Consider the following 57,671-nt stretch of genomic DNA (forward strand, 5'->3'; position numbering starts at 1 on the left):
TGACCTAACACATACATTTCGTAATGCTGGCGCAGAAGATATTATTATGAGAGTTCGCAGTGGAATTGCAATAGTACCAGATAAAATGGAATGTGACTTATACCGAATAAAACTTGATGCATCAGCAATCAATTTGTATCATGGCGAATTTATGGCGCAATACAGTTGGGCTGAGTTTATGAACGAATATTTAGAAAATCGTAAAAATAAAAAAATATACAAAAAATAAAAATGAGCTTCCAAAGATCTTTTTGGAAAGCTCATTTTTGGTTTAAGAAAAGCGATATGTGGTGTCACATATACAATGCAATAAAGCATATATTATTATAACTATGCAAAGTGGGGGTATCTTATTGCAAGAAATCCTTAGTGAAAACTACTATGACCAGATTATTGATAATGGTATCGTACCTTTCTATGATGTGGGGACGAATATTACATTTTTAAATGAGCGGCATTCCTTACTTAATATACCAGTTATACAACCAGATCTTTGTGATGTGGGGATAAATCCATATCATAGATTTCCATCCATATATACGACACAATCTACAACAAGCTTAGAGAAATCTAATATTAGTGAGGTGCAGAGAAATCCATACCTTGCACTATATGGGCAAGGTATACTTGTTGGAGTAATAGATACAGGTGTGGATTACCTCCATCCGACATTCTGCTATGCGGATAATTCAAGCAAGATAATGTCTATTTGGGATCAAAGTATTCAAGGAGAAAGTATACCAGAAGGATTTACATTCGGAACGGAGTTTACTAGAGAAGAGATAAATGTAGCCCTGCAATCGCCAAATCCATTAGAAATCGTGCCTTCCATAGATGAAGATGGCCATGGCACAGCGATGGCAAGTATCATAGTGGGAAATCAAGATTTGGGAAATTCCTTTAGTGGTGTAGTACCAGAAGCAGAATTAGTTGTAGTTAAGCTAAAACAAGCAAAACAGAATTTACGAAAACTCTTCTGCATTCCAGAAGAAGCTATGGCATTTGAGGAATCCGATATTATGCTTGGGGTTCGATATGTACTTTCTGTTGCACAACGGTGTGGTAAACCAGTTGCAATATGTATGGGATTAGGAAGTAGCCAAGGTGGACACGATGGGCGAGGGGCATTAAGTAGCTACTTAAATTATATTGCACAACTTTCAAGAGCAGGGGTAGCAGTATCAGCAGGAAATGAGGGAAATAGAAGAAGACATTATTATGGAAGTGTAACAGAAGCGATCCAATATAAAGATTTTGAACTTCTTATAGACAGTAGGGATAGTGAGTTTGCATTGGAGATATGGGCGGATACGCCGAGCCGTTTGGCAATTGTAATAACAGCACCAACAGGAGAAACAACGCAATTAATTTACCCTAAGATAGGAATATGTAATAGATATGATTTTGTCTTTAATCAAACAAGAGTATGGGTAAATAATATAATATTTGAAGAGGAGACAGGAGACCCCTTGATACTAGTTCGATTTCAGAATCCAATGCAAGGAATTTGGCGATTTCGAGTTCAGAGTATAGAAAGAGAAAGCGCTTCTTTTCATGCGTGGTTGCCTTCGGAATATCTGATATCAAGAGGCACATATTTTTTAGAGTCAGATCCAAATACAACAATTACATCACCAGGAAATGGAATACATTCGCTTACGGTAACTGCATATAATCAAGAAACGGATAGTATATTGATTGGTTCTAGTAGAGGATATAGTAGGATAGGGGGAATAAAGCCTGATATTGCAGCACCGGGATATCAGCTTACCTGTGCACTGCCAAATGGAAAATATGGATCATTAACAGGCACAGGAGCAGCTGCGGCGCATACAGCAGGAGTCATAGCTATAATTTTGGAATGGGCTGTACCAAGAGAAAACTATCCATCTATCACAGGAAATAATATAAATCATTTAATTATTAGAGGAGCGCAGCGAGATAAAGATTATGTATATCCGAACAATATATGGGGATATGGAAAGATAAATGTGAGTGGGGTGTTTGAACGTTTGTCTTAGCGCTAAGAATAGTTTGTTATTCGCTCAAATTTGCACGTATAAAGGTGCAAATTTGAGCGAATTTTGTCAGTTGTAAATAAAATACAATGATTTAACCGTAAATAAATGGGGTTTAGACTTTTTATTAGACATTAGAATGAAAAAATGAGAATATTCAAACAATATATCTTGCAACAAGTTATAATTAGAGTTATAATTTCTTTTGAGAGGTTGCTTTAAGTTGTAAATAGTATTTTAGCACTATAAAGTACGGGGAAAAAACGAAAACATGTAGAAGGAGAGTAGAGAATGGAAAAATTACTAAAGAATCTAAAGATTAATCAAAAATTAAATAGAGTATTTACAATTATTATTGCATGCTTTATTGTATCAGTTGTTACGGCGGTAGTCGGGTTGTTTGTAGTTGGGAACAATTTAAAACAATTTCATGATGAGTCGTATGAGAATGTGGTATTACAACTTAATTGTCGTGAGAATATTCAAAGGGCACTTAAGAATGTGATGGTTTCATTAACGACAAAAGATGAGACGATAACAGAGCAGTCATTAGCAACTGCTGAGGAAGCTTTGGTTTCTTTAAATGAGAATTTCAACAAAATGATTGAGAATATGCCGAATAATGAGAGGGCAAATGCACTAAAGAAAGAGCTTAACGAAGCAATGACAGCGGCCGCAGAAGCAGAAGTTAGAGCAATACAACTAGCAAAAGACAATAATATTGAAGAAGCTTTAGCTGTATATCATACGGATTACGGTCCAAAGGCAGAAAAAGCAATTGCTCTTTTTGAACAAGTAGGAACAAATGCTGACAAGAATGCAAAAACACAGTATTCCCAATCTATGATTTGGAAAAATGTAATTGTTGCTATTTTATTTATAGTTTCAATATTCAGCTTATTAATTACAATTTATATGAGCCGCATTTTAACAAAACTTCTTACTACTCCAATTTATGAGTTAGAAGAAGTTGCAGAGGCGTTAGTTGCAGGCGATTTACAAGCTACAATCACATATGAGTCAGAGGATGAATATGGAGTGTTAGCAGAAAGTATTAAAAAACTAGTTGAACTGATTAAAACTATTATTCCAGATATTCAATACTGCCTAGGTGAGATGGCAACAGGGAATTTTGATGTGAAATCAAAAGTTACTGAGCAGTATGTAGGTGATTTTAATCCAATCCTTATGGCGATGCGAGGAATCAAACTGAATTTGATTGATGTATTAGGTCAGATTTCTGAAGCTTCCAATCAAGTACAAAGTGGTGCACAAAACATGGCACAAGGAGCACAAAGCCTTGCAGAAGGTGCAACAAACCAAGCGAGTTCAGTAGAAGAACTTACCGCGACAATGGAAAGTCTTACATCACAAGCACAGGAAGACGCGAAACGTGCAGAGGTAGCAAGTCAGGATGCGAGAAGAACAGGTAAGGAAGCTGCTGAAAGTCAAAAAGCCATGGAAACAATGGTACAAGCTATGGAGAATATCAGTAATACATCAAGAAAAATTGAAAACATTATTAATAGTATCGAAGAAATTGCAGCACAAACAAACTTACTTTCTTTAAATGCAGCGATAGAGGCAGCAAGAGCAGGAGAAGCAGGAAAAGGATTTGCAGTTGTAGCAGATGAGATACGAAAATTAGCAGAGCAGAGTGCAGCTGCGGCAACAGATACTAGGACATTGATTCAAGCATCGATTGATGAAATTCAAAACGGAAATGATATTGCAGCAAACACATCAGAATCATTAAATAACGTATTAAAAAATATCAAAGAAATTGTTGTATCAATTGAAGATATTAGAGAATCTTCTGTAAGACAAGCAACATCAATGAATGAAGTCAATGATGGAATTGATGAGATTTCAGGTGTTGTACAGGATACTTCATCAACCGCTGAAGAAAGTTCTGCTATTAGTGAAGAACTATATGCGCAAGCGGAAAGTTTGAATGAGTTGATAGGAACATTCAATTTAGGAGTATAGAGTAGATACAAAAAGCACAGGGGAAAAGAAAGGCGTTGAACTACTGAATATGAAAACTGGATAAGGAGCGTAGCCTATGGGGAATCGATTAAGAAGTAAGTTAAACAATAAAACTAGTATTTCTTCGCAAGTAATTACTACGATATTGTTTATTGTTTCGAGTTTAGTTGTTGTTATAATGCTAATTACATTTTTACTTTTGTACAATGCCTATGATAAACAGGTGAAAAGTGAAATTAGTAGGACATCTCATTTTATTGATCAGGCAGTTGAGACATTTGTGTCTGGAGCGTATGGTTTGGTAACAGAACTTGCAGTGAATCCAAGTATAACTCCAATGGATGGACAGACACAGACGCCAATATTAGAAGACTGCGTGAATCGAAATGATTATCTAGAGCTTTTGTACATACAAGGAACAGATGGATTACAGACAGCACGTTCATCGGGTGAACTTGGTGATCGTAAATCAAGATGGTGGTTTACTCAGATGATGGACACGAAACAGATCTTTGTTTCTAAATCGTATTACTCCGTGGCAACGAATATGCCATGTACTTCAATATTTGCACCTATTTATCAAAAGGAAGATATGGTAGGGATTTTTGCAGCAGATATTAAGTTGGAATATATCCAACAATTAGTGGAACAATTTTCAGATAATAAGAATGGAAAATATTCTTTTATCATAGATGGCGAGGGTGTAGTAATGGCTCATCCTGATAGCATTTATCTTGAGACCTTGCAGAATTATAAGACGTTAACACGTACTGTTTCTAAGAAAGATGAAGCAGGAAATGCAATGATAGTGGATAATGCCGTGGTAACGGAAGAAGAAAGTTTTACAATTTCGGAGGGATATAAGAACGTTATTGAAAATGTTATGGCTGGACAGACCGGTATAGGAAAGATTACAGATGGGGGAAAGACGTATTACGTAAGTTATACGCCAATTAAACTTCCAGGAGAGTCAGAATACTGGTCGGTAATTACATTGCAAAGCAAAAGTAAGGCAATGTCAGTTGTATATCAAGTAATTGGTTTAGTGATAGTAGTATCTGTCATAGTTGCAGCATTTGCAGTTACAATGATGAAGAAGCAGATAACAAGAATGACAAATCCGATTCTATATATGTCAGAAGTAGCGAAGAGATTAGCAAGTGGTGATTTAAGTGTTGAAATCGATTACCAATCTGAAGATGAAATTGGTGTACTGGCGAAATCAATTCAAATATTTATAGAAGAACTTAGAGCGGTAATAAGCGATATCGATAACGTCCTTACGGAAATGTCGAGAGGAAATATAACGGCAAGACCGAAGAGACAGTTTAAAGGCGACTATATGCCAATTCAAGAATCAATCTGCCAAATTGGTGATTTCCTTAATAAGACATTACTAAGCATAGATGATGCCTCTGCAAAGGTGGCAAAAGCTTCGAATCACATGGAAGAGAGTGCAGAGGCGGTATCTCAAGGAGCGATATCTCAGGCAGAGAGTGTATCGGAATTATCTACAATATTTGTAGAGCTTTCGGATAACTTAAAAGCTACAGCGAAAAGTGCAATGACAGCAAGTCAGCAAGCGAAATCTTCCCATAATGAAGTAGAGAATTGCAATAGAATTATGGGGGAGATGAATGATGCTATGGCTGACATTCGAAACAGTTCCGATGAGATAAAAAAAATCATCAAAACAATAGGTGACATTGCATCAAGAACAAACACACTATCTTTAAATGCTTCCATTGAGGCTTCGCGTGCGGGCGAGATGGGACGTGGTTTTGCAGTTGTTGCAGAAGAAGTAAGAAAGTTAGCGGCACAGAGTACAGAGGCAGCAAAAAGCACAGGAGCATTAATAAAGAGAACACAAGAGGCAGTGGATCATGGTGCTCAAATTACTGCACAGACAGGAGATATCTTGACTTCGTTCATAGGGAATACGGAGCAGATATCCACAACAATCGAAAACATATCGGAGTCAATTGTTGTGCAATCTGATGCGTTAGTTGGACTGACTCAAAGTGTTGATGATATTTCAGATGTAATCCAGACGACAACAGAGGCATCTCGTCAAAGTGCTACGGACAGTACGAAACTAGCAAAATATGCGCAGAGACTGAAAGATCTGACGGAACAATTTCAGTTGAAAAAATAACATAATTAAATATTTTAAACTAAGATAGGACGAAATCAGCGTTAGAATGAGCTGGTTTCGTCCTATTTTTGTGTTATCTAAAGAAATGCAGAAGAAACCAAAACGGTGCAGATTTTTTCGGTTCTAGTTTATGCTATCATTTAGTTGGGTGTACATAAAAAGAAATGAAAGAAGAGGAGAATGTATGATTTTAGAAGAAGATCTTGCTTACAAAGAAACAAAACACATATTATCTGCAACAGAAGCAAAGGAAAAAGTACTGGATTATCTTTATGAAATTCAGGGTAGTAAGACGGTTCTTGGAATTCATAATCGAGAGCCAAATGCAGAACCATCTATGCAGACATTGCAGGCATGCGCGGTCACAGGACAGTGCCCAGCATTTTGGAGTGGAGACTTTTTGTTTGAGGCGGCAGATGTCGCAAATCGATGGAAGATGGTATATGAATGTAAATATTGGTGGGAACGTGGTTTGATTGTACAACTGATGTTTCATGTTACGCCGCCGACGCAAGCGGAGGTTGGCTGCTGGGAGGGAGGCGTTTGCAGTAAGTTGTCTGATAACCAGTGGAGTAGCCTAATTACGAATGGCGGTAATTTGAATAAAATATGGAAAACAAGATTAGATGAATATGCAGTTTATATCCAATTTCTAAAGGAAAATGGAGTGCCAGTACTGCTTCGACCATTTCACGAGATGAATCAAGCTATGTTTTGGTGGGGTGGTAGAACTGGTGAGAATGGAACAGCAGCATTATACCGATTGACAAGAGATTACTTAGAAAAAGAAAAGGGTTTGGACAATACTATCTGGGTATGGGATATGCAGGATCTATCTTATGACTGGAATGATTACAATCCGGGAGAGGGTTACTGGGATATCTTTGCTGTTGATATATATAATGAAGATTATTTTACGAACTATAAATATAATTTGGCACTTGCCATAACGGGTGACAAATTAATGGCAATTGGGGAGTGTGATAAGTTGCCAACTTCTAGTGAATTACTGTCACAGCCAAGGTGGTGTTTGGTTATGAGTTGGGCGGAGTTAACGTTTTCGCATAATAGTAATGCGGAACTTCAGGAGCTGTATCAAGCCAACAATACGGTTGTTAGAAATAAGCTTCCGAAATTCAGGTAAATATTTATTCATTTATAGGTTATTGATGTACTTGTGTACTATAGATTTTGATGCAAAACTTTACTAAGTTTTAATAGCTTCTCCGTTGCTGCCCTATAATACGAAACACGCTACACACCTAAGTACTTCTAAGTGTGTAAGGGCAGTTATTGAAAGTGTACGGAAACGCCCTCGATTCGGCATCCTGCCTCAGCTCGGGCTGGCTCGGCGTCCATGCCTCGCCTTCCTGGGTTGTAGATATACACACTAAGAAGTACTATAGGTGTTTCGCTATCATTTCTTAATTATAGGACAGCAACGAAGAAGCAAGATAGATAATGAAGTTTTGCAAGTCTAGTCTATTGATACACAAGTACAGGTAAATTGATGAATGAATAAATATTATCTGTTGTTTATGGTGTTTTTAACCATTTGACATTGGGATTCTAAAGGTTTGGTAAATAAAGGAGGAGCATATTTATGCGAAAAAAGGTGAAGCAATTTCTTGGAGTGGCATTAGCAGTAGTGATGTCACTATCGTCATTGGGGGCTACAATTACCACAGTAACGGCAGCAGAACCACCAGTGGGTAACGGCATTGTATCAAATTCTGTATTTGATAATTACATAACCGTTGACGGAACAAAGTTAATGGATGGAACGGAAGAGTTGAAGTTTGTGTCGTTAAATTATCCGCAGGCGACGAGTGATAGTGCTTGGGAACAGAGGAATGCGATAAAGACGATTAAGGCAATGGGGGGGAATGTAACTCGTTCTTATACGATACCTGTGACAAATGGAAGCAATGATGGGCTTGCGTATGTAACTGGAGTTGATGGAAGTGGAAACTTGACATTTAATGAAGATGCATTGAATGAGTTAGACCAGTTACTAGCGTACTGTAACGAAGTAGGAGTCCGTTTAATTGTTCCATTAGTGGATCATTGGCACTGGGTTGGTGGTATGGACGGATATGTTTGGTTAGCACATGACAAGGCAGCGGAGTATAAGCCAAGTGCAAATGCGTTCCAAAACTGGGCATGGGAGTTTTACAGTGATGAAACAAGCATTGATTACTTTAAGCAAATGATAACGCATCTAATGGATCGTACAAATTCGATAACAGGTGTAAAATACAAAGATGATCCAGCTGTTTTATGTTGGGAAACTGGTAATGAAATTGGTGGAAATCAGAACAACCAGTTAGCCTACGATGATGTTTTAACATCATGGAACAAGACAATTGTTGAACACATCAAAGCCCAAGATGTAAAGCAGTTGATACTTGATGGTAGAATGTCAACGACACAGAAATCACGTACAGAAAATCCGGCAGATATATTAGGGGCACACTACTATGAAGGTAATTATGCGACAAGATGTGCAGATGATACGGAGGCAGCACACACAGCAGGATATCCATTTATATTAGGTGAGTTTGGTGCAAAGATAAAAGCGGAAGACGTTATTCCAGTATTTCAATCAGGTGTGGATCATGGAACGAATGGAATTATGATGTGGAGTTTGCGAGCGCACAAAGATGGTTATGGTTACTATTTTCATGATGAAGATGGCTATTGGGCAGCCTATCACTGGCCGGGTTTTCCTTCTGGCGAGTACTACGGAGAAACTGAAATTATCAGAACGATTTACGCATATGCCTTGGTTGCAAATGGCATAGCAACAGATTATGAGATGGCCAAAAACATGCCGATTCCAGCACCAGAGAGCGAAGAAGCACCACTTCTTTATGACATTACTAGTGTTGGTGATATCAAATGGCGTGGCGTAGTAGGTGGTTCTTGGTATGAAATTCAAAGAGCCGATGGAACTGTTAATGAGAGTGCAGGTAATGAAGTGTGGATAACAATTGCCGATGAAACGGATTATGTGTATGACTCTGGACGTAACTGGGAAGATAAACGACACGATTGTATTGCTGGTTATCATGATGAAACAGCAATCACAGGTCAGACGTATTCCTATCGCCTAAGAGCTTGTAATGAAAGTGGCACTGGATTATGGTCGAATATTGTTACTGTAGAGAGTGCAAAACACATTGTGAAAGATGAGTTAGATATGATTGCAGTATCAAGCACAGATGCAAATCCAACGGAAATCAGAAATGTATATAGCTATGACCATTCAGCAAACATTGAAGTATCAAGTAGTTCTATTGTTAATAAAAGTGACAGTTCAGGATACATTGGATATGCTGCAAAGATACCAGTAAATCGAATCAGCATCACAGCAATTAGTGAAGTTAGTGAAGAGGCAGCACCACAAGTCTATGTATCAAGCGATGATATTACATATGTTCCAGTAACAGTCAATCATATTGGTGGCTCAAAGGAATATACAGTAACAGGAATATCAGATGTGACAAAGTATTACTATACACGAATTTATTTGGTTGGAGAGAGTCAATGTAAATTAGATGTAATCAAACTGGAATATCACAACGATGGTAATTCCTATCGTACTCAAGCAGAGGGTGGCGAGATTCAAAAGAATGCAATGATTCAGGACAATTCATTTGGTGAATCAGTAGAGTCATACTATGTGTCAAAGAGTAGTAATCTAGCAATTGGAGAAGTAAGTGGTAAAACAGGGCTACAAAATATTAATGGAAAAGAAGCAAGTTTAATTTACAAGACTGGCGACGATATCAATGCATATCGAATGATTGCATATGAAAAAGGCGATGCAAAAATTCAAGTTGAATATTCCTATGATGGAGTAGTATTTCAACCAGCGGCAGTTCTTGAAACAAAGACGGTAGGAGATTATACTCAAAAAATATATGGTGATTTAAATGTATCTAGTAAGATTCGAGTACTACGAATTACCTATCCAGAGACAACAGCAGGAAATCTAATTTTAGAATCCGTTGAACTATCATCGGGAACAAAGTCTATTCCGTTAGCATTAAAATCACCAGAGAATACATTGGAAGATGGTGAGTACTATTTTGGTATGAATGCTAAAATCAGTGAGCAGTATACCATCAGCAAAAAGGATAATAGTATTCAGTTCTTAAAATCAATTGGTAATAAGGATTTGTCAGAATATGATTCTTTATATGCTTGGATTAAGGGTGATGGAACTAGCAACTCAGTAAGAATTGGATTAGTAGATGAACAGGGTAGATGCTGGCTAAGTAAAGCACATAGCTTATCGTCAACTAAGGGAACTATGGTTAAATTTAGTTTCTCTGAATTTACTTGTAGTGGTGAAAATGGAGCAATGGCTGGAAAGAATATCACTGATGTAGCTTTCTTGATTGGAGAAAAGGAGTCAGCAGGTGTTACTACTGGAAGTGTTGAACTAAATCAGAATAATAAATATACAGGAAACTATGGTGTGACTTTAAACTATACCCTAGAAGATGAAGAAATGAGTGCAGTATATTTGGATTGTGTTTATGTAAGCTCATCAACGAAGGTGGATAATTTTGAAGAGTACAGTGGCTCAAATAATTTATTAAAAAGTATGTATACCGTAAATTCCAACGGTGGAACATTCGATATGACATTGGATTCTGCTCATAAATCAGAAGGTAGCTATGGACTTAAAATCGCATATAATTATGCAGGAAAAGGATATGCTGGAGCTACGAAGAAGATGGATTTATTAAACTTGTCTGGATATGACGGATTTATGCTTTGGTGTGAATCAGATGGGTCCGGAAACCAGATTAAACTACAGGTAGAGACCGATGTTTCGACATTCTCTTATACAGGCAGATTGACGGCAAAGGGAGCAGGCGTCATGTATATGCCATTTAGAGATTTTGCAGAAGAATCATGGGCTGGCAGTGGACATGTTCTTGACTACAACCAGAATCTAAAGTCAGTATCAATTTACAGTAATCAAGATGGTAGTGTAACTAGCGGAGTATTGTATTTTGATGATATTAAGGGTGCGAATTATGTTGATGATTTAGAGACAAAGTCGAATGTCACTTTGGATAACTCTGCTGATGAAACAATCACTACATTCCCATATGTCATAAGTGGAACGGCAGAATATGTAGGTTCAGCCGCAGTAACGATTGGTGACAAATGCTTTAACGTGCCAGTTGATGAAAACGGCAATTGGAGTTACGAGTTAACTGCGGAATCAGGAGTTTCTAACAATAAGAATCTAATTGTAAAGGCAGGCTTCTACTATCCGAATGGCACAGCAGTTACAGAGACGAATAGTATTACAATTGCTTTAAATGTGGAGGGCAATGCACAGGCAAAAGACGGAGAAGAAGTTTGGAACTGGAACTTTGGAACGAATGGAACTGCAGGCTGGGTATTTGACGGTTTTTCTCCATGGACGGAAGACGGTGGTCTAGTGGCATGGACGCAAGAAGCATTTACTGCGACATTCTCCTATACAATTACTGGACTTGAAAACGGAATCTATACGCTAGGAAATGATATTAAAGCAAAGAGTAATATGAATAACGTGCAAATGGCACTCAAAACAGCAGAAGTCGAAGTGAAATCAAAACCAATTGATACGGAAGATGCTTTTTGGCAGAATTATAAATTAGGTGACAGCATTCATGTAACAGATCATCAAGTAACAATCTGCTACTATGTATCAGCGCCAACGGATGCCAATGGTGCAACCTTTGCCGTTGAAAACATTGTGTTATATCTATTAGAGAAGGATAAAGAGGAAGCAAAACCAGTTGCTAATTTTGTGAAAAATGGTGATTTTACGAGTACTGAGGAAGAATGGCCAAATCTGCCAACAGAATTTGAATATACCTATGATGGTGGAGATGGTTACTGGCCACTAAAGGGTGAGGATGGCAGACTGGTAGCATATGCAGGCAATCCATACACATTTTTGGTGAAGCAGGAAGTTACTAATTTGGAGACAGGCATTTATAGCTTGAGTGCGGATATGAGACTGCTAGATGGCGCAAAGGTTAGCTCAGTGTTACTGGCAGCAGGAGCGGAATCGAAAGAGGTAATTTCCGAGCTAAGCTCAGGTCAAGACGTGACGGTGACAATTGAAAATATTGAGGTTAGAAATGGTAAATTGGAAGTAGTAATAAGCGGTACGGTTGAAAGTCTTGGATTGTTTATGGATAATCTGATTTTAAAACGTACTGGGGATATTGTGGAACCTGAGAATCCAGAAGAACCAGAAAACCCAGAAAACCCTGAAGAACCAGTAAAACCAGAAGAGCCAAAGAAACAAGAAGAATCAAGAAATATAGAAATGGTGAATGCCAAAGAACCAGTTGTTATCAATCAGCCAACAGATGCCTCATATGAATATAAGCAAGCAGCCAATGCATTACAGGTATCAGCAACAGTATCTGATGGAGGAACATTGAGTTATCAATGGTATCAAAATACGGAAAGCAGTATTGTGGGAGCAGTGGCAATAGGAAAGGCAAATAGCCAATCCTACACGCCATCAACGGATACTGTTGGAACTACATATTATTTCTGTAAAGTTATGAATAGCAATGCAATGGCAAATGGAATGACAACAGCAACTATGAATACGAAGTTGGTAAAGGTTGTAATAAAAAAAGCGGCAAACAAAATTACTGGCGTAAAAAGTACCTATGAAAAAGTGATTGGCAACAAAGCATTTACCTTATCAGCAAAAGGACAGGGAAGTATTACATACGATTCCTCAGATAAAAGTGTTGTGACCGTTGATAAAAACGGTAAAGTGATGGTAAAGGGTAGTGGTAAAGCGACGATTACAATTAAGGCGGCTGGAAACAAGAACTATAATGCAGCAATTATAAGAATTAATATTATGGTAAAACCGAAAAAGGCTAGTCTAAACAGTGCGAAATCATCAGAGAAAAACAGTATTACGATTCGCTGGAAGAAGGATAGTAAGGCTAGTGGTTACCAAATTAGATATTATACGGATGATGTGAAAAACGCAAAAATAGTATTGATACCTTCAAATAGCATCACGAGTAAACAGATATTCAAGCTAAAGAGGGGAGTAAAATATTACGTTCAGATTCGTGAGTATAAGCTTGTTGGTAAGACTAAGATTTACGGTGAATGGAGTAGTAAGAAGAGTGTAACAGTAAGATAATATTGTAGATGGAAAGAGCCACAGTGGCAATGTCTTAGCTAAGACAAGAAACACTGTGGCTCTTTAAAGTTCTATATTTATAGGACAAAGTTATTTAGGTTGTTACACTTTACATGAGAGTTTACCATCAGACATGCCGTGCTTACTCGATAACGGGTAGTGTAATCGTTACAATTGTTCCGCTAGAAACATCACTAGCGATTGTCAATCCGTAGGATTCTCCATAACGAAGCTTCAACCTCTTATTGACGTTTCTTAAACCGATACTTTTGAATGTATCGTTCTTATCATTGATGTAGTCATTGAGATTTTTAACTGTAGTTGAATCCATTCCTTTTCCGTTATCCGATACGATAAGAAAGAGGGTGGAATGTTCTTGATAGCCAGTAACCATGATTTTTCCACCAGTTCTAATGGTATTCATGCCATGATAAATTGCATTCTCAACAACGGGTTGAAGAATTAGTTTGATGATTGTAATGGAATATAACTCAGCAGGGACATCAATCTGAATGGAGTAGGAATCATGAAAACGGATTTCCTGAAGGTGAATATAGCGTCCTAAGATGGAAAGTTCCTCTTCTAAGGAGACTTCCGTTTTGTTTTTACTAATTCCATAATAGAGAATTTGTCCAAGGTCACTAGCCATTTCTGATGTTGTAGGGTCATCGTTAATTGTTGCCATCATACTGATGGATTCCAGTGTGTTGTATAAGAAATGCGGATTAATCTGCGATTGTAGCATCTGTAGTTCTGTTTCGCCTTGCTTAATTTGAGTAAGGTAGACTTCTTGAATCAAGTTATTGATTTTGACAATCATATGGTTAAAGGAGGTTGCCAGACTGCCGATTTCATCTTTTGTTACTATTTTAATCTGGTTATCAAAGTTACCAGAAGCAGCAAGACTCATAAGTGCTTTCAACTTTCGAATTGGTAGGACAATCTGCCGACTGATAATAATAATGAGGAAAACCGTGATACAAAGGATAATCAAAGAAATCAAAAACGTTGAAAACTGCATTCGGTTTATATCGCCATATAAATCAACGGTAGGAATAATATTTACAATTCTCCATCCAGAGTAATCTGAAAGAATGGAGGAGATATAGACTTTTTGATTCTGAAATGTAGCATCGACCACTTCATCACCTGCAGGAAAATCGAGTGCAAGAATGCTTTCATCAGCAGTTAGAGCGATGTTTTCTTCGTTCGTGTCATAAATCACTTTATCACCACTGAGAATAAGAATGTGGTTGTTTGCGGATAATTTCATATTCTGACAGACATTGCGAAGATAGGAAATGTCTGTGTTAATTAATAGAACACCCATTACTTGAGCTTCTTGATATTTTACAATGCCACGAGCAACACCAAAGACATAGTGCGTCTTATTGTCCGTTGTATGAGGAAGCAGATAGGTATCAACAATACGAGCTTTTCCGAAGCTATCAACAGTTTCTTGAAACCAATCCTCTTCGGTAGGATTAAAGGCTTTGTAGATGGGTACTTTTACTTTATAATCAGCAGCACCACTTAGGTTGAATATATAGCATGAGTTCAAGGCTGATTTGTAAGTCATAATATCATTAAACATTTGCTCGTTCAATTTTTGAAAATCAAGAGTGGAAACACTTGTAGTATTGAACGTGGATAATTCATTGATATAGTTCGTATTATTTTGCTTATGAGTTAAGGGAAACGTAGTTATCTTGTCAAGATCCGTTAGATAATCGTCAATTTTCTCGTTTGTTTGGCGATTTGTTTGTAGAATTTCCTTCTTAATATTCTTCTCAGTATCTGACTTGTAATTGATAAAGTTAGTGAAAGAAAGTGTTACAATTGCGATAAAAACGAAAATGATTATAAAAGAAAGCCTTGCAAAGATGGAAAGGTCATTAAAACGAAGGTGTGGAAAATGGGTATTAGATTTTTTGTCTTGATGGAAAGCCATATGTTACCTCCGTATTGAATCGCTATATGAGCAAGATTTGATAGCATTAGTATACAAAAAACTAATTGTAAATACAAGCGTTTCTGCTATAATTAAAGTTACAAACAGAGAAGGAGTTGATTGGAATTGAGACTGTTTTTGGTGGATGATGATCCGATAATTCGTGCGGGTATCAGCAAGATTATAGAAACGAGCGGGGAAGATTATGAAATTGTTGGACAGGCTTCAGACGGAGAATTAGCACTGGAGAAAATCAAAGAAGCTCAAGACATCGACTTGATTTTAACGGATATCAGAATGCCGATTATGGATGGGTTGGAACTTATCAGAGAGGTTCGCAAATTTAACACACAGGTTAAAATTGTGGTACTCAGTGGCTTTGATGATTATAACTACGTTAGAAATGCATTTATGGACGGAGCAATTGATTATGTACTAAAACCAATTGTGAAAAAAGATTTCTTGGATTTGATGAAAAAAATCGAAAAGAAAATCGAAGATGAAACTAGAGATAATATGTATGGAGATTCCGATGGACGAAATCTGGTTAAAAAATATCTCATTCAGTTAGCGCATAGAAAATACCAAACAGAAGAAGAATTCGAAGAAATTCTACAAGCATTACATCTGGAACGTGGAGTGGCCAGCTTAGTTATGGCTTTGAAAGTGAATAAGAGATTGGAGAATTTTCACGAACAAAATTATTATGAGCATATTATGGAGGAATCATTGGTTAAGTTGAAAAACATCTTTTCGCTGGATCAAAAATTTCGAATTCTTTGCTTTACAGAAAACAATCGTATCATTATCTTTGTAAGTGCACTGAAGCAAACAGAAGTGGCAGAAGCAGTTGATAAATACTATCTATATATAAAGAATACACCGTTAAGTGAGTCGGTAACATTTACAATGGGCGTGAGTGACGTATATGATAATATGGAACGGTTTTCTCAGATGTATCAAGAGTCAATATCCGCAGTGGAGCATTGCCTTTATGCAGGCTGTGAAAATGTTATCCATTACCGTGAGACATTAGGTTCTGTGCCAGTAGCAGACTTTGATTGGAATAGAGAACGGTTAAGTGGAGCTTTTGAATTATGTGACTATGTTGGAATTAAGCATGAACTTGATGATATCTTTAATTCACTACGTAGACGTAACCCAGAGGAAGTTAGAAAACATGTGCGATTAATCATCGAGTACCTAATCTTGAATGTCAAAGATTTTCAGACAGCATTAACTGGTAGCCAGTTGGAATATGAATTTTTCATTCGTAATGTGACGACATTTGATGAAATGAAAGAACGACTATATTCAGCATCGAAGACACTAATTCTTAGTATGAAAGCAGAACGGGAAAGCCGCAGCGAAAGTAGGATTGAAATTGCAAAAGCGTATATGGAGCAACACTATATGGAGATGCTTACTTTAAATCAAGTGGCGGAGCATGTGGAATTGAATCCATCTTATTTTTCAAATCTATTTAAAAAAGAAACTGATGTGAATTTCTCAGAATATCTATTGAATGTTCGAATCAATATGGCGAAGAAGTTATTGCTTGATCCAACGATAAAGGTATATGAAATCGGAAATATGGTCGGCTATGAAGATGCCATTTCTTTTGGTAGGGCATTTAAGAAAAAGATAGGAATGTCACCAAAGGAATATCGTAATACAGTGTGTTAACTCGAAAAGGATGCCTATTTAAACGGCATCTTTTTTTAGGTTCAAACTAAATACTTGCATAGAAATACAAAGCACGGTAATTTTATTTAAAAAAGAACCTGTGTATAATAAAGATACAAGATGCATCTTAAATACAAATAAAAAGTATGGGAGAAAACTATATGAAGAAAAAAATGGTGAGTGTATTATGTGGTATTATGGCATGCACGATGTTGGTAGCATGTGGAACAAATCCGAACAAAGGCAAGGAAACTAAAAATTCAGAAGCTGTTAGTACGGAAGATAAAAACGTAGATAACAACACAAATAACAATGAAACGGAAAGCACGCTAAGTGGTAAAATCGTAATTGCAACGAATATGACGAATGTAGTAGATACTACATTGGCAGCTATGGCAAATGAGTTTATGGCAGCACATCCAGGAACAACAATCGAATATGAAGGAATTAAAGATTATGATTCCGTAATATCTACAAGAGTATCTTCTGGTGAAGCACCAGACATTTTCTTAGTAATTGACGGAATGACAACAGATACACTTGATGACTATTTCTTACCGTTAGATGGTTTGGATATTAAATGGGACGATATCTATTTCTCAACACAGAATACTGGTAGTGATGGTAAAATCTATGCAATTGCAGATAGTGTAAACTATGCAGGGTTTGTATATAACAAGGCAGCATTTCGTGAAGCAGGAGTAGAGGTTCCAACGACAAAAGAAGAATTCTTTACTGTTTGTGAAAAATTAAAAGAAGTTGGAATTACACCAGTTGGAACTGCATTTAAAGATGTTTGGCCAATTTACCCTTGGGTAGGCTGGGATATTGCACAAATCAACATAAATGGCAATGCCAAAGGAAAGAACCTTTACTTAGGAAGCAATGAGATTTTTGATACAACAATGGTGGAATCAATGGGTACAATTCGTGAGTTATATCAAAAGGGATTCTTAGAAGCAGATATCATGTCAGCAAACTGGGATCAATTAAAGGTTGATTTATCTTCTGGTAAAACAGCAATGTACTATTCTGAAAGTTGGTTACCAGCTCAAATCGTAGAAGGTGGCGCAGCAGCGGAAGACGTTGGAATGTTCCCATACCCCGGTTCAAAGGGTGTGTATATGTCAAGTGGTAAGAGCTATGGAATCTCAAAAGATTGTAAGAATCCAGAGTTAGCAATGGCATACCTAAAATTCATGTTGGAAGATGGCCGTCATGCCAAAGCAATTAGTACATTACCAGCAGACAAGACTTCTAAAATTCAAGATTCCTTTGTTGCTGAATTATTATCATATGGTGTTTCAGCAGTAGAAAATGAGGTTACTGATCCGGAATTTGATAAATTAAGAAATAAAATTGAACTAGATGAACAGTCATTATTAATGACATACGTAATGGAAAAGGATGATGCCGCAGCACAGTCTATCTTAGATGGTTGGAATGAAAAATGGGTGGCAGCTCAAAAATAAGAAAAGAGTAAGCAAAAAGGCTGCCGTTTGTAGTGAAGTCGGCAGCCTTTTTGCACCCTAAATCTAAAGCAAAGGAAGGATATGTATGAATAATAAAAGAAAAGACGGCGTAACAGTCTTTATATTCCTGTTTGTACCAGTTATATTACTAGCACTTTTTAGCTATTATCCACTGGTTAAGCTGTTTGAGCTTAGTTTCTCAGATTGGAATGGCTTATCAAGCAGCTATAACTATGTTGGATTTAGCAATTACAAAGAGGTTATCGGGCAAAAGGATCTTTGGACGGTATTTGCTAATAATGGTGCATATATTATTACAGCTCTAATGCAACAGTTTATTGGTTTGTTCTTAGCAATAATATTAAATTGTAATTTGAAGAAAAAGAACTTCTTTCGAGCAGTACTTTTTATGCCTTACATCATTAACGGTGTTGCAGTAGTATTTATGTTTAACTACCTATATGATTTCACAAACTCTCCAATTAACTACATATTAGGATTGCTTGGGCTTGGCGATAAGGCGATTCATTTCTTAGGGACAAGTTATTGGTCAAACTTTTCGTTAGCATTTATCAGCTTCTGGAAATATGTTGGTTTTACTATGGTTATCTTCATTGCTGCCTTACAGTCAATTCCTTCTGAAATATATGAAGCCGCAAGAGTAGATGGAGCAGGATTTTGGCAGACGATCACTCGTATTACAATGCCGAATATCAAAGGAATGTTCAAGATTTCTTTACTACTAAGTATTAATGGTGCATTCCAAGCGTATTTTGAGCCGTATATGATTACAAAGGGTGGCCCGAATGGACGAACAGATACATTTATTACTAAGACATTGACACTTGCATTTGGTTTCCGTAAGTATGGCAAAGCAGCCGTAATGGGAGTAATGCTACTTGGAATTATCTTGCTGTTAGTGGTAGTTCAGAAAGTATTCTTAAAGGAAGGTGAAGCAAATTGATAGAACGTTGGAAAGAAAAAAGACAGCAAAACAAGGATGAAATTAAAGACACATTTATTATCTCTAGTCCATTCGGACGTGTTATGGCGTATGTACTACTAATTATATTCTTGATATTAGTAATCGCGCCACTTTTAATCATTGTTAACATTTCGTTGAAAACAAATGCGGAATATATGATGAATGGGGTATATAGTTTCCCTGAAAAGATATTGAACTTCCAGAACTATGTAACAGCATTTATTAGCGGTAAATACGGCATGGCATTTATTAATACAGCAATTTTGATTTGTGTTAGTGTACCAGTTTCAATTTTAGTCGGAACAATGGTAGCGTATGCTTTGGGAAGATTTGAATTCCGCTTGAAAAAGTTGATGTTTATATTGTTTCTGATTCCAACTTTTATTCCAGGGATGACAGTTACGATTGCAACATTTACCTTAATTAAGAACCTTGGGCTATTCAATACTAGACTAGCGGGAATGCTGCTTTATATCGGAACAGATATTATGCAGATTTATATCTTCTTACAGTTTATTAGCCAGATTCCATTTGCGTTAGATGAAAGTGCGAAGTTAGATGGAGCCTCCCGCTTCCGAGTGTACTGGTCGATTATCCTGCCACAGATGAAGCCAGCAATTGCTACTTGTGTGATATTAAAAGTATTGAGTATTTATAATGATTTCTTTACACCATATATGTACATGCCAAAATCCAATTTAAGGACGGTTGCAACAGCGTTGAATACATTTGCTGGTGACCGAATGGCGGATTGGCCACTTATGTCGGCTGCGATTGTTTTTGTTGCATTACCGACGTTGATTTTGTACTTCTTTATGCAGCGATTTATTATTAACGGTGTCTCAGATGGAGCAGTTAAATAGAAAAACGGTGATGCGTATGAAAAAAAATAAAATATTAAAGAAAAATAAAAACCCCCAACGATTTAAGTTAAATAAACAAATGTTTCACAGCATCCGCTTTACGATGCTGTTGGCATTTTCGATTCCAATTATTTTAATCCTACTATTAGGAATTATTACATGTCGAAAATCATCGGACATCATTGTTGAAAAATTCAAAAGCTCAGCAACGCAGTCCATTCAGACTGCAAAGGACTATTTGAATCTGTTGTTGACCGATGAAGAAGCCAAATCAGCACAGCTTGCCTCTGATAATTTAATAAAAAAATATTGTGGTGATGCATATGTGACTGGTTCGACAGAGGAATATAATGCGTATAACGAAATCTATAAGAATGTTTTAAATGTGTTTAGTACAGATAAGTATATTAGTGGAATTAGTATATTTGCAAAAAATGGTCGAAGTATATTGAGCTCTTCCTACATTTCACAGGGATATCGTTATAGTGATTTGTTAGCATCACCAGAACTAGCAGAACTTGAAGCGAGTGGTGAGAAATATATCTGGCTAGGTAAACATGCTTATCTTGATAGCGTAGTACAAAGTAATGGCCTCCAATACGCTTTGACACTAGTAAGGGGCATTACAAACAAATCAGGAGAAATTATAGGCTATGTGTTTTTGGATATTGGACAGAAGCAGTTAAATGAAATCTTGGCTGAAATTAATTTGGAAGACACTTGTGAAACCGTATTGTGGACATGTGATGATAAAAAGCTTACACATGTGGAAAACGGGGAATCCTTGCCAATTGAAGAAGGTCGAGAAAAAATAGAATCTTTAAATGAAGAGTATGGAAACTGTGAGCTAGCGCTAAATGGCGAGGAATATGTACTGTTGTATGCGAATTTACGAAGCTCGAAGTTAATGGTTTACAGTATGCTGCCAAAGGAAATCTTGCTCGATGGTGAGAAAGAAATAAAGACGATTACTTATGCTATGGTGGCAATTGCTGCAGTCATTGTTGCCTTATTGGTTGGATTCATTCTTGCTGGTATGAATAAGGTTATTTATCAGTTGATGGAATCTGCTAAGCAGGCTGCGGGTGGAAATCTTGTCGTGCAAGTTGAGACAAAGCGAAAGGACGAATTTGGAAAGCTTTCTGCAAGCATAAATCAGATGCTTGTCGGGATGAGAGGTCTACTGATAAAGACAAATCAGGTTGTCGATGATGTAGTAGAGTCTTCGGCAGAGGTGAATCAGGTCGCTCAGAACATACAAAGTTTTTCTACATCGATTAATGATTCCATTGCTGAACTTGAACAAGGGGCTGAGCAACAGGTAAATACGATTATTGAATGTCAGCTTGAGATGGATCATCTAGCCGGAATGGTAGAGGCAGTTACAGACAGTGCGCAAACGATGGCGGAGATTGCCACTCAAGCAGGTCAGGTGGTATCGCAGGGTGTAATGGTTGTTGATGAATTACAGCAAAAATCGGAATATACAGAATCAATTATGGGTGGAATGATTGAGGAGATGTCTGAACTAAAACAGGAATCAAAACAAATCGGAACAGTCATTCAATTGATTAACAGTATTGCGACACAGACAAATCTACTTTCTTTAAATGCGTCGATTGAAGCTGCTAGAGCAGGTAGTGCGGGAAAAGGTTTTGCCGTTGTAGCTGTCGAAATTCGTAGACTTTCGGAACAGTCGGTAGAAGCAGTTTCTCAAATCCAAGGAACTATCTTGCAGATTCAAAACCGTATGGATCATTTGGCTAAGGTTTCTCTTGGGGCGGGTGATAGTATGCATGGTCAAAAGAAGGCCCTAGAGCATACGGTAAGTATGTTTGATGGTATTAACCAACAAGTCGAGTTAATGATGGACTGCATCTATAAGATTTCTAATCAGATGCAGGAGATTGATAAGGTGAAAAAGGTTACGCTTGATATGGTGGAGAATATCTCTGCCGTTTCAGAAGAATCGAGTGCCGTGAATCGATCAGTTAATGAGTCAACTTTGCAACAGAAGCAATTGGCGGAGCGTCTAGGAACTGCATCAATGGAGTTGATGGAACATTCTCGTTCATTAAACGAAGCAATTAGTTTATTTCAAATAGAGTAGAAAAGGAGCATTAGTATCATGAAACAACCAAAAATTAAATATTCACTAGAACCCGTAATAGAGCCACAGCCAGGTTGTGATTGGGCGGATACGATGGTTTTAAATCCAGCATTAGTAATCGCAGAAAATGATGATGCAATTCACATGCTGTTTCGAGCTACAGGACCTTGGCAACAGAAGAATTTAAAGGGTAAATCAGATCCGTATCCAATCTTTTTGGGCTATGCGAAAAGTGAGGATGGTGGTGAAAGCTTTCAAGCTGATTTTTCTCGCCCAGCACTTGCACCAATGTTGGCGTATGAGATGGAAGAGATGTATATCGAGAATGACAAAGGAGAAAAAGTTCTAAACTATGCTAATGGTTGTATCGAAGACCCAAGGATTTTTAGGGTTGAAGAAGATTGGTATCTAAGTGTGGCGTGCCGTTTGTTCCCACCAGGCCCTTATTGGGAAGGTGATAAACGTCGAGATAATCTTCCCGATTGGGCGATGGATGAAGCAAATCCGCTTGGTAAATTAGCCAACCGCAATGATACCGTTACAGTCCTTTACCGATTAAACTTAACTGAGCTGACTAGGGAAAACTATGACCAAGCATTTACTTATGTTGGCCCAGTGACAGACGGTAATGTATCGGATAATCGTGATGTCTTTCTATTTCCTAAGAAATTCAAGATTGACGGACGGGAACAATATCTGATGTTGCACCGCCCAGATGACCCAAGTGAATTCAGTGCAGGTCAAGGGGTGACGAAACCATCTATTATGATGGCGGCGGCTGAGCAGATTGAGGATTTTGTAACTGACAAAGCGACTCACCATTTATTTGCTACTGGTATATTTGATTGGGAAGAGGAGCGAATTGGTGCCAGTTTTCCACCGATTGATTTAGGAGATGGAGAGTGGCTGATTTCTTATCACGGTAAGCAGTTACCAGACGTTGGGTATACGCAATCATTTATAATTGTGAGAGAACTTGAAGATACATTTCCAGAGATTATTCACCGTGTAAGTGAGCGATTGATTTATGCAAAGCAAAAGTGGGAGTTACCAGATAAATTCCCATGTCCATGCATCTTTACGACAGGTGGAGTTGTAAAAGACGGTGTGTTGATTATGAGTTATGGCGCAGCTGATCAAAAAATTGGAATTGCTAAAGTGAATTTTGCAGAGTTGATTCATTATATAAGATGCTTTGATAGAAATGGTGAGATTGGAACGATGTAGTATGGAATAATTATGATTTGATAATAATACATATCAAATATAATTGATGCATAATATCTATATAAACTATGCTGAAAGACCGTGATTAAAATGAATAAAATATTGGATGAAAATGTTTATGATTTAATTATTGATAACATTATGCTACCCTCCTATGATACAGGAGATAATACGACATTTATAAATCAAATTATATCATTACTACATGTAGTTAATAATAATATGTCTGTATGCGATTTAGGCAGGCAACCCTATCATCGTTTTCCGGCATTGTTCACGTTAGAGTCTGACATTAGTATTGAGAAATCAAGAATTAACAGAGTTCAAACCAATCCTTACTTAGGGCTGTATGGAAGTGGTGTAATTGTAGGTATTATCGATACGGGAATAGATTATCAACATCCGGTTTTCTGTCACAATGATGGTACTACGAGGATACTTTCTATATGGGATCAGAGTGTACAAGAAGGTAATATACCAGATGATTTTACATTTGGCTCAGAATACACATATAAGCAAATTAATTTAGCATTACAATCAGACAATCCATTGTCAATTGTGCCATCAGTAGATGCGATTGGACACGGAACGGCGATAGCAAGTATTGTGGCAGGAAAGGAAGATATAGGGAAAGCATTTCGTGGAGTAGCACCAGATAGTGAATTAGTTGTAGTGAAGCTGAAGGAAGCGAAAAAAAATCTTCGCAAGATTTTCTTTGTACCAGAGGATGCTGTATGCTATCAGGAGTCGGATATATTACTTGCGCTTCGCTATTTAATGATGGTTTCAAAGAAATTAAATCGTCCACTTGCTATATGTCTGGCACTTGGAACTAGTCAAGGTGGGCATGATGGTCGAGGTAATACAAGTGTATATCTTGATTATGTAGGGCAGGTTTCCCGTGTCGGTGCTTCTGTTTCAGCTGGAAACGAAGGAAACACACAGAGACATTATTATGGGCAGACAGATACACCATCTATAGATGAAGTTTTTGAACTTAGAGTAGATGATAAAGATAAAGAGTTTTCGTTAGAAATTTGGCCAGATGTGCTTGCGCGATTAGCAATTGAAATAATAACACCAACAGGTGAATCAACACAGTGGATCTATCCGCAGAGAAATGCTTGTATTGAGAATGACTTTATCTATAGTCCAAGTAATATATGGGTAAATAACATTATGCTTGAGGAGAAAACAGGAAACCAACTTATATTAATACGTTTTAAAGGCGCAATTCAAGGTATATGGCAATTTCGACTTAGAAATATAGGGAATGAACCTTACTCGTTTCATGCATGGTTACCATCTGGGCACTTAATTTCTAGGGATACCTATTTCTTGAATGCAAATCCAGATACGACAATAACCGAACCAGGAAATGCTAAGAATACTCTTACTGTGGCTGCTTATAATCAAAATACAGATGCTATATTGCTAGAATCAAGTAGGGGTTATACGAGAACGGACTTGGTTAAGCCTAATCTAGCAGCACCAGGCTATAATCTTACGTGTGCTCTACCGAATAACCAATTTGGCACACTAATGGGTACGGGAGCAGCAGCGGCACACACGGCAGGAATCATTGCTATGATTCTGGAGTGGGCAGTAGTACAGGGAAATTACACTTCTATAACTGGTAATGATATCAATAATCTACTTATCCGAGGTGCAAGGCGTAAACCTACAATGGTATATCCCAATAATATATGGGGATATGGTGAGGTGGATGCGTATGCATTGTTTGAGCGACTTACGATTTAATGGTTGTTAGGTGTAATAGTGGTGTGAACTACAACATATCTATATTAATAAGAAATATCTCCAATGAGGAGTGAGTTGATGAATAAAGCGCTTGACGAAAACTATTATGACTTTATTATTGATAATGCTATTTTACCTCCCGGTGAAATGGGAGATGATATAACCTACATTAATGAACGACATTCTTTACTCCATGTACTAAATATGAATATGGAGGTTTGTGATTTGGGAACAACGCCGTATCATCGTTTCCCTTCTATATTCACATTAGAATCTACGATAAGTCTTGAAAAGTCTAAAGTGGATGAAGTGCAGCGAAATCCCTACTTGGCACTATATGGTCAAGGAGTACTTGTCGGAGTAATAGATACAGGAATAGATTATCAACACCCTGTTTTTCTTCACGCAGATAATACTTCTCGAATTGTATCAATATGGGACCAAACGATACAGGATGGAACAATACCAGATGGATTTTCATTTGGTTCAGAGTATAATAAAGAACTTATTAATATTGCGCTACAGTCGGCAGATCCACTTTCTGTTGTACCAACTGTAGATACAGATGGACATGGAACGGCACTTGCAAGTATAGCGGCGGGGAGAGAGGACGTAGAACATGATTTTCGAGGTGTCGTACCAGATGCTGAACTTGTAGTCGTTAAGTTAAAGGAAGCGAAAGGGAATTTACGAAAAATATTTTTTGTGCCTGAAGGAGCAGTATGTTTTCAGGAGTCAGATATAATGCTTGGTATACGCTATCTACTTTCTGTTTCACAAAAGCTAAATCGGCCACTTGCAATATGTATAGGAATTGGAACAAGTCAAGGGGGACATGATGGACATGGTGCAACGAGTAGCTATCTAGATGATCTTGCACAGACCCCGCGTATAGGAGTGGCAATATCCGCAGGAAATGAAGGAAATAAACGAAGACATTATTATAGTAGTACTACAGATGCAAATTTTATGAAGGATATTGAACTTCGTATTGATCCTAAAGATGGCTTATTTTCTCTAGAAATTTGGCCCGATGCTCCTAGTCGGTTAGCTATTGATGTCATTACACCAAATGGGGAATCGACGCAATGGGTATACCCTCAGATAGGCATATGTAATAAATATAATTTCATATATACGCAAAGTACAGTATGGATAAACAATATTATTTTTGAAGAAGAAACAGGAGATCAGCTTATCTTAGTACGCTTTCAAAACCCAGGAGGAGGTGTTTGGCGACTACGACTTAGAAATGTAGATAATGAGGTGTTTTCTGTTCATTCATGGTTGCCAGCTGCTTATCTTATCTCAGATGATACATATTTTCTTGAATCTGATCCAAATACAACGATAACATCACCAGGAAATGCGACCTATCCTCTTACCGTTACAGCCTATAACCAATATAATAGCAGTATATTAATTACCTCAAGCAGAGGTTATACAAGGAAAAATATAGTGAAGCCAGATGTTGCTGCGCCAGGTTACCAACAGACTTGTGCTTTGCCAAATGGTCTTTTTGGTACTTTAAGTGGTACAGGAGGAGCAGCAGCGCATAGTGCAGGGATTATAGCAATGGTTCTTGAATGGGCTGTAACACGTGGAAACTATACTTCGATTACAGGCATTGATATTAACCGTCTAATTATTAGGGGAGCAGATCGTAGCGAAGATTATACCTACCCGAATAACGTATGGGGATACGGTCAAATCGACGTAGACGGCTTGTTTAGCCGCCTTGCTATATAAGCGATACTATAACAAAAATCAAGAATCAAAGACAATATTATATGGAGATATAACAGCAGCGATGGTAACGCCATTTTCTGCTGTTTTTTTTATGATAAATTTTCCTTGAGGTTTTTGATATGTTGGCTTGGTGGAATACAAAGTATTTTGCGCAGAAAAAATAAGAGAAAAAAACTCTATACAATATAATAAAAATGAATTTATATATAAATGTTAGGTGATACAGAGAAAAAATCTCTGAATAGATGCCTTGAGATTGACAAAGACTAGAAAAAAAACTATAATAAGTGCTAAATAGTAAAAAAATCGAGGAGAGTATTGCTATGTTAATTAAACTAATAGTAGATAACTTTAAGTCATTTAATAAAGAGACCGAGTTAACAATGATTCCATCTAATAAAACTAGAAAGAAAGTAGATCATAAGATTAGTGTTAAGAGTACTCCATTACTAAAATACGCGGTAATTTATGGTGCGAATGCTGCTGGTAAGTCAAATTTAGTTGAAGCATTTAATTTTATTCAATATTCTGTTGTTAAGGCAATACCAGCATATGCAACTACAATGTTTTGCAAATCAGAAGAAAATAATTCAAAAAGAGCAAGTACTTTTGAACTTCAGTTTACGGTAAATGGGAAGTTTTATGCGTATGGTTTTTCTCTGATTTTAAAAGAACGTAAAATCACAGCGGAATGGTTATATCAATTGTATCAAAATGGGACGGCAAAGACATTGTTTGAAAGAGAATTAGGAAAAAAACCGCAACTTGGAGAAGATGTTTTGTTGGAGAAGGTTGACGAGATAAAACTGCAAACATATCTAGAGGACTTTGATGAAAAATCAAATATGCTATTTTTATCCTTTATGAACAAAGAAAAAAAATATAATCCTAATTCAAAAATGTTTTTTTTCAAAGAAGTTTTTAATTGGATAAATGAAAACATGGAGATATGCACTCCACAAACATCATTGACTAGCTTTGAGTATTATTATGATGATGCATCATTAACAATTATAAATGAATTGATAAAAACATTTGATACTGGTATCAGCAAAGTAAGCATTAATGAAATTTCAAGAGATGAATTTAAAAAGGAACTTCCTGAATCGATATTTGATAATCTTATGGAAGAACTGAAAAAGAAGCTTGAAGAAAGTGATAATAAGAAATTTAAAGTATCAATGCGGTCGCATAATAGTTTTTTCAATATTGAAAATACAAAAAATGGTGAATTAAAAGTGAGCACAATTAAATTAACACATGGTAACTCTTTTTATGATTTTAAATTCAAAGAAGAATCAGATGGTACGAGGCGCTTATTTGAGTTGCTTGATATTTTGCTAAATAAATCAGAAAACAAAGTTTATGTGATTGATGAAATGGAAAGAAGTTTGCACCCTAAATTAACATCAAAATTCATAGAACTTTTTGATCGATTGCATCCAGATCAAAAGATACAATTGATTTTTACGACACACGAATCAACAATAATGGATCAAGAACTATTTAGAAGAGACGAAATATGGTTCGTCGAACGTGATAAAGATAATAACAGTAATATATACTCTTTAGATAAGTTTAAAGAGCGTTATGATAAAAAGTTAAGCAAGGCATACCTTGAGGGAAGGTATGGTGCGGTTCCTGTATTTACCTCTTTCAATTTTAAGGAGGTATAAAATGGCGCCAATAAGAACATACTCCAATTGGAACAACCGTTCATCTAATGCGGGAGAACAGATTGAACCGTATAGGCATTATTATTTTATCTGCGAGGGAAAGAATACAGAAAAGTGGTATTTTGAGAAGTTTATTGATATAAGAAAATCCCTTTCAATACACTCAGAGATTGATATTTCGTATTTAGAAAAAACAGAAGAGCATGAAAACTTGTCTTCACCTAAGGAATTAATAAAATTTGCAGATGAACAAAAGAATGGTAAGATTCCTTTTGATCCTAAATTTGATAAAATGATTGTTGTATTCGATGCTGATATTTTTGAAAATCAACAGAATAACTATGAAGAAATAATTGAGTTAGGAAAGAAAAGAAACATACTAGGGGTTACCAATCCTAGTTTTGAATTATTCTTATTATTACATTTTGAAGGGGCAGTTGATGAAATCATTCTGCCTGACAGCGAAAACATTATAAAAAATGAATGGGTAGGTACTGCTAATAATAGAAGAAGGTATATTGAAGATATCTTTCGGAAAAAAGCTAAAATGAGGCCAAAGTCAAATATGGCTATTGGGGAATTAGCAAATCATGTGCTCACAGCAATAAGTCAAGAAAAGAAGCTTAATAACAACATTGAATTGTGTAAAGGTATTGTAACATCCAATATAGGTATTATTATTCAATCTATTATTGATGACCAATGTAATGATTAGATGTGCAATGGACAAATTATTTGCTAGTGCTCTTCAATAAAAATCAAAAATCAAAGACAATATTATATGGAGATATAACAGCAGCGATGGTAACGCCATTTTCTGCTGTTTTTCTTATGATAAATTTTCCTTGAGGTTTTTGATATAGGGCGGCTCGTTCGCAAACGTTATTGACACCAGTTATGGATTGGACGAAGCTTGAGGGGGTGAAATCACCTTCTAAAGAAGCAAGTTCTTCGGCTGAATTGGTGATAAAAGGTAGTCTGTATTCTTGACAGAGGGTAAGCAATCCTTCCTCGTTTGCTTTTAGGTCAATGCTTGCTATTTGCTTTACGGCATGGATAGAGATGTTGTGTTTGCTTAGTGTTTGTAAGACCGTGGATTTAATGGTTTCTATTGGCGTTCCCTTTTTGCAGCCTATTCCTAGTGTTATGATTTTAGGGATTAGATGGAGGTTTTCTTGGAAAATTGTTTTGGAGTCATCTAGTCCAATTATGATGCCAAGGGAAGGTGGTGCACTATAGGAAGGCGTTGAACCGATTAGTATCGTATCATTTGTGGATGAATCCTTTAAAATGTTTGGTATAGTATTAGTGGCAGAGTAAAAAATTAATTCATTCGGTATTTGTGATTCAATTGAAAAGTCACTGTATAATCCAATTTTTTGCCCGTCAAGTATGTCACTTGAAACTTGTTTTGCTAGTTTCATATTATCAATAAACATATTATTCTTTGTTGCAAAGACATCAACAGCACAGAGATTATTCAAATCTGTAGCGGTTGATATAATTGGTGTAGCATGAATCCAGTCAGCAACCTGTTTGGTAAGCTCATTACCGCCACCAATATGACCAGATAGTAAAGAAATCGCATATTGTCCAAGTTCATCAATAACAATAACTGCGGGATCTGTTGTTTTACTCTCTAAGAAAGGTGCAATCGAGCGAACGGCAATCGCACAAGCACTAACAAAGATAATGGCATCTACGTTATGAAATGTTTCTTCTAATTGTCTTGAAAGTGGTTGCTCTAGTTTGGTAATTAAATCGGGAAGCTCTTGTTTTACTGTTGTATAGGAGATACATTGGTCTCCATTCTCTATTATATTCTTATGTAGCTGACTGCTGAGGGCAGCAGCTTTTCTTGTGAATGAGAAAAGTATATAGCGCATGAATGCATCTCCTTTTTCTAATTTATTTGGCGTTGATGTCGCTATTTATATAGTGCATAAAAATCAGCTTCTAAGTTTTCTATCTATTTCCTTTTCAAAAAAATACTGAATCTCTTCTGTCATTCTTTTTTTCTCTTCACTAGTAAATTTAATTTTATCTATTCTATTCATATTTTCATTTCTCCTCAATATTTTCTTTATTATAATGTTTATGTCGTATATTGACAAGCAGAAATCCACATGTTACCCTAGTTAAGTAAATTCAATATAGTTTTTTATCTTTAGGATTATTCATGGATTATCCATGAATGGGGAAGCAGGTTAGAATCCTGCGCAGTACCCGCTGCTGTATGGGAATAGGAGTGCTTCATTATGTCACTGTGAATAATGGGAAGGCGAAGCACTGTGATTGACGCCCAAGCCAGAACACCCGACTGAAGATGAATTTGCAAGGTTACGGGGATATAACCAGGTAGTTAATTAGAGAGCAAGGAATGAAACAATACCTCCTCTCTTTCTTTTCGTACCTGTTGTTGTGTCTTAAAGGTAAGAAGTAGAAAGAGAAGGAGGATTTTTATGTCTAAAAATCAGAAACATGTTTTTAGGGCATCTATTTTGGTTGCCCTTATTCTAGGTGTTGCACCAGCAACATCAGCAATGCACATTATGGAGGGATTTCTACCACTACGCTTTTGTGTTATGTGGGGAGCTGTATGTATTCCGTTCCTAGTGTATGGTGCATTTTCAATTAGTAAGCAATTAAAGAAAAACAGAAAATTGCTACTCATCTTTGCTATGGCGGGTGCTTATGCATTCGTACTATCAGCACTCAAAATCCCATCAGTAACAGGAAGTAGTTCGCATCCTACAGGTACTGGACTTAGTGCAATTCTATTTGGGCCAGGAGCAACTGCTTTCGTTGGTATTATCGTGTTATTATTCCAAGCAATTTTACTTGCACATGGAGGTTTAACAACTCTTGGTGCAAATACATTTTCAATGGCGATTGCTGGACCAATTGTTTCGTATCTTATCTATAAAATAGTAATCAAATGTAAAGGTTCTCGCTATGTAGCAGTATTTCTAGCAGCGGCACTCGGAGATTTGTTTACCTATATGGTGACTTCATTGCAACTTGGACTTGCATTTCCTGCTACAGATGGTGGTATCTGGGCTTCCGTTGTTAAATTTATGGGCGTGTTTGCTATTACACAAATACCACTTGCGATTATTGAAGGTTTCTTAACGGTAGTTGTTGTTATCGCATTTGAATCATTTGCTAAGACAGAATTAGAGGAACTTGGATTAGGAAAAGGAAAGGGGTTGCGTGAAGTTGAGTAAGAAAAAGATAGTTATCATATTACTTGTGTTATGTGTGTTAATTGCTGTAATACCATTAGCGATGAATCGAGATAGTGAATTTGGTGGAGCAGATGGCCAAGTCGAAGAAATTATCTTAGAGATTAATCCAGAGTATGAAGCTTGGGCAAGTCCTGTTATGGAACCACCAGGTGGGGAGACAGAATCACTATTATTCTGTTTACAAGCAGCACTTGGAGCTGGTGTTTTTGGATATGGTCTTGGTGTTTTAAGAGAAAGAAGTCGTAAGGAGAAGGCATCTCTATGATTATGATGGATAAGTGGGCATACAGCTCGAAGTTAAGAGGAAAAAATACATATAGTAAGGTACTTTTTGGAGTAAGTAACTTATTACTATGTGTTTTGTGTCGAGATTGTATGGTTTCCTTATGTATATTTATCATGATGTTTTCACTCGTTGTTTTAGGAGGAAAGATGCAAGTTAAGACATATCTGCGATTGCTTTGTATACCACTAATTTTTTTAGTAATAAGTACAGTAACGATTGTGTTTGAATTCGGACATACAGCATCGACAGATATTCTTATATCTTTGGCAAGTGGTCATATTTATATGACCACATCTTCTTTATCAAGAGGAATTATACTGTTTGCATCCTCATTTGCATCAATTACTTGTTTGTATTTTATTGCATTAACAACACCAGTAATTGATATGATTCAAGTGTTTCGAAGCCTCCACATTCCTAAGATTGTGATAGAATTGATGTATCTGATATATCGCTTTATATTCTTACTATTAGAAACAGGAAATGCAATTATAGTAGCACAGGATTGTAGACTAGGATACAAGGACGGAAAGACTTCTAGGCAATCAACAGCTAAGATGGGTGGAGTCTTGTTCCTACGTGCATATCAAAAGGCAGATGCATTGTTTACTGCAATGGAATCAAGAGGTTATGATGGTGATATCGGTGTGCTAAGTACAATTGAGCGACCGACAATACAGGAAACAATTATGGTGATTAGTGTGATTATAATAGAGGGAATCGTTTGTTATATATGGACAAAAATATGATAGAGATAAAAAATTTAGATTTTGAATATGAAGATGGAACAATGGCATTACAAGATGTGAATCTAACAATCAAAAAAGGTGAAAAGATTGCTATTATGGGGCCAAATGGTTCGGGAAAATCAACGTTGTTTCTATGCTTGAATGGAGTACGTAAGCCAACGAAGGGAAGCATCTTAGTAAAAGGCGAGCCGATTATATATAATAGAAAAGGTCTAAAGCAACTGAGACAAAAGATTGGAATTGTGTTTCAGAACCCGGACAATCAATTATTTAGTGCAGATGTTTTTCAAGAGATTTCTTTTGGGCCTATGAATCTCGGACTAGACAAAGAAGTTGTAAGAGAACGTGTAGAGGATGTTATGAGTTCTCTTCATATAGAACATCTTAGGAAAAGACCGACACATTTTCTAAGTGGTGGACAGAAAAAGCAAGTAGCGATAGCGGATATCTTAGCGATGAATCCAGAGGTTATATTGTTTGATGAACCGACGGCAGCACTGGATTCCTATCATAGCCGAATCGTGAGTAAATTGATTGATGAACTATGTGAGTCAGGAATTACGGTTATTCAGGCGACACATGATAGCGATTATGCAATGGCATGGGCGGATCAAATTGTTGTTATCAGTGATGGTAAGTTATTAGCAAAAGATACGCCACAAAATATATTTGGGAATGTGGAGTTAAGAACAAAGGCATATATCGAAGAACCAAATGTTATGAAGGTGTATCATTCGTTATGTGAAGCGAATGTGATAGATGAGTTGAAGGAATGTCCAAGGTCTATTGAGGCGTTGGTAGGTGAAGTTGAAACTATTTTCTATATGTAATGAATACCCGTCCTTTAAGCAAGAAGTTTACACAAGCTAAATTGAGTTTCGCAATTACCTAATATATGTAGTTCATAAAGAGGAGTTTATAGAAGAATGAAGAAAGCAATTTTAGTAGTTAGTTTCGGTACAAGCTATGAAGATACAAGAAAGAAAACAATAGAAGCAATTGAACAAAGAATTGCAGGGGCATATGAGGATTATCAAGTATTTCGCGCATTTACAAGTAAAGTTATTATCAAGAAATTACGAGAGCAAGAGAATCTATATGTACCAACGATAAAGGAAGCAATAGAGCAGTTGCTTGATGAGGAATACACAGATGTGATTATTCAACCAACTCATGTTATCAATGGAATTGAAAATGAGAGTATGTTAGAGGATTTATCGGATTATGTAAAGCAATTTAACAGTGTTCGAATAGGAAAACCACTACTATCAGATACAGGGGATTATAAGCAGTTAGTAAACTGTATCATTGAAGAAAATCATGTTGGAGATGATAAAGCAATTTTGCTTATGGGTCATGGGACGAGTCATCATGCAAATGCAGTTTATCCAGCGATTGATTATACATTTCGAGCAGAAGGATATTCAAGAATCTTTATGGCAACTGTGGAGGGATATCCAACACTTGAAGATGCGATGGGACTTATGAAAATGAGTGGTTGCAAAAGTGTATTACTTCTTCCATTCATGATTGTTGCAGGAGAGCATGCGAAGAATGATATGGCTGGAGAGGAAGAGGATTCATGGAAGTCCATTCTTGAAGAGGCAGGATATGAAGTGGAATGTAAATTGCAAGGTTTAGGTGAACTTGAAGTGGTACAAGATATGTTTGTACGACATGTGGAGGAAGCAATAGTTTTTGAAGCAAAACTTATTTAGGTTTTCTAGGCTTCTTCGCTACTGTACTTTAACACAAAACACGCTACACACCTAAGGACTTCTAAGTGTGTACGAGTGGTGTCAAAAAGTTACGGAATCGCCCTCGATTCGGCATCCTGCCTTAGGGCGTCTCTGAAAAATCATTGCATTGTTCTGCCCCCTCCACTCAGCGGTCTGAAAGCTCAAAATTCAGTCAATGTAGCCCACTACATCTCCTGAATTTTGAACTTCCATCCCACTAAGTGGAGTGAACAGCCCAGTACAAGCATTTTTCAGATACACCCTAGCTCAGGCTGACTCGGCGTCCATGCCTCGTCTTCCTAAGTTACTGTTGTACACACTAAGAAGTTCTAAGGTGTTTCGCTATTGTTTTTTAGTTAAAGTACAGCATCGAAGAAGCAAGGGAAGATAACGAAGTTTTGCATATCTACTTTGCTGGTGCACAAGTACAGAAAAGCTTTAGTCAATAACTATTTACGACATTGTTAACATTAAGTTAGGACAATGATAAAGAAGTGATAGACAAAATATACTACTTAAAGTGAGTTCAAGCTGACATCATTGTAATACTACAAATTCATTAATAGGCGGGAGGATTTAAAGTGAAATCAGAGATATCTACGGATAAGAAAAAACGACTTCGCAGTGGTTACACAACAGGGAGTTGTGCGGCAGCGGCTGCGAAGGCGGCTGTTTGTATGCTGTTGGAAGATTGCGATATAACGAAGGTATCTTTGCTGACTCCCAAAGGTATTATGCTACATCTGGAGGTTGAAGATATTCACAGGGAAGATAATGTGGTACGGTGTGCCATTCGTAAAGACAGTGGAGATGACCCCGACGTGACAAATGGAATATTAGTATATGCGGTAGTTAGGAGAGTGCAAGGAAATCAAATTACGTTAGATGGTGGTATTGGTGTTGGAAGGGTGACGCTTTCTGGATTATCGCAAAAGATTGGGGAAGCCGCGATTAACAAAGTACCAAAACAGATGATTCTGCACGAGGTTGAAGAGGTTTGTAGACAAAGTGGTTATGATGGTGGTTTAGAAGTTGTGATTGAGATACCTCAAGGTGTGGAGATAGCGAAAAAGACATTTAACCCAAGACTAGGGATTGTAGGTGGGATATCAATTTTGGGTACAACAGGAATTGTAGAACCTATGAGTGAAAGCGCATTAATTGATTCCATTAAGTTAGAGATTAAGGTTAAGAAGGCGAATCAACAAGAAGTATTGATTCTTACACCGGGTAATTATGGTGCGGACTTCTTGAGTGAAACGCTTCATATCGATATTGATAAGGCTGTGAAATGTAGTAATTATATAGGAGAAGCCTTAGATACAGCAGTAGAAGTTGACTATAGGAGAATTCTTTTAGTTGGACATATTGGTAAATTAGTTAAACTTGCCGCAGGAATTATGAACACGCATTCAAGACAAGCAGATGCGAGAATGGAAATATTTTTGGCAAATGCGGCATTAGAGGGTGTTGAATTGGCGACATTACAAGCACTAGAAAAAGCAATTACAACAGATGAGATGATATCTATATTAGAAAAAGTGGGACATTTAGAAGGTGTTATGAAGAGAATTCTGAGCCGAATAGAACTTCATGTGCAACATAGAGTGGGTTCGAATATTGATGTTGGAATAGTTGTATTTTCGACGAAGCATGGTTTACTTGCTCAAACAGAAGGAGTAATAGATGGATTGTAAAGTGAAAGGTATATTATACGGAATAGGAACAGGGCCGGGAGACCCGGAGTTATTGACATTAAAGGCGGTTCGTTTGCTAAAGGGAAGTGATATTATTGCGATTGCAGTTACAGATAATTCATTAGAAGAGCCGTTTATAGAATATAGAGAAGAAGCAGTAAGTAATGAAAAATATGATAACTATCGTAACGGTTGTGTTGCATACAACATAGCAGTTCAAGGTGTACCAGAAATCGCAAGCAAAGCAATCTTATATGTACCAACCGTTATGACGAAGGATAAAAAGAGATTAGAAGAAGGATATGACAAAGCCGCAGAAGCGATTCAAGATTTACTGAATGAAGGAAAGCAGATTGCGTTTATCACATTAGGTGATCCAACAGTATATTCAACCTATCTCTATGTACATGCACGTATTGTAAAAGCTGGATATGAGGCACAAATAATAAGTGGAATACCTTCTTTTTGTGCCGCATCAGCGAGAATGAATCAAGGGTTGGTAGAACGTTCAGAACAGTTGCATATCATACCGGGTTCTTATGGAGTAGAGGAAGCATTGACGATGAGTGGCACGAAAGTTTTTATGAAAGTAGCAAGTAAAATGCCGATGGTAAAAGAATATATTCGTACCCATCATAATGACGTAGTTATGGTTGAAAATTGTGGTATGGAGGACGAAAACATTTACACAAGTTGCGAGGACATACCAGATGATGCAAGTTATTATTCCCTGTTAATCGTGAAGGAGGAAAAATAGATGGTTCAATTCGTAGGAGCAGGCTCAGGCGCTGCTGATTTGATTACGGTAAGAGGGCAACGTTTATTAATGGAAGCAGATGTAATTATCTATGCTGGTTCATTGGTGAATCCAGAGTTGTTAGAATATAAGAAGGAATCTGCCGAGGTATACAATAGTGCATATATGACTTTGGAAGAAGTAATTGAAGTGATGGTATGTGCATATCAAGATAATAAGAAGATTGTCAGATTGCATACAGGTGATCCTTGCCTATATGGTGCAATAAAAGAGCAGATGGATGAACTAAAGAAGCATGACATTCCATACGAAGTTTGTCCGGGAGTTAGTTCGTTTTGTGGTGCGGCTTCTGCATTGCAAGCAGAATACACATTACCCAATGTATCGCAATCTGTAATTATTACTCGTATGGCTGGCAGAACACCAGTCCCAGAGAAAGAGGAAATAGCGAAGTTAGCTGGGCATCAAGCGACGATGGTGATTTTTTTAAGTACAGGTTTACTAGAACAATTGCAGGCAGAACTATTAAAAGGCGGGTATCCTATAGGTACGAAAGCTGCAATTGTGTATAAAGCTACTTGGCCTGATGAAAAAGTGTATCGTTGTACGGTTGAAACATTAGCACAGACTGCGAAAGAAAATGATATAACAAAGACAGCACTTATTGTAGTGGGAAATGTATTAGATGGAGAGTATGAACGTTCGGAACTATATAATCCGGCATTTACTACAATGTTTCGTGAGGCGAGTGAGTAATTGCGAAACTCTACTTTATGTTTCTGAGCTTCTTGGTTAACATACGCTAACACAAAACACGCTACACATCTAAGTCCTTCTAGGTGTATACGGATAAATCTTTAAAAGTTACGGAAACACCTTCGATTCGGCATCCGGCCTCAGCTCAGGCTGGCTCGGCGTCCATGCCTCGCCTTCCTAGGTTGTGTAGTATACACCAAGAAGGGCTACAGATGTTTCGCTATCGTTTTGTCTGTTATCGTATGTTAACCAAGAAGCAGTCTAATGTATCGAGAGTTTCGCAAGTACCTAAATTATGATTAACAAATAAAAGGGGAGAGTCATTATGAGTAAAATATATGTAGTAGGAATCGGGCCTGGGGCTTATGAGCAGATGACAATTCAGGCAGCTAGAATTTTAGAGTCTTGCGATGTAATTGTTGGCTATACAGTTTATGTTGATTTAGTAAAAGAGCATTTTGCAGATAAAGAGTTTATAACAACGCCGATGAAACAGGAAGTAAAACGTTGTGAATTAGCGTTTGAAGAGGCAAAAAAGGGTAAGACAGTTGCTATGATTTGCAGCGGTGATGCAGGTGTATATGGTATGGCTGGTTTGATTTATGAAGTAGGGGAGAGATATTCGGACGTTACTATAGAAATCATAGCAGGCATTACCGCAGCACTTTCTGGTGCAAGTGTGCTTGGAGCACCATTAATTCATGATTTCGCAGTGATTAGTCTTAGTGACCTTCTTACTCCTTGGGAGAAGATTGAAGCAAGACTTAGAGCGGCAACAGAAGCAGACTTTTCCGTTTGTCTATACAACCCTTCAAGTAAGAAAAGGGCAGACTATCTAATGAAAGCCTGTGACTATATGTTAGAGTACAAGTCACCAGAAACGGTTTGTGGATATGTACGCAATATCGGAAGAGATGGGGAAGCGTTTACGGTACTTACGTTACAAGAGTTGAGGGAAACTGATGTTGATATGTTCACAACGGTATTTATAGGGAATAGCCAAACCAAAATAGTTGCAGGAAAAATGGTAACACCTAGAGGTTACAGGGAAGTGTTATAAGGATTCAAGTATTTCACAATTAAAATAAATGGGGAGAAATCAGATGGATAAGAAAGTATATCTTATAGGAATTGGCATGGGTGCGGAGTGCTCTTTGACTGGAGAGGCTGTAGATATTCTTCGTCAGGTTTCTGTTGTGATTGGTGCGAAGCGTATGGTAGATAGCTTTCAGAATACTTCTATATGGAGGGAAAGAGAAGAGATGGGAACTCTTCCAGAGGTTTATGTTGAATATGATGCTTCAAAGATTAAATCGTATGTGAAAGGTTTAAATCATTCGTTAGTGGCGATTCTTCTCTCTGGTGATGTTGGTTTTTGTAGTGGAGCGAAAAAATTATTGCAGGCGTTAGAATTTTGTGATGTTAGGATGATTTCGGGGATATCTACGGTAGCATATTTGGCATCTAAGTGTAGAATTTCATGGGAGGATATGTGCTTAACTTCACTTCATGGAACATCGAATGCGATTGTTAATCGAGTACATCATAATACATATACATTTGCTCTATTGGGTGGTAAGAACAGTATAAATGAACTTTGTGGATTGTTGTTAGAATATAGCATGACACAGGTAAAACTTCATGTAGGTGAGTGCTTATCTTATCCAAATGAAATGATTCAGACAATAAATATTGAACAAGGCTATACAGGTGAGCAACAGGAGTTAGCAGCAGTGATTATTGAAAATCCGAATCCTTGTAGTGGAATGGATTTAAGTATTGATGATGAAGAATTTATTCGTGGTAATGTACCAATGACAAAGGCAGAAGTTCGAGAAGTAAGTATAAGTAAGCTAAAGCTAACAAAAGATGCAATTTGTTATGATGTGGGAGCTGGGACAGGTTCTATCGGAATTGAAATAGCATATAAGTCACCAGATATCGAAGTTTATGCGATAGAGAAAAATCCAGAAGCAATAGAGTTGATAAAACAGAATAAAAGAAAGTTTTGTGTGGATAACCTAACGATTGTAGAAGGTCTTGCACCACAGGTACTTGAGTCATTGCCAGCACCAACACATGTATTTCTTGGAGGGACGACTGGGAATTTAGAAGATATCGTTCATACAATATGGAAGAAGAATCCGAATACTCGCATTGTATTAAATGCAATTGCACTTGAGACAGTAGCACAAGCAGTAGAATTTGAGAAAAAACATCCAGAGATTTTGAGTGAAGTCATTCAACTTCAAGTTTCTAAAGCGAGAACATTAGGAAACTATCATATGATGACAGGGCAGAATCCGATTTATATAATTACATGGCAAAGAGAATGACTGGTAATTGCAAAACTCAATTTATTTTGTGTAGGCTTCTTGATTAACATACGCTAACACAAAACACGCGACACATCTAAGTACTTCTAGGTGTATACAGATAAGATATACAGAAGTTACGGAAACGCCCTCAATTCGGCATCCTGCCTCAGTTCGGGCTGGCTCGGCGTCCATGCCTCGCCTTCCTAGGTTATAGAGTATACACCAAGAAGTGCTATAGATGTTTTGCTATTGTTTTTTAGTTAGCGTACGTTAATCAAGAAGCCGTCAAGTATATTGAGAGTTTTGCAATTACCTATGATTATAGACAGAAAGGAAGCTTTAGATTGAACAATACAGGCAAACGAAATGTTAAAGTTCCGAGAGTAATGATAACAGGAATTGCAAGCGGAAGTGGGAAAACGACGATGGTTTGCGCAATACTACAAGAGTTAAAACGTCGCAATTTGGCACTTGCTGCGTGTAAATGTGGTCCAGATTATATCGACCCGATGTTTCATAGAGCTATCACAGGTGCAAAGACAGCTAATTTGGATCTATTCTTTACACCACCTGAAACGGTACGAGAGATTTTATATCAAAATAGTATTGATACAGATATAACGATTGTTGAGGGGGTAATGGGGTATTATGACGGAATGGAGCTAGGGAAAGATACCGCCAGCTCCTATGATGTTGCAAGGCAAACGAAAACACCTGTAATTGTAGCAATTTCCTGTAAAGGAATGAGCTTGTCACTTGCCCCGATTATTCAAGGAATTGCACAGTTTCGTGAGGACAGTAATATTCAAGGGATTCTTCTAAATGGAATTCAGAAAGCAATGTATGAAAGAATTAAGCCTGTTATTGAAGAACAGACAAACATAGCAGTTGTTGGTTTCTTGCCACCTTTAACTAATTTTCAATTAGAGAGTAGACATCTTGGTTTGGTAATGCCTGATGAAATAGGGAATCTACAAGAGCAGTTAGATTATCTTAGTGGGATTGCAAGAGATAGTATTGATATAGATTTGATTCTTCAAATTGCGAAGAATGCGCCAGAGTTTGAGGTGGAAGAAACTACGGAGACTGTGGCAAGTAATTTGAACATAGAAAAGCCAAGTGAAGTAGAAAAGAAACCACTTCGAATTGGCTATGCCTACGATAAAGCATTTTGTTTCTACTATCAGGAAAATCTTCATATGCTTCGCAAGATGGGAGCTACATTAGTACCATTTTCACCACTAAAGGATAAAGAACTACCAGAAAATCTTGATGGATTATTACTAGGTGGCGGTTATCCAGAAGTGTATGCAAGGGAACTTGAAGAAAATAAAAGTATGCGAGAATCTATTTATCATGCAATTCAATCTAATATGCCATGTATGGCGGAATGTGGTGGATTTATGTATCTGCATGAACAGATGCAAGGTAAGGATGAAGCATGGTATGAGATGGTAGGTGCAGTTAAAGGGGAATGTTTTAAGACAAAGCGATTAGTACGTTTTGGCTATGTTACAGTAACGGCGAATGAGCAAAACGCATACTTAGATAAAGATGAAAGCATTCGAGGACACGAGTTTCATTATTGGGATAGTACAAACACAGGCGAGGATTATACTGCGACGAAAACGTCTTCGGCAATCTCTTATCCAACAATGCATGTTAAGGATAATCAATTGTATGGATATCCACATCTGTATTATCCAAGTAATCCAAGAGCTGCGAAACATTTTGTGGAAATGTGCAAGAGATAGAAATGCATAAGAAATAGAAACTGTAACGATGGAGTGTAGTTTCAAAAGAGGGCGAAAAATAAAAAATGCAGAAAAGAAGGGGGGAACGTTATGTTAGAGGAGTCTTTATGGAAGAAGATTAAAGAAATAAAACCAAGAGATGAAATAGCAATCGAGAACGCAAGAAACCATTGGCTAAATATAGCGAAACCACTATTTAGTCTAGGAAAATTAGAAAAAGCAGTAATAGATATCGCTGGTATGAAGGGAACGTGTGACTATAAACTTGATAAGCGTGGTCTGCTAATATTTTGTGCGGATAATGGAGTTGTTGCAGAAGGAGTTACGCAGACTGGTCAAGAAGTGACAGCGATTGTATCAGACAATTTTTCGAAAGGGAATACAAGTGTGTGCAAGATGGCACAGATTGCGAAAGCAGACGTGATGCCAATTGATATCGGCATTGCAGTTGATGTTCCAAGTATTACAAAAAAAGAGTTGAAAGTAGCATACGGAACAAAGAACATGACCAAAGAAGCAGCAATGACAAGAGAAGAGGCGGTGAAAGCAATTCTTATCGGAATAGATGCAGTGAAGCAATGCAAAGAGACAGGCTATGAAATTTTAGCTACTGGTGAGATGGGAATTGGAAATACAACAACAAGTAGTGCCGTTGCATCCGTATTACTACATAAACCTGTGGAACTTGTTACAGGAAAGGGCGCAGGGCTTACGAATGAAGGCTTAGAGCGAAAAGTGCAAGCGATTAAGAAAGCAATTGAGATAAACAAACCAGATGCTAACGATGCGATAGATGTACTTTTGAAAGTTGGAGGACTTGATATCGCTGGGATTGTTGGTGCGTTTCTTGGAGGAGCATTGTATCAGATACCGATTGTAATAGATGGATTTATCTGTGCGGTTGCGGCACTCATAGCAGCGAGAATAAATACATTTGCAAGAGATTATATGATACCATCTCATGTTTCGAAAGAGCCGGCTGGGAAAATGGTTTTGAAGGAACTTGGGTTAGAACCATATATTACATGTGATATGTGTCTAGGGGAAGGCACTGGAGCAGTAGTAGTATTGCCGCTACTTGATATGGGACTGGCAGTATATCGTGAAATGAATACATTTGCAGATATTAATATAGATAATTATGAGGTGTTTGATAAATGATGACACTAGTTACAGGTGGGAGCGGAAGCGGAAAATCGGAATTTGCTGAGAACCGAACGTTAGCTTATAGTAAAGAGGATTTAATCTATATAGCGACAATGGTTGCATTTGATAAAGAGGCAGAACGAAAGATAGCAAGACATAGAGAAATGCGAAAAGAGAAGAATTTTACGACAAGAGAATGTTATGTGAATTTGAAATCATTAGAACTGAAGCAGGAAAATACGGTCTTACTTGACTGTATGTCAAATCTAGTTGCCAATGAGATGTACCAAGAGAATGGGTCACATGAGGATACTGTGAAACAAGTGATTGATGGTGTAATGGCGATGAAAGAACAGGTAAAGAACGTGGTAATTGTGACAAATGAAGTATTCAGTGATGGGGTTATCTACGATGAAGAAACAAATAGATATATAGACTATCTTGGGGCGATTAACAAAGCGTTGGCTGAGATGGCAGATGAGGTAATAGAAGTAGTATATACAATACCGATTTATCATAAGGGAGGAATGCTGAGATGTTAGCTGCATGTATCATTGCATTTTCAATGTATTCAAAAATACCAATGCCACGAGTTGATTGGAATGAGAAAAATATGAAATACGCATTTTGCTTCTTTCCTCTTGTGGGGGCAGTACTTGGAGCAATTGTGTATGGAATTGGTACGTTATTGTTACATATTCATGTTGGGAGTTTATGTTTTGCAGCGTTAATGAGTGTGATACCGATTTTTTTTACAGGTGGTATCCATGTTGATGGATTACTAGATACATTAGATGCACTTCATTCCTATGGAGATAGAGAGAAAAAGTTAGAGATTTTGAAAGACCCTCATACGGGAGCATTTGCGATTATTGGAGCAATGTGTTACTTTATCTTGTCACTAGGAGCATGGAGCGAGATTCCAAGCAGAGGACTTCCCGTTATAGCGGTTGCGTATGTGTTAACAAGAGCATTAAGTGGATTAAGTGTTGTAACATTTCCACTTGCGAAGAATACGGGGCTTGCAGCAACATTCTCAGATTTGTCACATAAAAGTCGTGTAAAAGTCACGATGATTGTGTATAGTGTGATCTGCTCTGCTGTGCTATTGTGGATAGATTGTTTTCTTGGAATAGGTATAATTGTTTGCTCATTACTTATGTTTGGCTACCATTATCATGTGTCTAGGAAACAATTTGGTGGAATAACAGGAGACTTGGCGGGGTATTTTCTGCAACTGAATGAATTGGTAACATTACTATGGGTTGCAATTGCTTGCGGAATAGGAGGGATAGCGTAAGGAAAGCTTTCAATCTTACTTTCTAGAGCTGGCAGATTGGCGAACTAACATAGGGAGTAGTAGAAGATTTTGAGACCGAAAGGTCTCTTTTTTGTTTATTCGATGTGGAAGTGGAAATATTGAGAAAAAGCAAGGAAAAAACAAAATAAGAGAAAAACAAAACAAGAAAAAAGAGAAACAAGAAAAAACAAAACAAAAAAACAATAAATGTCGCACAATTGTTGAAAAAAATCGCAAAGAATGATACAATAAAAAAGGTTATAAAGAATGATGGAGGTACAGCATTATGAATGAATTTTTTAAAATGAATCTATGTATCACCATTGTTTTTGATGATGATGGTAAGGTTACATATTTAAACAATATGGCGGAAAAAGAATTGGGATATGACATGTTGAGTAACGATGAAAGTATTTTTATCCAAGATATTTTCAACGATATGAAGGGAAAATCAATTTCTGGATTTGTCGTACCGAATGAGATGAGAGATTTTGAAATTTTTGTTTATAGAAAAAATAAAACATGTTTTCCTGCAAAGGTACGTTTTGTTAAGTTAGAGTCAGGTGATTTCATAAATGTAGCAATGGCGATTAATGTTTATGATGAAAATGAGACCAAAAGGATTTTGGAAAAAACAGAATCTGACATGGAGAACCTGTATCAGAAGCAAAAAGAATTTGTAGCTAATATAACACATGAATTAAGGACACCAGTGAATGGAATTAAAGCACATGTAAAAAATCTTCTCATGCAGGATTGCTTACAAGATAATAGAAAGACATTGGCGATTATTGAACAGTGTTGTATAAATATGGGGAATATTATTAATGATATTTTGGATTTTTCTAAGCTGGAGGCTGGAAAATTCACGATAGATACCAAACCATTTCATATTCGAGGTGCAATAAAACATGTCATAGATACAAGTATTACTGTTGCAAATGAAAAAGGAATAAGGCTGATGGCAACAATATCAGATGATATTCCAGAAGTGGTAATCGGAGATGAATTGCGTTTTATTCAGATTTTAAACAATTTAGTTTCCAATGCAGTAAAGTTCACAGATATAGGATATGTAAAAATTGAAGTGTATAAGACATTACAGTTAAAGAGTGAGATGGAATTGTCATTTTTCGTTATAGATACTGGAATAGGAATAGGTAAAGAGGCACAAGACAAACTGTTTAAAAACTTTTCACAAGTTGATTCATCATCTACAAGAAAATACGGTGGGACAGGACTTGGACTTGCAGTAAGCAAACAATTAGTTGAGTTAATGCGAGGGAACATTGGCGTTATAAGTGAGAAGGGGAAAGGAAGTACATTCACCTTTTCGGCAGTTTTAGGGTGTGAACAGGATTCGTTTGAAGATAAAGACATTGGAATTAGAAAAGAAATAGAAATTACACAAAACGAAACAATGGAAGAAATATACATATATGGAAGTGAGCAAAATCAAGAAGGCATTAAGATGAATGTAGAAAAATTAATTATCAGTGTTGAGATGGATGCATGGGATAAAGCAGAAATGTTTGCTGATAATTTAAAACGTCTCTTTGAAGGAGGAAAAAGAGAAGATAAAAGTATCCTATTCAAATTGCTGATGGCAGTGAGAAAAGAAGACTATACAAAGACCGTAGATTTATTGAAACAAATATGTGGAATAAGTGGTTTAGAAGAGATTCGCATCTAAGATTTAAGAGCGGGAGGGAATACGATGAAGCCATTAATATTAGTCGTTGATGATATCAAAATGAATACCGCTTTGTTAGCAGACATGATAGAAGATATGGGATATTTGGCTGATTGTGCCAATAGTGTTGATGAAGCAATCGTAAAGATGGAAAAAAGACTTCCGAGTGTAATTATCTCAGATATTATTATGCCAGAGAAAAATGGGTATCAATTTTGTGAGATGATTAAGAAAAATCCATACACAAGACATATCCCGGTTATATTTATATCAGCAGCAGATAATATAGAGTATAAGCAGAAAGCATTCGAAGTAGGTGCAGCTGATTTTGTGTCAAAGCCTTATGAGTTTACAGAGATTTCAATTCGAATCAATAACCAGCTTAGAATATACAATATGCAAAAAGAGTTGGAGTGCAATAATCGAAGGCTTAATACGGTGATAAGTGAACAGAGTGAAAAGATAGAACAAGAACGAAAAAATATATTGAAAGCATTAGCCATATTAGTTGAAAACCATAAATCGATTAGTAATGACAATAATTTGGAGAATATTTCATACAATTCAAGGCTGCTTGCCCAAGGTTTGAATTTTTCTCAAAAATATGAGAATAAAATATCGGGAACATTTATTGAGAGTATCGGGATTTCAGCAACGATACATGATATCGGTATGATTACAATACCAAAAGAAATACTCATTAAGCCAACGAGTTTGAGTGAGAAAGAGAAAGAAATGGTAAAGTCACATACAATTGCTGGTGCTGAAGTAATACAACAGATCTATCCATCCTATGAAGATAATGAATTTGTTCAGATGTCAATCGATATTATTAAGAATCATCATGAATGGTGGGATGGAAGTGGTTATCCGAATCAATTAAAAGGTGAAGATATTCCATTGTCAGCAAGAATCGTTTCGATCGTAAATATATATGATAAGCTGGTTACTGAACGGCCATATCGACCAGCCATAACGCAGAAAGAAGCAATACAGTATATAAATGATAATGCTGGCAAGATTTATGACCCATATATTGTTGATGTATTTAATAAGTTAGTAAAGAGAATGAAAGTAAGCTAAGGATAAAAAATAAAATCAATTATAATGATTTAGAGGAAAATAAATGACAGATATCGAATTTATGAAGGTGCGCGAACATGTGTATCAAAAGTGGGGAATTGATTTACAAGGAAAAAAAAGATTACTTGAAGGCAGAATGGAAAATTACCTAAGAACAAATGGATACAGCAGTTGTAGTGAATATATGCAGGATCTTGAAATGGATTTTACTGGTAATAAGACAAAAGATTTAATCGATTTGGTTACTACGAATCATACATACTTTATGAGAGAATTTGAACAAATGCAATATTTTAAAGATATTGTACTGCCGCAGATTGTTGAATCAAATCGTTCTACCCATGATCTGCGACTATGGTGTGGTGCAGCATCTACGGGTGAGGAACCATACATGATAGCAATGCTTATTAAAGAATTTTTTGGAATTGAGTATGGTCAATGGGATACCACACTCCTTGCAACCGATATTTCACAAACGGTGTTGCAGACAGCGATTGATGGAAGGTATAAAAGAGAACAATTAGAGAATATTCCTGAATCGTGGAAAAGAAGTAACTTTACACAGGTTGATGAAAATGTCTTTGAGGTTGCTCCGCAGATAAAACAAGCTGTACTTTTTAGGGCATTTAATTTAATGGATCCATTGCCATTTAAACAGAGATTACATGCAGTATTTTTAAGAAATGTTATGATTTACTTTGATACAGATACTAAGCGGAATCTTATTAAGAGAATATATGATGTAATGGAGCCAGGTGGGTATTTGTTTATCGGAGCAACAGAGGCAATTGACAAGGATTATACAGATTTTCAATATGTAAAACCATCGATATTTAGAAAATAAAAAGGGTACGTGTGTATGAGAAAAATAAAAGTTTTGATTGTAGAAGATTCCTTAGTATTTAGAGAATTACTTGTAAAAACATTGAACTTAGACCCTGTAATTGAGGTAGTGGCAGTTGCGAATGATCCATATGAGGCAAGAGACTTAATCATAACATATGAACCAGATGTAATGACACTTGATGTAGAGCTTCCGCGAATGAATGGAATAGAATTTCTTAGGAAATTAATGCCGCAGTATCCAATCCCAACCGTTGTTATTAGTGCAGTAAATGAAAAAGTTTTTGAGGCATTAAGCGCAGGTGCGGTAGAGTTTGTTAATAAACCATCAGGGCTGAATGCATCGCAATTATCAGAATTCATGCAAAATGAATTGGTAACTAAGATTAAAATTGCGTCAACGGTGGATGTGAGTAATCTGAAACGACCGCGGAGTGATATTGCACAGAATCTTAAGAATCTATCAAATTCTAATATGATTATTGCAATAGGTGCATCCACAGGAGGCACAGAAGCAATCTTTGAAGTAGTGAAGCAATTTGATGTAGATATACCAGGTGTTGTTATTGTACAGCATATGCCGCCAGGGTTTACGGAAATGTATGCTGATAGATTGAATCGGCAATGTAGAGTTCACGTAAAAGAAGCAAAAACAGGGGATATCATTACACGGGGAACAGTATTAATAGCACCTGGTAATGCACATCTGAAACTTGTGAAAATAAATGGAATATATCAGGTTGAATGCAGAACGGGTTACACAGTAAATGGTCATTGTCCATCGATAGATGTATTGTTTGAATCAGTTGCTAAAGTCGCTGGAAGGAATGCGATAGGCGTAATTCTCACTGGTATGGGGGCAGATGGCGCCAAAGGTCTTCTTGAGATGAGAAAGGCAGGGGCTTCAACAATCGGTCAGGATGAAAACAGTTCTGTTGTTTATGGTATGCCCAAGGAGGCATATCTGCTAGGAGCTGTTGAGTATCAGCTTAATATAAATCAAATAGCAAAAAAAATATATAATTTGCTGAAATGATATTAGGTTTTACACAAATTTTAGAAGAGAGGTAAGAAGATGAAGATACTTATAGTAGAAGATGATTATGCAAGTAGAAAAGCAATTCAGAAATTTTTGGAGAAGTATGGAGAATGTGATATTACTGTTGATGGTATGGAAGCGGTAGATGCATTTATGATCGCCGTCGAGGAAGATGAACCATATGATTTGATATGCCTGGATGTTATGATGCCGATCATGGATGGTTATCAAGTATTAAAGATGGTGCGCGATATAGAAAAGGAAAAGGGAATAGAAGAAAATAAGGCTGTAAAAATCATTATGATGACGGCTTTAAATGAGGAGAAGAATGTAACAAAAGCATTTGAAATGGGCTGTACCGTATATTGTGCAAAACCGCTGGATTTAGATAAGGTTGAAAATGTACTAAAAAAATTAAAACTAGTAAAGTAAACCTATATAAATAGATAATTCTCTATAACAGGAAGGAGGAAAAGGAATGGCAGAAGAATTTAACACAGAAGGCATGTTAGATATGTATCTGTATGAAAATAGACAGCTATTAGAACAATTGGAAGCAACTATGCTAGAAAAGAAAGATGATGATAAATTTGATGATGTTACTATTGGCGAATTTTTCAGAGTAATGCATACCATCAAGGGTTCTTCAGGAATTATGATGTTTGATGATATCACTAAGATTGCTCACAAATTGGAAGATGTTTTCTATTACTTAAGAGAAACGCAACCTGATAATGTCCCACAATTAGAATTAGTGGATTATATTTTCAAAGTGGCAGATTTTATATCTGGAGAATTTGACAAAATAGGAAATGGGGATGCACCAGACGGTTCTTCAGAACAATTGATAAAACAGATTGAGGACTTCTTAGTAAAAATTAAAAGTAATATGAGTGAAAGTGGTGTTGAATTACCCCCTGAAAATAAGTATGTAGAGCCGGAACAGTTTTATATAGCTCCGGTAGCTGTGCAGTCGAGCAAATATTACTATATCATTATGAATTATAGAAAAGATACAGATATGGTAAATATAAGAGCCTATACGGCTACCTATTCATTGAAAGAGATTGCTGAAGAATTATTTTATGAACCACAGGATATTGTGTCCGATGAAAAATGTGGAGAAATCATACTGGCAGAAGGCTTTAAAATGTTTTTGCAGACAAAGAGCAGTATAGAAGAAGTTAAAAGTCTAATTGACGGTTCCGGTGTAGAATCCATTGATATGCATGAATGTACAAAGGAAGAGTTTGAACATGGTTTTGAAATAGAACCAGCAAAAATTATTATTGATTTGGATTCTGACGTTGAAACAATCGAGAATAACCAGAAAATAAAAGACGAAGCGGCAAAGAGTAAAGAACCAGAACCAGGTGACTATGTTATTAAGTCAAAGGAACCAGGTAAACCAAAACAGCTTGCTAAAAACACACAGGCGAAACCGGAGCAGCAATCATTTATAAGTGTAAATATAAAGAAGATGGATGAATTGATGGATTTGATTGGTGAAATTGTAATTGCTCAATCAGTAGTATTACAGAACCAAGATTTGAAAGTTCCAGGACTTAATCTTTCTAATTTTCAAAAAGCGGCAGCCCAGCTTACAAAATTTACATCAGAATTGCAGGATGTGATTATGTCAATGAGGATGGTTTCTCTTACCAATACATTTCAGAAGATGAACAGAGTCGTGTTTGATATTTACAGAAAATTAGGCAAACAGATTGATATGCAGATGATTGGAGCGGATACGGAAGTTGATAAAAATATTATTGAACGTATTTCTGATCCATTAATGCACCTTATCAGGAATTCAGTAGATCACGGTATTGAGACGCCAGAAGAAAGGGTTCGTAAAGGCAAAAGTGAAAGAGGTACGATTGTTCTTGAAGCCAAAAATGAGGGCGGTAAAGTATTTATATCAGTAAGAGATGATGGTAATGGATTAAATGCTTCTAAGTTATACAATAAGGCTAAGAAAAATGGCTTGCTTGGTGATAAACTAGAAAGTGATTTTACGAAGAAGGAAATGTATCAATTTATTACATACCCAGGGTTTTCTACCAAGGAAGAAGTAACCGAATATTCTGGAAGAGGCGTGGGAATGGATGTTGTAGTAAAAAACATTCAGGAAGTAGGAGGTGTGCTTGATATTGACAGCGAAGAAGGTAACGGTAGTGTTATGATATTAAAGATACCGCTTACCCTTGCTATCATAAATGGTATCGTTATGACGGTTGGTAACTCTACATTCGTAGTTGAAACCAGTGCTGTAAAAGAAATAATGAGCGTAAAAGAAGAGAATTTGATACATGAACCAAATGGCGAAGAATTTGTAATGGTTCGTGGAGAATGTTTACCAGTCGTTCGATTAGAAGAGCGTTATGGTATATCAAATGCATCAACGGATATACATTCCGGCATTATGATTATTTTAGAACATGAAGGACAAAAGTTGGGAATGTTTGTAGATAAGATGCTTGGTGAACAGGAGATAGTTGTAAAACCAATACCTAGTTACATAAAAAAAATAAAAGGACTTTCCGGATGTACACAGCTTGGAGATGGAAGAATTGCTCTAATAATTGATACAGGTGGATTGTTTTAAATGAAAGGAGAAGAGTGAATGACAGAACAAATGGAAATGCTTGAAGAAGATACACAAAAAGGGAAGTATATGACCTTCAAGTCAGGAAATGAATATTTTGGAATAGAATTGAAATACATATGTGAAATAATTCAAATTCAAAATATCACAGAAGTTCCGGAGACAGAGGATTACATAAAAGGTCTTATTAATCTTCGCGGTAAAATAATTCCTGTAATTGATGTACGATTAAGGTTTAAGCAAGAGGTCATAGAATATGATGATAGAACTTGTATTATTATCATAAATGTAAAATCAACAATGGTTGGATTAATAGTAGAAAAGATAGAAGATGTCGTTACGATTGATGAAGGGGCAATCACTCCACCACCATCTTTATCCTCTGCAAATGGAAAAAATAAATATGTATATGGACTTGGAAGAGTTAGGGATAAAGTGAAATTGCTGTTAGACCCTGAAAAAATTCTTAATGATGAAGAACTAGAAATGTTTGAAGATTTATCAAATGAAAATATTATGGAAGAAAATTAGTGGAGGTATTTCAGTATGAATAGTGGAAAAATTGTTAATAGAGTTAGAGCAAGCTATTTTATTATGTGTAGTATTGTTGTTTTTATAGGTGGCTATGCAACGTATATGATGCAACAAGCAGATTTGCTGTCAACAGCAGAATTTGATCAATTTACAGTTGCGATGTGGGTAATTGGAGTGCTAACAATATTTGGTATCATTACGGCGGCGGTTTCTTTTGTGAAAATCTCAAAGGGAATTAGACTTCCGTTAAATAATCTTGTCGAAGCTTCTAAAAAAATGGCACTTGGAGATATGGATATTACGCTTACAAAGTTTGCGAATGATGAACTTGGAGAATTAACGGATGAATTTGAATTGATGATTAAGAGCACAAAAGAGCATGTTCAAATTGCACAACAAATAGCAGCAGGCGATCTATCGATGGATGTAAAACCAAGATCAGAAGCAGATGCTTTAGGTAATGCAATTGCAAAATTAGTGAATGAGAATAATAAGATGCTTAGTAATATTAGAGAGTCAAGTATGCAACTTACCACAGGGGCGAATCAGGTGGCAAGTGCAAGTCAAAATCTTGCTCAAGGCTCAACAGAGCAAGCAAGTGCGATTGAACAGGTAACAGCTTCCATGACTGATATTGCAAGAAAAACAGGTGAAAATGCAACACAGGCAACCACAGCAGATGATTTGGTTATGAATGTAAAAAATCATGCAATAAAAAGCAATGAAGAAATGAAAAATATGATTATGGCGATGGAAGACATTAATGTTTCTTCACACAGCATTTCAAAAGTTATCAAAGTTATCGATGATATTGCTTTCCAGACTAATATTTTAGCTTTAAATGCTACCGTAGAAGCTGCAAGAGCAGGAGTTCATGGAAAAGGATTTGCAGTAGTTGCAGAAGAAGTGAAAAACCTTGCCGAAAAGAGTGCTACAGCAGCTAGTGAAACAGCGGATTTAATACAGTCTTCTATTGTAAAAGTAGAAAGTGGATCAAAGCTTGCTAATCAGACCGCAGAAGCATTAAATGCGATTGTAAAGGCTGTTGGAGAAGTTGCAGAATTAATAGATGGAATTGCGAAATCATCGAATGATCAAGCAACCGGCATCTCACAGATTAATCAGGCAATCTCACAAGTTTCACAAGTTGTTCAGAATAACTCTGCAACAAGTGAAGAATGTGCAGCAGCAAGTGAAGAACTTTCAGAACAGGCACAAGTACTTAGAAGCTTGATTGTAAATTATAAATTAAAAGAAAGTGGATACTTCATGCATGCTCCGATAGAGAATACTTCATCTTCATTTGTAAATAATAATGGATATAGAAGAGCAAATCAAAATGAGAGGATCATATCTTTGAGTGATGATTTCGGAAAATATTAAAATAAAGTCTTAAAGATAAAATGATATGGAGATATAACAGCAGCGATGGTAACGCCATTTTCTGCTGTTTTCTTTATTTTTCTTTCAGACACGCCCTAGTATCAATTAGGTTGACAAGGGTATATTTTGTATTTCAGAATTAATATGTAGTGTCATATATTGACACATAGATATGCACATGTTACCCTAGTTAAGTAAATTCAATATAGTTTTTATCTTTAGGATTATTCGTGGATTTTTTCATGAATGGGGAAGCAGGTTAGAATCCTGCGCAGTACCCGCTGCTGTATGGGAATAGGAGTGCTTCATTATGTCACTGTGAGGAATGGGAAGGCGAAGCACTGCGATTGATGCCCAAGCCAGAACACCCGACTGAAGATGAATTTGCAAGGTTACGGGGATATAACCAGGTAGTTAATTAGAGAGCAAGGAATGAAACAATACCTCCTCTCTTTCTTTTCGTACCTGTTGTTGTGTCTTAAAGGTAAGAAAATGAAAGAGAAGGAGTTTTTTTATGTCTAAAAATCAGAAATGTCTATTTAGGGCATCTATTTTGGTTGCAATTGCTTGTGGAGTAGGGAGAATATAATGAAGCTAATAATAGGGGGCGTGGCACAAGGAAAGCTTGCCATTGCAAAACAATTGTGTGAGAGTGGATATAGAACTGAGAGTGCATGTAGTACGAATATTGCATTAGATGTGAATAGAGTGCTAACAATAGTAGATGAGAACTTTGATTCCATTGAAGAATTATACACAGCAAATATAATCAATCACTTTCATCTTATAATCAGGAGATTATTAATAGAAAATATAGAACTTGAGCATATTACAGAACAGATAGTGAAAAAGAATCCAGCAGTGATCATTGTATCAACAGAGATTGGATATGGAATTGTTCCAATGGATTCGTTTGAAAGAGAATATAGAGAACGTACAGGACGTATCTGTTGTAAGATTGTAGAAGGAGCAGAAGAAGTATATCGAGTGGTGTGTGGAATTGCAACAAAGATGAAGTGACAATGTTGAAGAAAATAAAAGGAAAGGACTCGTGCGGCTCATTAATTCTTTCAACTATACTTATGCGAGCAGTGTCACAAGCAAATATGTGATATGCATGATAGAAAGATGAAGATTTATCTAATACGACATTCTATAACACAGGGAAACAAACGACGAGCCTATATAGGTGCTACAGACGAAACTCTTTGCGAAGAGGGAATGGAACTACTCAAAAACCGTAACTATCCCCAAATTGAGAAGTTAGTAGCAAGCCCTATGAAACGCTGTATTCAAACCGCAAAGTGCATCTACCCAAATAAAGATGTTCATACCATTGATAATCTGAGAGAGTGTGATTTCGGAGCATTTGAAGGAATGACATATGAACAGTTAAAGGAAAATGCTGACTATCAAGAATGGATTGCAAAGGACGGAAAAATTCCATTTCCAAAGGGCGAAGACCAGATGGAATTTCGTAAACGATGTATTCAAGGTTTCGATGAAGCAGTTGCATACTTTCATGAGAATAACGTATCCTGTGGAGCGATGGTTGTTCATGGTGGAACGATAATGGCAATTTTAGAAGCCTATGCTAGACCAGAGGAGGACTTCTATTATTGGAAAGTTGAGAATGGGGAAGGGTATGAAGTTGATGTAGATGAGGAAGAATGGTTTAAAGAGACGGAATTGAGAGAGGGACATTATGTCAGAGTGATTACGTCTATTTAAACAGAGTTAGAAAGGGAAAGAGTATGAAATACAGTATCTATGTATGCCTCATAGGATTTATCTTAGATTTAATAATTGGTGATCCACATTGGCTTTACCATCCGATTCGATTAATCGGGAAATTAATCACATATACGGAAAAGATGGTTCGAAGATGTTTTCCAAAGACAAAGTCAGGAGAACGAATTGCAGGCATTGTACTAGCGATAATCGTAATGTTTGTATCAACAGGAATTCCATTAGGGATACTAGTTGTTTGCTATAAGGTAAATAGTTATCTAGGAATCGTGATAGAAAGTATTTTCTGCTATCAGCTATTGGCAACAAAGTCTCTCAAAGTAGAGAGTATGAAAGTGTATAAAGAATTAAAGACAGGTGATATAGAGAAAGCAAGATATGCAGTATCTATGATTGTGGGAAGGGATACGAAGAGTCTTGATGCGATTGGAATTACAAAGGCAGCAGTAGAGACAGTGGCAGAGAATACGTCTGATGGGAGTATAGCACCACTTATTGCAATTATAATCGGAGGTGCGCCCCTTGGTTTTCTATATAAATCCATCAATACAATGGATTCCATGATTGGATATAAGAATGAGAAATATAGTAACCTAGGAAGGTTTGCAGCAAAACTTGACGATGTTGTAAATTATATTCCTGCAAGATTTTCTGCATATATGATGATTGTAAGTGCATTTATACTTAGAATGGACGGAAAAAATGCGTATAAAATCTATCGACGTGACCGCTATAAACATGCAAGTCCCAATTCCGCTCATACGGAATCTGTCTGCGCAGGAGCACTTCGCATACAATTAGCAGGAGATGCCTATTATTTTGGAAAGCTTCACAAGAAGGAGTACATAGGAGATTGTCTTAGAGAAGTTGAAATAGAAGATATTGTGAGAGCAAATCGTTTGCTGTATATGTGTGCAATCTTGTCGTTTGCACTTTTATTGGGAGTCAAGCTTGTTATTATAATGTGTATTATGTGAAAGAATGCGTCGTTTGTAACGGCTTAACGGGTGAAAACTTAGAGGTAGTAGAGTTGAATCATTACGTTTTTGAATAAAATATGTTTTTGAGTGAAATACCAGACTAATGAAAAGGGTTTACAAGCACTCTCAAGAAGAAAGGTATGGTTATTATCTATGATAAATGTACACGGAGGAGATATCTACAATATCAAAGTTAAACACGATTTTTCTGCAAATATAAATCCTCTTGGCATTCCAAGTGAAGTATTAGAAGCGATAAGTACAAGTTTACGAGATATTGTAAATTACCCAGATGTAAATTGTAGTAAACTACGAAATGCATTATCATCAAAACTACATATTCCACAACAGTATTTTTATATTGGAAATGGAGCAGCAGATGCGCTATTTACACTTGCATTAGCGAAGAAGCCTAAGACAGCATTATTAGTCAGCCCAACATTTGCAGAATATGAGCAAGCACTGAAATCGGTTGATTGCAAGATTAGTTATTATGAATTACAGGATTCCAATGGATTCGCCATAACAGAGGATTACATAACAGCTCTTTCGCCAAATTTGGATATGATTATTCTATGCAATCCGAACAATCCAGTAGGCAATACCATCTCGCATGAAGTTGTATTACATATTTTGAAACGTTGTTTCGAGCTTAATATCACAGTAGTTGTAGATGAGTGTTTCAATGATTTTTTGAAAAACCCCGAATACCATACGTTGTTAGAAGCGTTAGATAGGTATAACAATCTTGTAATATTGCAAGCATTTACAAAGATGTATGCAATGCCAGGGTTACGACTAGGTTATCTAATGACAGCAAATCAACAATTAATAACGAAGATGCAGGAAGTAAGTCAACCTTGGTCGGTATCCACTCTAGCACAAGTTGCAGGAGTGGTAGCAGTAAAGCAGGAAGACTATGTATCTAAAACAAGGGAGTATGTAGAGAAAGAACGAGAATTTCTCTGTAAGGCATTATTTGATATGGGGATTCGATATTTTGAACCAGAGGCAAACTATATATTATTTTACGATGCAATAGATTGGTATAAAGAACTATTGGAAGAAGGAATATTAATACGGGATTGTAGTAATTATAGAGGTCTGTCAAAGGGATACTATCGGATTGCAGTTCGTACTAGAGAGGAAAATGAAGTATTGATTGAGGT

Annotated in this window: 43 protein-coding genes, 1 pseudogene and 2 riboswitches (1 of these 46 running past the window's edge); of the genes and pseudogenes, 42 read left to right on the forward strand and 2 right to left on the reverse strand. The window is 36.7% G+C overall.

Features of this window, described 5'->3' with window-relative positions:
• The 6 genes and pseudogenes from RMR19_RS09730 to RMR19_RS09755 form a co-directional block, all read left to right on the forward strand.
• A pseudogene (locus tag RMR19_RS09730) lies at nucleotides 1-229 on the forward strand (hypothetical protein); the annotation flags it as partial.
• A gap of 124 nt (nucleotides 230-353) precedes the next feature.
• Nucleotides 354-2,021 (forward strand): S8 family peptidase, encoded by a 1,668-nt coding sequence (locus RMR19_RS09735; RefSeq protein ID WP_310603302.1) that lies wholly within the window; start codon nucleotides 354-356, stop codon nucleotides 2,019-2,021.
• 288 nt (nucleotides 2,022-2,309) lie between these two features.
• The gene (locus RMR19_RS09740) at nucleotides 2,310-4,007 is read left to right on the forward strand and encodes a methyl-accepting chemotaxis protein (RefSeq protein ID WP_310603303.1); all 1,698 of its coding nucleotides are present in this window, start codon (nucleotides 2,310-2,312) and stop codon (nucleotides 4,005-4,007) included.
• A gap of 76 nt (nucleotides 4,008-4,083) precedes the next feature.
• Nucleotides 4,084-6,162: a methyl-accepting chemotaxis protein gene (locus RMR19_RS09745; protein ID WP_310603304.1), complete on the forward strand. Its 2,079-nt coding sequence runs from the start codon at nucleotides 4,084-4,086 to the stop codon at nucleotides 6,160-6,162.
• Between the two features lie 184 nt (nucleotides 6,163-6,346).
• Nucleotides 6,347-7,306 carry a glycoside hydrolase family 26 protein gene (locus tag RMR19_RS09750; protein ID WP_310603305.1) on the forward strand — a complete coding sequence of 320 codons (960 nt, stop codon included), beginning with the start codon at nucleotides 6,347-6,349 and terminating at the stop codon, nucleotides 7,304-7,306.
• Between the two features lie 459 nt (nucleotides 7,307-7,765).
• Nucleotides 7,766-13,360 (forward strand): carbohydrate binding domain-containing protein, encoded by a 5,595-nt coding sequence (locus tag RMR19_RS09755; RefSeq protein ID WP_310603306.1) that lies wholly within the window; start codon nucleotides 7,766-7,768, stop codon nucleotides 13,358-13,360.
• 142 nt (nucleotides 13,361-13,502) lie between these two features.
• Here RMR19_RS09755 and RMR19_RS09760 read toward each other — a convergent pair whose 3' ends face one another.
• Nucleotides 13,503-15,311 (reverse strand): cache domain-containing sensor histidine kinase, encoded by a 1,809-nt coding sequence (locus RMR19_RS09760; RefSeq protein WP_310603307.1) that lies wholly within the window; start codon nucleotides 15,309-15,311, stop codon nucleotides 13,503-13,505.
• Nucleotides 15,312-15,437: 126 nt separating this feature from the next.
• Between RMR19_RS09760 and RMR19_RS09765 the strand changes: the two genes are divergently transcribed.
• The 10 genes from RMR19_RS09765 to RMR19_RS09810 all read left to right on the forward strand — a co-directional run bounded on the left by RMR19_RS09765 (nucleotide 15,438) and on the right by RMR19_RS09810 (nucleotide 29,555).
• Entirely contained in the window at nucleotides 15,438-16,997 is a 1,560-nt protein-coding gene (locus tag RMR19_RS09765; RefSeq protein WP_310603308.1) for a response regulator, read from the forward strand.
• 161 nt (nucleotides 16,998-17,158) lie between these two features.
• On the forward strand, nucleotides 17,159-18,469 hold the full coding sequence (locus RMR19_RS09770) for an ABC transporter substrate-binding protein (RefSeq protein ID WP_310603309.1): 1,311 nt from the start codon (nucleotides 17,159-17,161) through the stop codon (nucleotides 18,467-18,469).
• Between the two features lie 85 nt (nucleotides 18,470-18,554).
• Nucleotides 18,555-19,433, forward strand: a complete 879-nt coding sequence (locus RMR19_RS09775; protein ID WP_310603310.1) for a carbohydrate ABC transporter permease — start codon at nucleotides 18,555-18,557, stop codon at nucleotides 19,431-19,433.
• Nucleotides 19,430-20,317 carry a carbohydrate ABC transporter permease gene (locus RMR19_RS09780; protein WP_310603311.1) on the forward strand — a complete coding sequence of 296 codons (888 nt, stop codon included), beginning with the start codon at nucleotides 19,430-19,432 and terminating at the stop codon, nucleotides 20,315-20,317. The genes RMR19_RS09775 and RMR19_RS09780 overlap by 4 nt, the downstream gene beginning before the upstream one ends.
• Nucleotides 20,318-20,333: 16 nt before the next feature.
• Nucleotides 20,334-22,427: a methyl-accepting chemotaxis protein gene (locus tag RMR19_RS09785; RefSeq protein ID WP_310603312.1), complete on the forward strand. Its 2,094-nt coding sequence runs from the start codon at nucleotides 20,334-20,336 to the stop codon at nucleotides 22,425-22,427.
• Nucleotides 22,428-22,445: 18 nt separating this feature from the next.
• On the forward strand, nucleotides 22,446-23,654 hold the full coding sequence (locus RMR19_RS09790) for a hypothetical protein (RefSeq protein WP_310603313.1): 1,209 nt from the start codon (nucleotides 22,446-22,448) through the stop codon (nucleotides 23,652-23,654).
• Between the two features lie 90 nt (nucleotides 23,655-23,744).
• A complete protein-coding gene (locus RMR19_RS09795; RefSeq protein WP_310603314.1) occupies nucleotides 23,745-25,415 on the forward strand; it encodes a S8 family peptidase in 1,671 nt (556 codons plus the stop codon).
• Between the two features lie 78 nt (nucleotides 25,416-25,493).
• Nucleotides 25,494-27,164, forward strand: a complete 1,671-nt coding sequence (locus RMR19_RS09800; RefSeq protein WP_310603315.1) for a S8 family peptidase — start codon at nucleotides 25,494-25,496, stop codon at nucleotides 27,162-27,164.
• 323 nt (nucleotides 27,165-27,487) lie between these two features.
• A complete protein-coding gene (locus RMR19_RS09805; RefSeq protein WP_310603316.1) occupies nucleotides 27,488-28,840 on the forward strand; it encodes an AAA family ATPase in 1,353 nt (450 codons plus the stop codon).
• A 1-nt stretch (nucleotide 28,841) separates the two neighbouring features.
• Nucleotides 28,842-29,555 (forward strand): RloB family protein, encoded by a 714-nt coding sequence (locus tag RMR19_RS09810; RefSeq protein ID WP_310603317.1) that lies wholly within the window; start codon nucleotides 28,842-28,844, stop codon nucleotides 29,553-29,555.
• Between the two features lie 43 nt (nucleotides 29,556-29,598).
• Here RMR19_RS09810 and RMR19_RS09815 read toward each other — a convergent pair whose 3' ends face one another.
• On the reverse strand, nucleotides 29,599-30,726 hold the full coding sequence (locus tag RMR19_RS09815; RefSeq protein WP_310603318.1) for a cobalt-precorrin 5A hydrolase: 1,128 nt from the start codon (nucleotides 30,724-30,726) through the stop codon (nucleotides 29,599-29,601).
• A 266-nt stretch (nucleotides 30,727-30,992) separates the two neighbouring features.
• A riboswitch (cobalamin riboswitch) is annotated at nucleotides 30,993-31,178 on the forward strand.
• A gap of 124 nt (nucleotides 31,179-31,302) precedes the next feature.
• On the opposite strand from RMR19_RS09815, the gene RMR19_RS09820 reads away from it, so the two are divergent.
• The 26 genes from RMR19_RS09820 to RMR19_RS09945 all read left to right on the forward strand — a co-directional run.
• Nucleotides 31,303-32,067 carry an energy-coupling factor ABC transporter permease gene (locus tag RMR19_RS09820; protein ID WP_310603319.1) on the forward strand — a complete coding sequence of 255 codons (765 nt, stop codon included), beginning with the start codon at nucleotides 31,303-31,305 and terminating at the stop codon, nucleotides 32,065-32,067.
• On the forward strand, nucleotides 32,060-32,353 hold the full coding sequence (locus RMR19_RS09825; protein WP_331654698.1) for an energy-coupling factor ABC transporter substrate-binding protein: 294 nt from the start codon (nucleotides 32,060-32,062) through the stop codon (nucleotides 32,351-32,353). Before RMR19_RS09820 ends, RMR19_RS09825 begins: the two co-directional genes overlap by 8 nt.
• On the forward strand, nucleotides 32,350-33,123 hold the full coding sequence (cbiQ, locus tag RMR19_RS09830) for a cobalt ECF transporter T component CbiQ (RefSeq protein WP_310603321.1): 774 nt from the start codon (nucleotides 32,350-32,352) through the stop codon (nucleotides 33,121-33,123). Before RMR19_RS09825 ends, cbiQ begins: the two co-directional genes overlap by 4 nt.
• Nucleotides 33,120-33,953: an energy-coupling factor ABC transporter ATP-binding protein gene (locus tag RMR19_RS09835; RefSeq protein ID WP_310603322.1), complete on the forward strand. Its 834-nt coding sequence runs from the start codon at nucleotides 33,120-33,122 to the stop codon at nucleotides 33,951-33,953. The genes cbiQ and RMR19_RS09835 overlap by 4 nt, the downstream gene beginning before the upstream one ends.
• A 96-nt stretch (nucleotides 33,954-34,049) precedes the next feature.
• Nucleotides 34,050-34,841: a sirohydrochlorin cobaltochelatase gene (locus tag RMR19_RS09840; protein WP_310603323.1), complete on the forward strand. Its 792-nt coding sequence runs from the start codon at nucleotides 34,050-34,052 to the stop codon at nucleotides 34,839-34,841.
• A gap of 602 nt (nucleotides 34,842-35,443) precedes the next feature.
• Nucleotides 35,444-36,559, forward strand: a complete 1,116-nt coding sequence (gene cbiD, locus RMR19_RS09845; RefSeq protein WP_310603324.1) for a cobalt-precorrin-5B (C(1))-methyltransferase CbiD — start codon at nucleotides 35,444-35,446, stop codon at nucleotides 36,557-36,559.
• Nucleotide 36,560: 1 nt separating this feature from the next.
• Nucleotides 36,561-37,316, forward strand: a complete 756-nt coding sequence (locus RMR19_RS09850) for a precorrin-2 C(20)-methyltransferase (protein WP_310603346.1) — start codon at nucleotides 36,561-36,563, stop codon at nucleotides 37,314-37,316.
• Nucleotides 37,317-38,072, forward strand: a complete 756-nt coding sequence (gene cobM / locus RMR19_RS09855) for a precorrin-4 C(11)-methyltransferase (RefSeq protein WP_310603325.1) — start codon at nucleotides 37,317-37,319, stop codon at nucleotides 38,070-38,072. It begins immediately after the preceding gene.
• Between the two features lie 325 nt (nucleotides 38,073-38,397).
• On the forward strand, nucleotides 38,398-39,132 hold the full coding sequence (cobJ, locus tag RMR19_RS09860; protein ID WP_310603326.1) for a precorrin-3B C(17)-methyltransferase: 735 nt from the start codon (nucleotides 38,398-38,400) through the stop codon (nucleotides 39,130-39,132).
• Between the two features lie 43 nt (nucleotides 39,133-39,175).
• Nucleotides 39,176-40,408 (forward strand): precorrin-6Y C5,15-methyltransferase (decarboxylating) subunit CbiT, encoded by a 1,233-nt coding sequence (gene cbiT, locus RMR19_RS09865; protein ID WP_310603327.1) that lies wholly within the window; start codon nucleotides 39,176-39,178, stop codon nucleotides 40,406-40,408.
• Nucleotides 40,409-40,734: 326 nt separating this feature from the next.
• Nucleotides 40,735-42,144, forward strand: a complete 1,410-nt coding sequence (locus tag RMR19_RS09870) for a cobyrinate a,c-diamide synthase (RefSeq protein WP_310603328.1) — start codon at nucleotides 40,735-40,737, stop codon at nucleotides 42,142-42,144.
• Between the two features lie 90 nt (nucleotides 42,145-42,234).
• Nucleotides 42,235-43,305 carry a nicotinate-nucleotide--dimethylbenzimidazole phosphoribosyltransferase gene (gene cobT / locus RMR19_RS09875; protein WP_310603329.1) on the forward strand — a complete coding sequence of 357 codons (1,071 nt, stop codon included), beginning with the start codon at nucleotides 42,235-42,237 and terminating at the stop codon, nucleotides 43,303-43,305.
• Nucleotides 43,302-43,832, forward strand: coding sequence for a bifunctional adenosylcobinamide kinase/adenosylcobinamide-phosphate guanylyltransferase (locus RMR19_RS09880; RefSeq protein WP_310603330.1), 531 nt, complete (start codon nucleotides 43,302-43,304; stop codon nucleotides 43,830-43,832). Before cobT ends, RMR19_RS09880 begins: the two co-directional genes overlap by 4 nt.
• The gene (locus RMR19_RS09885; protein ID WP_310603331.1) at nucleotides 43,826-44,590 is read left to right on the forward strand and encodes an adenosylcobinamide-GDP ribazoletransferase; all 765 of its coding nucleotides are present in this window, start codon (nucleotides 43,826-43,828) and stop codon (nucleotides 44,588-44,590) included. The genes RMR19_RS09880 and RMR19_RS09885 overlap by 7 nt, the downstream gene beginning before the upstream one ends.
• Before the next feature lie 286 nt (nucleotides 44,591-44,876).
• On the forward strand, nucleotides 44,877-46,283 hold the full coding sequence (locus RMR19_RS09890) for an ATP-binding protein (protein WP_310603332.1): 1,407 nt from the start codon (nucleotides 44,877-44,879) through the stop codon (nucleotides 46,281-46,283).
• Between the two features lie 24 nt (nucleotides 46,284-46,307).
• Nucleotides 46,308-47,366 (forward strand): HD domain-containing phosphohydrolase, encoded by a 1,059-nt coding sequence (locus RMR19_RS09895; RefSeq protein WP_310603333.1) that lies wholly within the window; start codon nucleotides 46,308-46,310, stop codon nucleotides 47,364-47,366.
• Between the two features lie 43 nt (nucleotides 47,367-47,409).
• Nucleotides 47,410-48,210, forward strand: coding sequence for a CheR family methyltransferase (locus RMR19_RS09900; protein WP_310603334.1), 801 nt, complete (start codon nucleotides 47,410-47,412; stop codon nucleotides 48,208-48,210).
• A 15-nt stretch (nucleotides 48,211-48,225) separates the two neighbouring features.
• The gene (locus tag RMR19_RS09905; protein WP_310603335.1) at nucleotides 48,226-49,245 is read left to right on the forward strand and encodes a protein-glutamate methylesterase/protein-glutamine glutaminase; all 1,020 of its coding nucleotides are present in this window, start codon (nucleotides 48,226-48,228) and stop codon (nucleotides 49,243-49,245) included.
• 39 nt (nucleotides 49,246-49,284) lie between these two features.
• Nucleotides 49,285-49,680 (forward strand): response regulator transcription factor, encoded by a 396-nt coding sequence (locus RMR19_RS09910; protein WP_310603336.1) that lies wholly within the window; start codon nucleotides 49,285-49,287, stop codon nucleotides 49,678-49,680.
• 46 nt (nucleotides 49,681-49,726) lie between these two features.
• Entirely contained in the window at nucleotides 49,727-51,856 is a 2,130-nt protein-coding gene (locus tag RMR19_RS09915; RefSeq protein WP_310603337.1) for a chemotaxis protein CheA, read from the forward strand.
• Nucleotides 51,857-51,874: 18 nt separating this feature from the next.
• A complete protein-coding gene (locus RMR19_RS09920) occupies nucleotides 51,875-52,387 on the forward strand; it encodes a chemotaxis protein CheW (RefSeq protein WP_310603338.1) in 513 nt (170 codons plus the stop codon).
• A gap of 15 nt (nucleotides 52,388-52,402) precedes the next feature.
• Nucleotides 52,403-53,773 (forward strand): methyl-accepting chemotaxis protein, encoded by a 1,371-nt coding sequence (locus RMR19_RS09925; RefSeq protein WP_310603339.1) that lies wholly within the window; start codon nucleotides 52,403-52,405, stop codon nucleotides 53,771-53,773.
• Between the two features lie 203 nt (nucleotides 53,774-53,976).
• A riboswitch (cobalamin riboswitch) is annotated at nucleotides 53,977-54,163 on the forward strand.
• A gap of 198 nt (nucleotides 54,164-54,361) precedes the next feature.
• Nucleotides 54,362-54,793: a bifunctional adenosylcobinamide kinase/adenosylcobinamide-phosphate guanylyltransferase gene (locus RMR19_RS09930; RefSeq protein WP_310603340.1), complete on the forward strand. Its 432-nt coding sequence runs from the start codon at nucleotides 54,362-54,364 to the stop codon at nucleotides 54,791-54,793.
• A gap of 108 nt (nucleotides 54,794-54,901) precedes the next feature.
• Nucleotides 54,902-55,504, forward strand: coding sequence for a histidine phosphatase family protein (locus RMR19_RS09935; RefSeq protein ID WP_310603341.1), 603 nt, complete (start codon nucleotides 54,902-54,904; stop codon nucleotides 55,502-55,504).
• 23 nt (nucleotides 55,505-55,527) lie between these two features.
• Nucleotides 55,528-56,499: an adenosylcobinamide-phosphate synthase CbiB gene (gene cbiB, locus RMR19_RS09940; RefSeq protein ID WP_310603342.1), complete on the forward strand. Its 972-nt coding sequence runs from the start codon at nucleotides 55,528-55,530 to the stop codon at nucleotides 56,497-56,499.
• Nucleotides 56,500-56,655: 156 nt separating this feature from the next.
• Nucleotides 56,656-57,671 carry the 5' portion of a pyridoxal phosphate-dependent aminotransferase gene (locus tag RMR19_RS09945; RefSeq protein ID WP_310603343.1) on the forward strand. 46 nt of this gene lie beyond the right edge of the window, so the window shows 1,016 of its 1,062 coding nt (coding positions 1-1,016); it begins with the start codon at nucleotides 56,656-56,658; the stop codon falls past the right edge of the window.

The organism is Anaerosporobacter sp. (genome assembly GCF_031551385.1).
GTDB lineage: Bacteria > Bacillota > Clostridia > Lachnospirales > Lachnospiraceae > Anaerosporobacter.

Excerpts from the sequence above, each read along its gene's own strand:
- RMR19_RS09795 (WP_310603314.1), top strand. The coding sequence starts at position 23,745 with ATGAATAAAATATTGGATGAAAATGTTTATGATTTAATTATTGATAAC.
- RMR19_RS09890 (WP_310603332.1), top strand. The coding sequence starts at position 44,877 with ATGAATGAATTTTTTAAAATGAATCTATGTATCACCATTGTTTTTGAT.
- RMR19_RS09835 (WP_310603322.1), top strand. The coding sequence starts at position 33,120 with ATGATAGAGATAAAAAATTTAGATTTTGAATATGAAGATGGAACAATG.
- RMR19_RS09740 (WP_310603303.1), top strand. The coding sequence starts at position 2,310 with ATGGAAAAATTACTAAAGAATCTAAAGATTAATCAAAAATTAAATAGA.
- RMR19_RS09760 (WP_310603307.1), bottom strand. The coding sequence starts at position 15,311 with ATGGCTTTCCATCAAGACAAAAAATCTAATACCCATTTTCCACACCTT.
- RMR19_RS09880 (WP_310603330.1), top strand. The coding sequence starts at position 43,302 with ATGATGACACTAGTTACAGGTGGGAGCGGAAGCGGAAAATCGGAATTT.
- RMR19_RS09895 (WP_310603333.1), top strand. The coding sequence starts at position 46,308 with ATGAAGCCATTAATATTAGTCGTTGATGATATCAAAATGAATACCGCT.
- RMR19_RS09935 (WP_310603341.1), top strand. The coding sequence starts at position 54,902 with ATGAAGATTTATCTAATACGACATTCTATAACACAGGGAAACAAACGA.
- RMR19_RS09910 (WP_310603336.1), top strand. The coding sequence starts at position 49,285 with ATGAAGATACTTATAGTAGAAGATGATTATGCAAGTAGAAAAGCAATT.
- cbiT (WP_310603327.1), top strand. The coding sequence starts at position 39,176 with ATGGATAAGAAAGTATATCTTATAGGAATTGGCATGGGTGCGGAGTGC.
- RMR19_RS09820 (WP_310603319.1), top strand. The coding sequence starts at position 31,303 with ATGTCTAAAAATCAGAAACATGTTTTTAGGGCATCTATTTTGGTTGCC.
- RMR19_RS09915 (WP_310603337.1), top strand. The coding sequence starts at position 49,727 with ATGGCAGAAGAATTTAACACAGAAGGCATGTTAGATATGTATCTGTAT.
- RMR19_RS09920 (WP_310603338.1), top strand. The coding sequence starts at position 51,875 with ATGACAGAACAAATGGAAATGCTTGAAGAAGATACACAAAAAGGGAAG.
- RMR19_RS09775 (WP_310603310.1), top strand. The coding sequence starts at position 18,555 with ATGAATAATAAAAGAAAAGACGGCGTAACAGTCTTTATATTCCTGTTT.
- RMR19_RS09755 (WP_310603306.1), top strand. The coding sequence starts at position 7,766 with ATGCGAAAAAAGGTGAAGCAATTTCTTGGAGTGGCATTAGCAGTAGTG.
- RMR19_RS09790 (WP_310603313.1), top strand. The coding sequence starts at position 22,446 with ATGAAACAACCAAAAATTAAATATTCACTAGAACCCGTAATAGAGCCA.
- RMR19_RS09930 (WP_310603340.1), top strand. The coding sequence starts at position 54,362 with ATGAAGCTAATAATAGGGGGCGTGGCACAAGGAAAGCTTGCCATTGCA.
- RMR19_RS09815 (WP_310603318.1), bottom strand. The coding sequence starts at position 30,726 with ATGCGCTATATACTTTTCTCATTCACAAGAAAAGCTGCTGCCCTCAGC.
- RMR19_RS09785 (WP_310603312.1), top strand. The coding sequence starts at position 20,334 with ATGAAAAAAAATAAAATATTAAAGAAAAATAAAAACCCCCAACGATTT.
- RMR19_RS09750 (WP_310603305.1), top strand. The coding sequence starts at position 6,347 with ATGATTTTAGAAGAAGATCTTGCTTACAAAGAAACAAAACACATATTA.
- RMR19_RS09805 (WP_310603316.1), top strand. The coding sequence starts at position 27,488 with ATGTTAATTAAACTAATAGTAGATAACTTTAAGTCATTTAATAAAGAG.
- RMR19_RS09770 (WP_310603309.1), top strand. The coding sequence starts at position 17,159 with ATGAAGAAAAAAATGGTGAGTGTATTATGTGGTATTATGGCATGCACG.
- cbiB (WP_310603342.1), top strand. The coding sequence starts at position 55,528 with ATGAAATACAGTATCTATGTATGCCTCATAGGATTTATCTTAGATTTA.
- cbiQ (WP_310603321.1), top strand. The coding sequence starts at position 32,350 with ATGATTATGATGGATAAGTGGGCATACAGCTCGAAGTTAAGAGGAAAA.
- RMR19_RS09925 (WP_310603339.1), top strand. The coding sequence starts at position 52,403 with ATGAATAGTGGAAAAATTGTTAATAGAGTTAGAGCAAGCTATTTTATT.
- RMR19_RS09905 (WP_310603335.1), top strand. The coding sequence starts at position 48,226 with ATGAGAAAAATAAAAGTTTTGATTGTAGAAGATTCCTTAGTATTTAGA.
- RMR19_RS09800 (WP_310603315.1), top strand. The coding sequence starts at position 25,494 with ATGAATAAAGCGCTTGACGAAAACTATTATGACTTTATTATTGATAAT.
- RMR19_RS09900 (WP_310603334.1), top strand. The coding sequence starts at position 47,410 with ATGACAGATATCGAATTTATGAAGGTGCGCGAACATGTGTATCAAAAG.
- cobJ (WP_310603326.1), top strand. The coding sequence starts at position 38,398 with ATGAGTAAAATATATGTAGTAGGAATCGGGCCTGGGGCTTATGAGCAG.
- RMR19_RS09885 (WP_310603331.1), top strand. The coding sequence starts at position 43,826 with ATGTTAGCTGCATGTATCATTGCATTTTCAATGTATTCAAAAATACCA.
- cobT (WP_310603329.1), top strand. The coding sequence starts at position 42,235 with ATGTTAGAGGAGTCTTTATGGAAGAAGATTAAAGAAATAAAACCAAGA.
- cobM (WP_310603325.1), top strand. The coding sequence starts at position 37,317 with ATGGTTCAATTCGTAGGAGCAGGCTCAGGCGCTGCTGATTTGATTACG.
- RMR19_RS09745 (WP_310603304.1), top strand. The coding sequence starts at position 4,084 with ATGGGGAATCGATTAAGAAGTAAGTTAAACAATAAAACTAGTATTTCT.
- RMR19_RS09840 (WP_310603323.1), top strand. The coding sequence starts at position 34,050 with ATGAAGAAAGCAATTTTAGTAGTTAGTTTCGGTACAAGCTATGAAGAT.
- RMR19_RS09810 (WP_310603317.1), top strand. The coding sequence starts at position 28,842 with ATGGCGCCAATAAGAACATACTCCAATTGGAACAACCGTTCATCTAAT.